Source organism: Streptococcus sanguinis (assembly GCF_013343115.1).
Lineage (GTDB): Bacteria > Bacillota > Bacilli > Lactobacillales > Streptococcaceae > Streptococcus > Streptococcus sanguinis_H.
In genome coordinates this window covers 2,095,733-2,153,403 of record NZ_CP054570.1, presented here as the reverse complement: position 1 = coordinate 2,153,403, position 57,671 = coordinate 2,095,733, and the positions used below count along the sequence as shown (strand labels likewise).

Below are 57,671 nucleotides of genomic sequence, written 5' to 3'. Positions count from 1 at the left end.
TTGCTAAATCCCTTGTCACTCAAGTCATTGTCCACGATACCCTTATCCTTGGCCCATTTGTAAAAGGCATTCCAGCGGCTAGCCTCAAACTGACCCCACTTGTCCTTATCCGATGCATATTGCTCAGACAGATATTTTTGGGAAGCCAAGACAATGTCACGCTTATTTTTCAACTCTGGCGCATGCTTGATTAAAATATCCGCCGCTTCTTCAGGATGCTCCATGGCATATTGATAACCCTTCTTGATAGCCTGCAGGACCTTTTTCGCCTCGTCCGGATTCTTCTTCAGATAGTCATTATTAGCAATAATCACTGGAGAATAATAGTCAAATTCCTTGACATAGTCCTTCATGTAAAAGAAATTCGTGTCCATGCCTTGAGTCTCTGCCATGATACCATCCCAGCCATGATAAATCCAGGCTGCATCAAACAAACCATTTTCAATCGGCGTAATGGAGTTGGAATCGTTGTTGGGAACTTTTTCCACTTCATCAAACTGGCCGCCTTGGCTTTCAACCAAAGTTTTGAGCATGCCTAGCTCCACTGGATCATTCCAGGTGCCATATTTCTTCCCAACCAGATCCTTAGGCCCTGTAATCCCTGCAGACTTCTTTGAAATAATGCCCGAAGTATTATGCTCTACAATGGCCGCGACAGCTGTGATTTCTGCGCCCTTATCCAGTTTTTTAGCCATGGAGTCCTGGAAGTAAATACCAAAAGGCGCCTTGCCGTTGATAATCAGATCCGAACTGCTATCTTCAGGCGGCAACTTGATATCCACATCCACGCCTGCTTCCTTGAAATATCCCTTTTCTTGAGCTACATAAAGGCCGGTATGATTGGTGTTAGGTGACCAGTCTAAGATAAAATCAATCTTTTTATCCTTGCTCTCAGACGTAGATTTCGACTGACCGCAGGCCGCTAGGCCAATGATTGACACGGTAGCCAAACCTGCCAACAAGACTTTATAACTTTTTTTCATCATTATCCTCTTTTCTTTCTTTGGAAAATAGCAGAGCTGAGCTCCTATTTCCACTTAATAACATATTTTTCACTGACAGCCACCAGCTTCATCCCCAGAAGACTGATGACCGAAACCAATATGATAATGGAAAACATGGTGTCGTACTGGAAAAGTTTCTTGGACTGAATCATATAAACACCCAAGCCTTCGAAACCGCCCAGCCATTCGGAAACCACAGTCGTGATAAAGGCATAGGAAACACTGACGCGCAAGCCCGCATAGAAATAGGGCAGACTAGCTGGAATCTTAAAATGCCAGAGAATCTGCCAGCGATTGGCCTGCATAAGCTCAAAGAGAGTCATAGTATCCCGGTCACAATGCCGAAAACCATCCAGAATACTGACGATAATCGGAAAGGTTGTCGTCAGAATAATCAGCACAATCTTGGGCAAAATCCCATAACCCAGCCAGAGAACCAGAATTGGCGCCAAAGCAATGGTCGGAATCGTCTGCACCACGACCATCATGGGATAAATTAAATCATTGAGCCAGCTCATGCTGTCCATGAGTATAGCTAGTATACAAGCCAAGATGACGCCCAAGACTAAACCCAGCAAAGCTACTTTTAAGGTCGCCCAGCTATGACTTGCTAGAAATCCAGCATCTCTGATAAAGGCCTGACCGATTTCCAGAGGTGTCGGCAGGATAAACTTGGGCAAGAGCTTGAGCCAGCCCATGACCTGCCAGATGACAAGTACACCCAGCATACCTAAGAGACCGATTTGCTGCCGCATCAGCCTTTGTAGTGCTTTCATTAGAACGATTTTCCTCCCTTCCTGCATTTTTAGCGCTGCAATTCTTCAAGATATCACCATCGATAAAGATGATAAAAGAAAAAGCCTTTTCCATATATGGAAAAGGCGCACAATACCACTATTTTCGGTATGATTCCTACGCTGGCATTACCCAGATCAGGTGCGGTCGAAGCTTACACTTCCTCTCAGACTGTACACAGACTCCCATATATAGGACTATGATAGCGCAATCATCAGCAAATGTCAAGGTTTGAGCTTGGACTCACTCCTTTTCAACGATAAGTAAAGCAAACGATCATCAATCAGTCAAACTTCCCTTTCACAGTCAGCAAGTCCTCCATAGCCCTGATATTCTCTGTCTCGCTTGTGGATAAGATGGTTTCAAAGCCCAGCTCAGCTGCCGTATCTAAGTTAGCCTGAATATCATCAATGAAGACGGATTCTACTGGATCCAGATTATATTTTTTTAACAGCTTTTGGTAAATCTCTGCTTCTGGCTTGACGACACCTACCTCTGAGGAAAGGATATAGCCCGACAACAGTGAGTAAATGGGCAACAAACCAGCTTTTTCAATATGATAAAAAATCTCACAAGTGGTTGACAAGATATAGATTCGATAGCCCTGATTAGCCCATAGCCGAATTCTTTCCTGTAAACCACTGTAAACATGCACAACCTCATACCAATGATAAAAGATATTCTTAACGACAGAATGATAGGAAGCATCTAGCTGAGTCTGGACTCCCTCACAGGCTTCTTTCAAACTCAGCTCTCCTTTGTCTGTCTTATGCCAGACACCTGACTCAAAAATGGCCTGTCTAAGGACCTGCCGCCGCTCTTTCTCAGGTTCAAAATATGTCAGGATTTTCTTAGAATTCCATTCAATCAGAACATTGCCCAAATCAAAAACTAAATTTTTAATCATGATGACCACCTGTTTTCTTTGCTTATCATCCTCTATATACATCGATTTGACTGAGGAATTGCTTCAAATATAAGTAAAAAGACCCGCTGGGCCTTTCTATTCATCAAAATAACGGATGAGATTCTTTTCTGTCAAAATGTCAGAATAAGTATAAGACTCCACATAGGTATTGGAGATTTCCCCTGGCTGACCGCCTTCATTGGAATATTCCACGATAAACAAAGATGGATAAACTTCAATCAGACGGCCTTGCTTGCTTTTTTGGCGCTTACGACCGTTTTCCAGCGTCATCTCAACGATTTGTCCTTCATGCGCCTTGATATCTTCTTTGATTTTTTTCATTTTTGCCACATCTGTAAATGCATCACTCATCTTTATTCGTCCTCTCTTTTGGAAATACTTGAGAATTTATTATACTCTTTCTGGAAAATTAACTCTACTGTACCACGCGCTCCACTCCGGTTTTTCTCGATAATGACTTCAACCTTGTTGTTGGGAATGCCTTCTTCCTCCTCACCAGCCCGATCATAATAATCATCCCGGTAAAGGAAGGCAACGATATCCGCATCCTGCTCAATGGAACCTGATTCCCGAATATCAGACAGTACTGGTCGCTTATCCTGCCGCTGCTCCACACCACGCGAGAGCTGACTCAGCGCAATGACCGGCACCTTGAGCTCTTTAGCCAAGATTTTCAACTGCCGGGAAATTTCCGAAACTTCTTGCTGGCGGTTTTCACGGCCAGTTCCTGTAATCAGCTGCAAATAGTCAATCAAGACCAGGCCTAAATTGCCCGTTTCCTGGGCCAGTTTTCGAGCCCGCGAGCGAATCTCTGTAATCCGAATCCCTGGTGTATCATCAATATAGATACTAGCGTTAGCCAGATTAGCTGTCGCAATGGTATATTTTTGCCACTCTTCATCTGTCAGTTGCCCCGTACGAATGGAATGAGAATTAATCACCCCTTCTGAAGCCAGCATCCGGTCCACCAAGCTCTCCGCCCCCATTTCCAGAGAGAAAATGGCTACAGTCTTATCCAGCTTGGTTCCGATATTTTGAGCGATATTAAGGGCAAAGGCCGTCTTTCCGACCGCTGGCCGAGCCGCCAAAATGATTAATTCTTCCTCATGCAGACCAGTCGTCATCTTGTCCAGCTCACGGTAGCCAGTCGCAATCCCAGTGATATCTGATGTCTGCAGAGACCGAGCCTCCAGATTGCCAAAGTTAAGGTTCAGCACATCACGGATATTTTTAAAGCCACTGCGGTTGGCAGTTTCACTGACATCAATCAGAGCTTTTTCAGCTCCGGCGATAATTTCCTCTGACAGCCGGTCACCATCGTAGGCTTGATTGATAGACTCTGTCAGACGCGAAATCAACCGCCTTAGAATGGCCTTTTCTGCAACGATTTTAGCATAGTATTCAGCATTGGCAGAGGTTGGCACAGAATTGACCACTTCCACCAAGTAGCTGAGACCGCCGATATTCTGCAAGTCACCCTGACTGTCTAAAATATTGCGAACAGTCGTTGCATCAATGGCATCCCCGCGGTCAGCCAAGTCAATCATAGCCTTGAAAATCAAGCGATTGGCATACTTAAAGAAGTCAGCAGGCTCGATATACTCACGAACAAAGACCAGTTTGCTCTCATCAATGAAAATGGCTCCTAAAACGGACTGCTCCGCTAAAATATCCTGAGGCTGAGCTCGGAGTTCATCAATCTCTGCCATCGGTAAATCCTTCCTTCAAATCACTATTATCCTTCTTTAACTCGCAAACGAATCACCCCAGTTATATCCTGATAAATTTTCACTGGAACATCGATCAGACCAATGGAGCGAATCGGTGAGTCCACCTTAATATGGCGTTTGTCAATTTTGATGCCAAACTGCTTTTGCAGCTCTTCTGCTATTTTCTTGCTGGTAATAGAGCCAAAGGTGCGGCCGTCCGGACCAACTTTTTCAGTAAATTCAACAAGAGTAGCTTCTTCTGCTAACTTAGCCTTAATAGCCTGAGCTTCTGCCACTAGTTCCGCGTGGGCTTTTTCTTCGGACTTTTGCTTGCCGCGCAGTTCACCGATAGCCTGCGCTGTTGCTTCCTTGGCTAAGTTTTTCTTAATCAGAAAATTTTGAGCATAGCCAGTCGGCATTTCCTTGATTTCGCCTTTTTTGCCCTTGCCTTTTACATCTGCTAAAAAAATTACTTTCATCCTTTTTTCTCCTCGTCTATTATTACTTCTTCTTTAATGACTTGGTCCATAATTTCTTGATTCAGCGACTGAAGAACCTCAGAAACTGTTTTACCTTCAATTTGAGCTGCCGCCAGATTGAAATGACCGCCACCGCCCAGCTTTTCCATAATTCGCTGAACATTGATCTTGCTACGACTGCGAGCCGAAATAGACACATAACCTTTGGTATTCTTGCTCACGACAAAAGTTGCCTCAATTCCTGACATAGAGAGCATGGTATCAGCTGCCTTACTGATGACAACTGTATCATAAGTGTTCTCTTCTGGACCAGCTGCTACAATGACATTAGGCAAAATCTTCTTGCCGTTTAAAATCAGCTCATTAATCGCACGATATTCCTCAAAATTCGTAGCGGAAATATCCTGAATCACAACACTGTCACTGCCTCGAGTCCGCAGATAGCTGGCCACATCAAAGGTCCGACTGGTGACTCGAGATGAAAATCCTTTGGTGTCAAGCATAATCCCCGCCATGAGAATGCTGGCTTGCATCTTACTGAGACGATTCTTTTTAGAATTCTGGAACTGAATCAGCTCCGTTACCAACTCACTGGCACTGCTAGCCCCACTTTCGATATAGGCAATCACAGCATTTTCCGGAAAATCTTCATCACGGCGATGGTGGTCGACTACGATAATCTGACTGAATTGATCAAAGAAATCCTTAGACAGCGTCAGAGATATCTTGGAGTGGTCAACCATAATCAAGAGCGAACGATTGGTCACCATATTTACTGCTTCAGAAAGCGGAACCAGATAGTCAGCCCCTTCCTGCTTGAGCTTTGTAATGGAGCGCTCAATGTCAGAAGCCATTTGGGACGGATCATAAACCACATAAGCTTTCTCAATGATATTACTAGCAAAGAGCTGCATACCAAGAGAAGAACCCAAGGCATCCATATCCAGATTTTTATGTCCGACTATAAAGACCTGATCCACACTCTTAATCTTATCAGAGATCGCAGTCATCATAGCCCGAGTACGGGTGCGCGTGCGCTTAACAGCTGACGCCGTTCCTCCACCAAAGAAGATTGGGTTCATGTTGTCATTATTTTCTTTAACGACAGCCTGATCCCCACCGCGAACTTCAGCTAAGTTGAGGTTAAGCAGGGCTACCCGACCGATTTCATCATGATTGCCATCACCATAAGAAAAGCCCATACTGAGTGTCAGTGACAGCTCTCGATTTTTAGCTTCTGTCCGAAATTGATCAATGATAGAAAATTTATTTTCCATCAGCTGTTCCAGAACTGTGTAATCCGTAAAAAGATAGAACCGATCCATGCCAACCCGACGGTAAAACATGTGAAACTGCTCAGAAAATTCTGCTACGAAGTTGGCTACAAAGCTATTGATATGGCTGATATCCGTATCAGAAACGACATCTTCCAAATCATCATAATTATCCACCGAGATAATCCCGATCACCGGGCGCGTTGTTACCAGACCAACAGTGGCTTCGTATTCATTGGATGCATCAAAAAAATAAAACACACTGGATGCACGATCCAAGTAAACCGAATATTTCTTGTCTCCAACAGTAGCATAATGACCAGAATCTGAATAGGCAGCCTTCATGATATTCTTAAGCATATCAGCATCAAAATCACCATCTTCAGTTGTAAAAATCAGTTCTGCATAGGGATTAAACCACTCTACATCACCATTATCTTCACTGATTTTAATGACACCAACTGGCATCTTATCCAGCAAGGAAGCGAGGCTTCCTTCTGCTTGATGATTGACATAATGAATCTGCTCAATCTCATCTAGCTCGGATACTCTCTGTTGCTGGATAAAAAGCACAATCAAAAGAGCCAGCACAAGCATGAGAGCAGCTAGCATGGCCAAACTATCACCGAAAAGCCTCAGACAGATGGCTAAGATTATAAAGGAAATTAGACCCGCCATCGCCAAGTGAATTGGGGCAAAACGAAATTTTTTCATCATAGACCTCTTATTCCGCCATTTTACCATAAATCCTAGAAAAAAGCGAATTTCTCCCAATAATCAAAGCATTTAACAAGGGTAAAGGAAGCGAAAAACAGTCTTTCAAAGTTTACAATCTTGTCAACCCCTTGTAAACTTACACAAAAAGGCTGCTTCCCAAAGGAAACTAAGCCTTTTACAAGAGTTACTTCGCTTGATTTTTAGAAATGCTTCTAGACTTGCCTTCTAAGTAAACCATCAAAATAGAAATATCTGCTGGATTGACACCAGAAATACGACTTGCCTGACCAATCGTTTCTGGATTAATTTTCTTGAACTTTTGCCGCGCTTCTGTCGCAATCGAATCAATATCATCCCAGTCAATATTTGCTGGAATCCGCTTCTCTTCCATGCGCTTCATCTTTTCAACCTGATCAAGAGCTTTGGAAATATAGCCTTCGTACTTAATCTCTGTCTCAAGCAACTCGATAATCTTTTCATCAAGCTCTTCTGCAGCTGGACCAATGAACTGAACCACATCTTGATAAGACACTTCCGGTCGTCTTATAAATTCTTTGGCAGTTACTGCATCTGTCAGAGGCTTAAAACCAAGTGCTTCTACCTTGGCATTGGTTTCCTTGACAGGCTTTAGCTTGATGGATTCCAAACGCTTCATTTCATTGTCAAATTGATTCTTTTTAATCTCGAAACGAGCCCAGCGCTCATCATCTACCAGACCAATTTCTCGTCCCAGCTCTGTCAAACGCATATCTGCATTGTCATGGCGGAGAATCAAACGGTACTCAGCTCGGCTAGTCAAGAGTCGGTAAGGTTCTACAGTTCCCTTGGTCACCAAATCATCAATCATGACTCCAATGTAACCATCACTGCGCTTCAGAATCAGCTCCGGCTTACCTTGGATTTTCAAGGCCGCATTTATCCCAGCAATAATCCCTTGACCTGCAGCTTCTTCATAACCAGAAGTCCCATTGGTCTGACCTGCTGTAAAGAGCCCAGAAATTTTCTTGGTTTCCAAGGTTGCCCGCAACTGGTGGGGCATAATCATATCGTACTCAATGGCATAGCCTGTCCGCATCATCTCAGCATTTTCTAGCCCCTTGATAGAGTGAACCAAGTCCTTCTGTACATCTTCTGGCAAACTGGTTGACAGCCCCTGCACATAAACTTCTTCTGTATCACGACCCTCAGGTTCTAAGAAAAGCTGGTGGCGTTCCTTATCCGCAAAACGGACAATCTTATCCTCGATTGACGGGCAATAGCGAGGTCCCACACCCTTAACGATACCTGAAAACATAGGAGCACGATGCAGGTTATTTTGGATAATTTCATGACTTTCTGCATTGGTATAAGTCAACCAGCAAGGCACTTGATCTTTCACATAGTCTTCATCACGAGATGTGTAAGAGAAATGATTGGCTTTTTCATCACCTGGCTGAATCTCGGTCACATCATAATTGATAGATGACGCCTTAACACGTGGAGGAGTTCCAGTTTTAAAACGACCAATTTCAAATCCTAGATCACGCAGATTATCTGCCAAAGGAATGGCTGCTAAGCTATGGTTTGGACCAGATGAATACTTAAGATCACCAATAATAATTTCTCCCCGCAAGGCTGTTCCAGTCGTAACAATGACGGCTTTAGCTGCATACTCCTGATGAGTTGCCGTTTTAACCCCAATTACCTTACCATCTTCTACCAAGATTTCATTAATCATGGTTTGCCGCAGAGTCAGATTTTCTTGATTTTCAACAGTCTTCCGCATTTCTTTGGAGTAAACTTCCTTATCCGCCTGGGCCCGAAGAGCCCGAACAGCGGGTCCTTTACCAGTATTGAGCATCTTCATTTGGATATAGCTCTTGTCAATATTCTTGGCCATCTCCCCACCCAAAGCATCTACTTCACGAACGACAATCCCTTTAGCAGACCCTCCGATAGAAGGATTGCAGGGCATAAAAGCCAGCATCTCAATATTGATGGTTGCTAAAAGAACCTTGCAACCCATTCGACTAGCAGCCAGCGATGCCTCAACCCCAGCATGCCCTGCTCCAATCACGATAATATCATAACTTTCAGTAAAATTGTGTGACATTTCTTTTTCCTTCGTTTTTTTTCACCAAAAAAGGCCAAGTCTCCAGAAGTGCAGGACAAAAAAGCCTGCAACATCCATGAGCTTTGACCATCATGACTATTGTTAAAGCTATTTTATCAAATCAAATCGTTTTGTCAATGCAAATCACTGTTTGAGCAAGGTCTGCACACTGACGATAATCATCTGTATTCCTATCGAGAATAGTAAAAGTCCCATCATTTTCGTTATAATTTTCATCAAATTTTCTCCCAAGAAGCCTGCAATTTGTTTTGCACTTCTTAACAGGAGATAAGTGATGACACATAGTAGAGCAAAAGCAACTACGGTTATCAGTTGATTCTGCAAACCTCCATTAGCCAGACTTAAAGCAGTTGTAATTGTACCTGGTCCCGCAAAAAGTGGCATTGCAAGAGGAGAAATAGCAATAGACATTGGATCTGAATTTACTGCTTGCTGCTCCATTCCTTTATAGCTGGGTGAATGATTACCATTAATCATATGATAACCGATAACGGCCACTAATATTCCACCAGCAATTCTGAAAGAAACAATTGTAATTCCAAATACTTTAAAAATGAAATCTCCTGAAAAGATAAAAACAGTTACAATAACAAAGGCAATCAAAAGACTCCTAAAAGCAATTTTTCGTGAAATTTTTTGACTATCATCTGCTACTAAAGCCATGTAAGCAGGAAGATTTGAAATTGGGTTCATTATAGCGAAAAATGCCATAAATGCATAAAAAAATTGAGAACTCATCGTTTTTATTTAACTCCAGTTAGACATACTGACAAACCTTGCCATCACGGTAGGCATTGTCAATTAAACCGCCACCTAAACACTCTTCGCCATCGTAAAAGACAACTGCCTGTCCTGGTGTAATGGCGCGCTGTGGCTCCGCAAAGATGACCTCTGCCTTGTCTCCTTTGACATGTACTGTCACCTTAGAATCAGGCTGACGGTAGCGGAACTTAGCTGTACATTCCATAGTAAATTCTTCTGGCATTTCTTTTGTGAAATGAACCTGACTAGCGTCAAGACTGGTTGACATTAAGTTGTCATGGTAAAAGCCTTGACCCACATAAAGGATATTTTGGCTGAGGTCTTTTCCAACCACAAACCAAGGCTCATTATCTCCACCATGCTGACCACCAATTCCAAGACCACCCCGCTGGCCAATAGTATAATACATCAACCCAGCATGCTGGCCCATATCTCGGCCTTCCAAGGTCATCATGCGACCAGGCTGGGCTGGTAAATATTGACTCAGAAATTCTTTAAAATTCTTCTCACCAATGAAGCAAATACCAGTCGAGTCTTTTTTCTTAGCTGTAGCTAAACCAGCTCTTTCAGCAATTGCTCGAACTTCTGGCTTTTCTAAATGCCCCAGAGGAAACATAGTCTTTTGCAGTTGTTCCTGTGACAGTTGGCTTAGGAAGTAAGTCTGATCCTTATTGTTGTCCTTGCCACGCAACATGTGAACCAAGCCATCTTGGTCTCTCTTTATCTGAGCATAGTGACCCGTTGCAACGTAATCTGCACCCAGTGTCAAGGCATAGTCAAGGAAGGCTTTAAACTTGATTTCCTTGTTACACATGACATCTGGATTTGGAGTCCTACCAGCTCGGTATTCCGCCAAGAAGTATTCAAAAACGCGATTCCAGTACTCTTTCTCAAAGTTGACAGAGTAGTAAGGAATGCCAATCTGATCTGCAACAGCAGCTACATCCTTGTAGTCTTCTGTGGCTGTACAGACACCAAATTCGTCTGTGTCGTCCCAGTTTTTCATGAAGATGCCAATCACATCGTAACCTTGCTCTTTCAAGAGCAAGGCAGTTACTGATGAATCAACACCTCCGCTCATACCAACAACGACACGAATCTTAGAGTTATCACTCATTGTGTTCTCCCATCTTTTCGTTATTTCACGATTGAAGGTCGTGCTGTGCTTTCAACGATTGAAGGTCGCTTGAGCAAGGCCTATTATAGCACGAAAGGACTCGGAAAACAACTCAGAAATTTAACTAAATTTATTAATTGTAAATTATGTTTACAACTTTGTAAACTTATTGATTTTCTCGTTTACTTTCCTATCTAGCAAAATTTTATAATATCCACTTTTAATTCATTTAAAAAATCAGCAGAAAGCCCTTAACTTTGTTATAATGAAAATAAAAAATAAGCTGCAAGGAGAAATCATGACTTCACTAAGATTTCAATCTGTTTTTGATATTATCGGACCTGTGATGATAGGTCCATCAAGCAGCCATACGGCAGGTGCCGTCCGTATTGGAAAAATTGTCTCCTCTATTTTTAACGATGAGCCAACAGAGGTAGAGTTCCAGCTCTTTAACTCTTTCGCCAAAACTTACCGAGGTCACGGAACTGACTTGGCTCTTGTAGCAGGGATTTTAGGTATGGATACAGATGATCCAGAGATTCCTAACAGCCTTGAAATTGCCTATAAACGCGGCATCAAGATTGTCTGGACCATTCAAAAAGATAGCAATGCTCCTCACCCAAATACGACAAAGATTACTGTCAAAAATGACCATAAAACAATCAGTGTGACTGGAGTCTCTATCGGTGGGGGCAACATTCAAGTAACAGAGTTGAATGGCTTTTCAGTATCTCTGAGCATGAATACTCCGACCATCATTATCGTCCACCAGGATGTCCCAGGCATGATTGCCCATGTCACTGAAGCTCTATCACGCTACAATATCAATATAGCTCAGATGAATGTCACTCGTGAGAAGGCTGGAGAAAAAGCGATTATGATTATTGAAGTTGACAGCCGCAGCTGTGAGGAAGCCATCGATGAAATTCGCAATATTCCTCATCTGCATAATGTGAATTTCTTTAAATAGGAGAAAATATGTTTTATTCCATCAAAGAATTGGTAGAGCAAGCTGATTTAGATTACCAAGGAAATATTGCTGAATTGATGATTGCTACTGAGTATGAATTAACTGGTCGCGAAAGAGATGAAGTCCTGCGGCTAATGCATCGCAATCTGGAAGTCATGAAAGCCTCTGTCCTTCTTGGACTCGATGAGAGCAAGTCTCGCAGCGGATTGACTGGTGGAGACGCAGCTAAACTTGACAACTATATCCAGTCAGGAAAGACTTTATCAGACCATACTGTGCTGACTGCTGCAAAAAATGCTATTGCTGTCAATGAGCACAATGCTAAAATGGGCTTGGTTTGTGCTACACCAACGGCTGGCAGTGCTGGCTGTCTGCCTGCTGTCCTTACATCAGCTATCGAAAAATTAGGCCTCTCAGAAGAAGAACAGCTAAACTTTCTATTAGCTGCAGGCGCTTTTGGCCTAGTCATTGCAAATAACGCCTCAATTTCGGGTGCTGAAGGTGGCTGTCAAGCTGAGGTTGGCTCCGCTTCAGCTATGAGCGCAGCTGCTTTAGTTCTGGCTGCTGGAGGTTCACCTTTTCAAGCCAGTCAAGCTATTTGTTTTGTCATTAAAAACATGCTAGGCTTGATTTGTGATCCAGTAGCTGGTCTGGTGGAAGTGCCTTGTGTCAAGCGAAATGCTATGGGAGCCAGTTACGCATTTATTGCAGCTGATATGGCTCTTGCGGGAATCGAATCTAAAATTCCTGTTGACGAAGTCATTGACGCCATGTATCAAGTTGGGTCAAGCCTGCCTACTGCTTTCAGAGAAACAGCTGAGGGCGGTCTAGCTACAACACCTACAGGACGCAGACTTTCAAAAGAAATCTTTGGAGAATAACCTTGACAAATTTGTCAAGTAGATTTACTAGATAGTAAACAAGGAGACAAGATGAATCATTTGAAATATATCTTCTTTGATTTGGATGGAACTTTAGTTGACAGTTCAAAGGGCATCCAAAAATCCTTTGAATACAGCTTTAAACAACTTGGAAAAGAGTGCCCTGAAGAAAGTATTATCAAAAGTTTTATGGGGCCGCCTCTGGAAGTAAGCTTCGCCTCCGTTCTTGAAGAAAGCCAAGTCCCAGAAGCGATTAACTATTATCGTAGCTTCTATAAGAAAAAAGGCATCTGGGGCGTCCGCCTCTATGAGGGGATACCTGAATTGCTGACACAGTTAAAAGAAGCCGGCTATCAGATTTATGTAACAACGAGTAAAAATCAACCCACAGCACAAGATTTATTAGCAAATCTAGCTATCTCTGACCAATTTGATGATATTTTTGGCTCACTGCCGGATTCATTCCATAAAGCAGATGTTCTGCGTCGAGCATTGCAAACACTAGATGCAAATCCAGAAGAAACCATAATTATAGGCGATACAAAGTTTGATATAATTGGCGGTAAAGAAGTAGGAATCTCAACTCTAGGAGTCCTTTGGGGCTTTGGCAGTCAAAAAGAGTTACTAGAAAATGGAGCAGATTTACTAGCTGATTCTCCCAATCTCATTTTAAAAATATTGAATGAACACTTTTCATAACTTTACACACCTGTCAATCCAGATAAGTTTGTAACCTTTAAATCTTTATCTAAACTATCATTTTCTGCTTATAAATTGTCAATTTTTTGTAAACCAAAAAACCACAGAGTTTCTGTGGTTTTCTTATTTTTATCTTAGTAACCCCAAGCTGAAAGTCCTTGAGCACTATAGGCGCTATAGGCTGATTGAATTTGATCATCAACAGTAGCTGTTGATCCCCAACCTGGCATCGTTTGGAAAAGACCACTAGCACCTGAAGGGTTGTAAGCATCTACTTGACCATTTGATTCACGGGCAATAATAGCTTCCCAAGTTGATGCAGGAACACCTGTCATTTCTGCCATACGTGATGCTGCATAAGAACCAGTTGCACCAGCGGTATTACCATTGCTAAGTACAAGGCCTCCTGAAGTTGCTGCTGAATTAGCTGTTGCTGCAGGTGCTGCATAATTATTTACGGGAGTTGCAGTTGCTGCTACGCTTGTTTCAGACGTTTTGGCACTATTTCCAAGTTCCAAGATTTGACCAACACGGATGTGATTTGGATCTGCAATCTTGTTTAACTCTACTAATTTCTCAAGAGTTGTATTTTTTTCGTTAGCAATAGCTGATAAAGTATCACCGGCTTCAACTGTATAGGTCTCAGCATTCGCAATACCTGAAACCAAGAAAGCCGCTGCAGCGACTGCACCTGTTAAAGTCCATTTTGCTGTTTTTTTGTTCATTAAAATGTAATTCTCCTTTCGGTGATAATACTATCTTACACATAAAATATTACCAAAAAGTTACATTACCAAGTCAAACGTTACAAGAACATTTAGTTTAGACGTTAAAAACAGACTTTTACAGCTTTTTTGCCAAATATTTTCTTTGACCAAGCAAAAAATAGACAAGTTTAACTTATACTATTCTCTAAAGACACTTTAAACAACAGGTCAGTTTTTCAATATATAAAGTAGAATACCTAATATAAATAAGCTAATAATAGCCAAGCTGTCATTTCTTTTCCATGCCAAACGGCGAAAACGTGTCCGGCCCTCACCTCCATTATAGCCACGAGCTTCCATGGCAATCGCTAGAGCATCTGCCCTTTTAAAACTAGAAGCAAACAAAGGGATTAGAATGGGAATAATAGATTTAACCTTTTGAACAAGCTTTCCCTCGCCAAAGTCAACACCACGCGCCCTCTGAGCATTCATAATCCTAGTAGTATCATCCATTAAAGTTGGAACGAAACGTAGGCTCATAGAAAGCATCAGGCCAATCTCATGTGCTGGCACCTTGAAAACCTTCAGAGGTTTCAGCAAAGACTCTACGGCATCAGACAAGCTTAAGGGTGTCGTTGTCAGAGTCAGAAGAGTAGAAAAGAAAATAATCAGAATAAAGCGGCTAAAAATAATGCCGGCCTGTGACAGTCCTAGTTCTGTAATTCTGACAAAAGCGAATCGAAAGATTGTGGCCCCTCCCGAGGTCAAAAACAGCTGAAACAAGGTGGTAAAAGCTATGATAAAAACCATGGACTGGATACCCTTTAAAAAGAACTTCAAAGGAACCTTGGACAGCAAGACCAAACTAAAAACGAAAACAAACAACAGCAGATTGGTCACAAGATTATTAGCCCAGAAAATTAATAGAATAAAAAGAAACATCGCCAGCAACTTGCTCCGCGGATCCAAACGATGGATGATTGAATTTCCGGGAATATAGCGACCTAAAATCAACTTATCCATGCAAGATCTCCTTGAATTCTTCAATTGTAATAGGATAATGCGAGAAATTCATCCCTTTCTCCGCCAATTCGTGAGCAAATTTTGTAATCTTAGGAACACCCAATTGAATACTCTCCATAAAATCAAGATCTTGAAAGACCTGAGCAGGCTGACCACTCTTGACTACTCTGCCCTTATCTAAAACATAGACTGTATCAGCAAAGTTTGCTACATCATCCATTAGGTGAGTTACCAAAACAATGGTCATTCCAGCTCGATGCAGCTCTTCAAAGAGCCTCATCAGTTCTTTTCGACCGGATGGATCAAGTCCTGCTGTCGGCTCATCCAAAACCAAGATATCGGGCTCCATGGCTAGTATACCAGCGATGGCTACCCTACGCATCTGGCCACCAGAAAGTTCGAAAGGACTGCGATTGAACAAATCCTCAGAAATCCCGACCAAGTGCAGCTTTTCACGCGCCAAAGCTTCCGCTTCTTCCTTAGAAACACCAAAATTCTGAGGACCAAAAGCCACATCTTTCAAAACTGTTTCATCAAAAACTTGACTTTCTGGAAATTGAAAGACCAGACCGACCTTCTTGCGCACCTGTTTAATGTCTTTATTGACAGAATCAGCTGTGATGACTGTACTGCCTACTTCAACACTACCCTGATTGGGAACCAGCAAGCCATTTAAAAGCTGAAGAATGGTTGACTTACCGCTGCCAGTATGCCCGATAAGAGCTGTATAACTGCCCGATTTTATCTCCAAATCCACTCCAAAAAGCGCTGGTCCCTCAAAAGGAGTGCCAGCTTGATAAGTATAACTTACATTTTTGAGAGTAATGCCCATAGTTGATCCTGCAATTCTTTTTCTGTTAAGTAAGAGTCTGGCAGAGGAAACCCTGACTGACGCAAAGCCGCCTTTACCTGATTAACAAATGGCTGATCCAATCCTAGCTCTTCCAAATCTTCTCGAGAAAAAAGCTCTCTCGGGGTAGCGGTAGATTCAACCTGCCCCTCTTTCATGACCAAAACACGGTCGCTTAAGGCTATTTCATCCAGGTCATGAGTGATAGAAATGACGGTCAGCTGATTACTATCTTTAATTTTTTTCACGGTCTGGATAAGATCCAAACGCCCCTCTGGATCCAGCATGCTAGTTGCTTCATCCAAAATAATAATATCCGGTCTCAGAGCCACCACACCTGCAACAGCTACCCGCTGTTTCTGGCCTCCAGAAAGACGAGCTGGTTCACGCTCCTTAAAATCCTGCATGCCAACAAGCTCTAATGCCTGCTGGACTCTCTCTACCATCAGATCGTAGTCCAGCCCTTGATTTTCCAAACCAAAGGCTACATCGTCTTCTACAGTTGCACCGACAAACTGATTATCTGGATTTTGGAATACCATGCCAATCTGTCTGCGTTTTTCCCAGACGTTTTCAGCTGTTAGCTTATCGCCTGAGATAATAATATCTCCGCTTTCCGCTTCTAAAAGACCGTCAATCAAACGAACTGTGGTTGATTTTCCACTCCCATTATGACCGACAATAGACAGCCATTCCCCTTTTTTTACTTGAAAGGAGACATCATTTAAAGTGTAATTCTCAGACTCACTATCATATTTGTACTTAAGATTTCTTACTTCGATGATATTTTCCATATTATTTAAAGGTATCTTTAAAGAGATAGGCACTTCCCTTGAAGTAGTCATATCCAGAATAAATCGTAAAGATTAAAGCGATATACAGAAGGACTTGCCCTAAGAGAGTCCAATGAATCAGTAGAAAAATAATAGCAAACATCTGCGTGAAGGTCTTGATTTTACCTGGCATAGCAGCCGCTAAGACTGTACCGCCTGTTTCCACTAAAAGCAAGCGTAGACCTGTTACTGCCAATTCCCGGCAAATAATAATAGCCACAACCCAGGCAGGAGCCATTTTCATCTCGATCAACATGATAAAAGCAGACATCACTAAAAGCTTATCAGCCATGGGATCAGCAAATTTACCAAAGTTTGTTACCACTTCCCACTTTCGAGCTAAATAACCATCTAGATAATCAGTTATACTAGCAAAAGCAAAGATAAAAGCTGCCAAAATATGCATGATGGAAGAATGACCGAATGTTAAAATCACAACAAATACAGGGATTAAAGCAATCCTGACAAGAGTTAAGGCATTTGGAATATTTTCTTTTTTCATGGGATTCCCTTCGTTTTTATCCTTTCGTAATGTTCAAACTAATGGTTCCACTATCGCTAGTCAAAGCCGAAGTATCTAGTTTTTGTCCCTCTATCGTCACAGTTGCTCCTTTAACAGGTGCTATCGTAATAAGATACTTATTGCCTGGCTCAAGAGCAACCGTCTGGCTTGATTTTTCAGGAGATAAGGTGATGCCTTCGGCTAGTTCGGAATCGCTTATGCTTACCAAATTGGTCGTTTGCTCCACAGAAACGGTCACTTTGACAGGCTGACTTGCTCCGCTGTACTCAGCAGTCAAATTATCTCCGCTTCCACTAACTGTCAATTTACCAGCTGAGGAAGAAACTGACTTAGAATCAGCCGAAGAAAAGGAACTCTTCTGACTGTTAGTGCTTGTAGAGGAAACCAGACTATAATTGTTGTTAGATGCTTTGAAACTTACCGAATTGGTGTGAGCATAGCTCCAGATATAGTAAGCTACGAAAGCAGCAATAGCTGAAGCTAATAAGAGAAAATAGAACAAGGGCAGAAAAGAGCTTTTATTTTTATTTTTTCTGCTCCTAAATTCCTCATCTGCTGCCAGTGCCACTTCATCAAAGACAATCATCTCACCAGCTTCGTAAGCCTCCAGAATAATAGATTCATCCAAATCTACAGCCCAAGCATATTTACGTAAAAAGCTGCGGGCATAGAAAGGACTAGGAAGCAAATCATAGTCATTTCGTTCCAGCGCTTCCAGTAAATCCTGCTGGATATCTGTCTTTTTTGACAATTCCTCTAAACTCAGCCCTTGATTAGTCCGGGCAAGCTTCAACACTTCTCCTATCGTTTTTTTTCTCATACGTACTTTTCCCTTATTTATATTCTTCACTATTTTAACAAAATTTTAAAAACGATTCTGGAATTATTTTGGAAAAATAGTGAAATCTGTCATATCACACTGATCGATAAATCGATGACCTAGTTTTATCACATCATTCAAGCTGATGTCCTGTAAAATTTTCGGCAAATCAAACAGATTCTCACCCGTCAAATACGGTTCATATTGGGTTGCAATATACTCAAGCGAGTTTAAACCGTGCAGAAAATCACCAAACATCTCACTTTTAATCGTATCCAAATGCTCTTCTGTCACATCCGGATCCTTGTCAAAATTCTTGATAGCTGAGCGAAATTGATGAGAAAGTCCCACCGGTTCCTGAGTGTCCATCGTCAGCATGACAAAGTGAAAATCTTTTTCTACTTCCACTTCCAGCGTTAAAGAATTGTCCATTTTCCCACTTTCATAGAGGGACTGGAAACGCTTGGAAGTCCAGCCAAACATCATGGCAAATAAAAGTTTCAAAGTGATTTTATAGCAATACAACTCCGATTCATCAACAAAGTCTGTCCCTCGAATTCCAACTGCCAGTTTTGGACTAGCCACCTCCATTCGGTAGGTATCCGTTGATACCACTGGGTGAAGGGTAACAGGAATTTTTTCAATAGGTTCCGAACTCCCAGGAAAAACTAGTTTTTCCTGCTGTTCAGCAATCTCAGCAGCTATCTGTTCCAAATCAAAATTACCAATTACAAACAAAGTCATATTAGAAGGATGATAAAAGTTCTTGAAATTTTCCTTCAAATTTTCGACGGTAATCTCAGAGATGGACTCTTTCGTTCCTGCAATGTCTTCTGCCAGAGGTGTTTGAGGATAGAGATTGGCCAAGGCTCCAAAAAAGAGACGATAATCCGGATTATCCTGATACATTTCAATTTCTTGGCCGATAATATCCTGTTCCCGCAAAATGGATTCTTTTGTAAAATCAGCCCGATGCACCAGTTCTTGCAAAAGCTGTAGATTTTCTGAAATGTTATCTGTTGCAGAAAACAGATAGCTGGTCCGAGTAAAGCTTGTAAAGGCATTGCTCTCAGCCCCTAACTTAGTAAATTCCAGCAGCAAATCCTTTCCCTGCGGGCCTTCAAAAAGCTTATGTTCCAAAAAATGAGCTATTCCAGCCGGATATTGAGTGACCTGCTTGGTTTCACGTGAAACAATCCCTGTATCCACTGAACCAAAATTAGTTGAGATAATCCCATAAGTTTCATTAAAATCATTTTTAGGCAGAAGAAAAACACGCAAACCGTTTGCTAATACTGTCTGATAGACAATTTCTCCTACTGCTGAATAATTGATTTTTTCTAGCACTTCTCCCTGCATTATTTTCCTTCCATAAAGTAAATAGCTTGTAATTTTAAGAGACCAGCTGCCTTGATAATATCATCCTTACGAACCTGTTCCAAAGCTTTCAGCCAAGCTTCAAGAGATAAGAATTTGTTCCCTAAAACAGAAGCCATATAAGCTCTCTCTAAGATTGTATTCTGTCGATCCTGAGCTAACAATACCGAATTTCTCAGCATTTTCTTGGTTTGATTCAGTTCTTCCTGACTAAAATTCCCACGCTTCAAATCAAGAATCTGTCGGTTGATTAAAGCAACTGTTCTGGTCCGATTGCTGCGGTCAATACCAGCGTAAATCCGCATCATTCCTGAAAAAATATCAAAATTGCTAGAAATTGTATAAGCCAGCCCTTCCCTTTCACGAAGATTGACAAATAATTTCGAATGGGCAAAACCACCTAGCAAAGCATTTAAAACGACCAAAGGCAGGTGCTCACTCTCTCCGTACTGAATAGGGAAGTGATAGGCTAACTCAATAATTGACTGATGCACATCCTTCTGCTCCAATCCTTCTCGCAAAACATTGGAATATTCTTGTTGATAAACTAACTGAAGTTCTTGCTGACGAGGTGCAAAATTGAAAGATTGAATTTTCTCCCGAACAGCCACTTCATTAAAGTCCCCAATAAAGAAAAAGTCAATCTGATTTTCCTGAAGCATCTGCTGAAAAGCAGCAAAACTGCTTACAGCGGTCTCTTTCTGGATTAATTCAATCGTCCCAACACGAGGCATCTGCATTTCCTCTTCTTCATAAAAGAGTTTATCTAATTCTCGATGAGCATGATAAAAATGATTCTCAATTTCTGCTTCCAAATCATTCAAGATATTTTTCTTCTCAATTTCAAAAGCAGATTCATCAAAAGCGTCCTGACTTACCAATGGAGAAAACAAGCTAGCTTTCAAAAAATCAAGCATGGCATCTGTCAGGACATTTTTGCGACTCAAAAATTTATCCCGTACAAAAGAAAGATTGATATCTAAATAATGGACCAATCCTCTCCTTGAAAGACTCGTAGAATAATCAGCTCCATACAAATTGGCCAAACGTTCTCTGAAAGCCTGCGAAGTAGGATAAACAGCATTGACAGTCTCTAGCATGCTAGCTGTTAAAACCCGACCAGCTACTGTTTCTTTGGACATAGGCGCTGAAAAACGAACCCTAATTTTGTTTGTTTTAAATTTTTCTGATTGAATAAAATGGAGACGAACTCCTTTAGTGATTTCCATGACGCCCCTCATACTGAATAATATAGACTACTATTATATCATGAAATGCCTCTGATTTGTTTGTTCCACCAAGCTTTTTGCTGATTAAAACGTTTTCTGATAACAGGAGAAAATTTCCACTTTTATCCAAAGCACCTCAGCACTTTTTACTAACAAATATGGTATAATGGCAGGGTTGAGGTGAAATATGGAATATAAATTATTTGATGACTACATCACGCTACAAGCACTTTTAAAAGAAACAGGAATTATCCAAAGCGGTGGAGCAATTAAAACATTTCTAAGTGAGTATCCAGTCCTTTTTAACGGTGAGCCAGAAAACCGCCGGGGGAAAAAACTCCGTGTCAATGATAGGATTTCCCTTCCTGAGCAAGGAATTGAAATTAATCTGACAGCTCCTAGTCAAGAAGAAATTCTGCAACACCAGAAAGAAATCGCAGAAAAAAAACGAGTTGCTGAACTTGTCAAAGCCATGAATAAGGATTTAAAAAAATCTCAGACTTCTAAAAAAGAAAAGCGTAAGAATACAGGGATACCTAAAAAGCAGAAAACTACTAAAAGCCCTGTTCGCTTCCCTGGTATCTAATCATGTGGCTGCAATCATTAAAAATCAAGCATTTCCGAAATTATCAGGAAGCTGATATTGACTTCCATCCTGGCTTAAATGTCTTTCTAGGCCAGAACGCACAAGGTAAAACCAATATTTTAGAAGCTATTTATTTCCTAGCCTTGACAAGAAGCCACCGTACACGCTCAGATAAGGATCTGATTCATTTTACAGAAAATGACCTCCTTGTTTCTGGTATCTTAGAAAAAAAGACTGGTAAAGTTCCCCTTGACATTAACTTGACACCAAAAGGTCGCATCACAAAAGTCAACCACTTGAAACAAAGTAAATTATCAGACTACATTGGAACTATGAATGTTGTCCTGTTTGCTCCTGAAGATTTACAGCTGATTAAAGGTTCTCCCAGTCTACGCCGTAAATTTATAGACATTGAACTCGGACAAATCAAGCCAGTCTATCTATCAGATTTATCCAATTACAACCATGTCCTCAAACAACGCAATGCCTATCTGAAAGCTAATGATAAAGTTGATGAAACCTTCTTGACTGTCCTTGATGAGCAGCTGGTTGACTATGGCTGTCGTGTAATTAGGCATCGGTTGGATTTTTTGCAAAAATTAGAAAGCTTTGCCCAAGACAAGCACTGGGACATCTCTCAAAATTTGGAAAAATTGACTGTCAAGTATCTGTCATCTATTCCTTTACACCAAATTGACAATTTAGAAGAAACTTACCGCTTTTCCTTAATAAGCAGCCGTAAACGCGACCTATTCAAAAAAAATACAGGTGTTGGTCCCCATCGTGATGATATTGCTTTTTTTATCAATCAAATGGATGCCAACTTTGGTAGTCAAGGTCAGCATCGCAGTCTTGTTTTATCACTGAAACTAGCCGAAATCAAGTTAATAGAAAGCATTACAAAGGAGACCCCTATTTTGTTGCTTGACGATGTAATGAGCGAACTTGACAATAGCCGTCAACTAAAATTATTAGAAACTATCTCTCAGGATATTCAAACTTTCATTACTACAACAACTTTAGAACATTTAAAAAATCTTCCACAAGATATTAAAATTTTCACCATTCAGCAAGGAGAAATCATGTCTCAATCCTAGCATTACATGAGATTTACGTTTTTGTAAATTTCATTTACAAAATATCGCTTATAGTGTAAACGAATTATATCGAATTGTTGTTATAACAGCTTTTATAGCCTTTTGAATTGTAAATATATGTCAATTTAAATCGTAAATTTAAAACGAGGTTAGGAAAAATTCCCGACCTCGTTTTATTTTTTTATTGAACTGAATAGTTAGGGGCTTCATTAGTAATTTGCACATCATGAGGGTGGCTTTCCTTTAATCCAGCGCCACTCATCTCAATAAACTGAGCATTATCGTGAAGTTCTTGCAGATTTGCAGCACCAACATAGCCCATTCCAGAGCGGATACCACCCAGCATCTGGAAGACAATATCTGCAGCAGCTCCCTTGTAAGCCACACGGCCTTCAATCCCTTCTGGAACTAACTTATTCGCTTCATTAACAGACCCTTGGAAGTAACGGTCACTAGAGCCCTTCTTCATAGCGGCGATAGATCCCATACCACGGTAAGTCTTAAATTTCCGACCTTGGAAGATTTCCGTCTCGCCTGGCGCTTCGTCTGTTCCTGCAAACATTGAACCCAGCATAACAGCATTTCCACCTGCAGCCAAGGCCTTAACAATATCTCCAGAATATTTAATCCCACCATCAGCAATGATGGTTTTTCCATATTTACGCGCCACAGCAGCTGCATCATAAATAGCCGTTACTTGAGGAACACCAACACCAGCAATGACACGGGTTGTACAGATAGAACCTGGGCCAATTCCGACCTTAACAACGTCTACACCTGCTTCATAAAGAGCGCGTGCACCCTCAGCAGTTGCAATATTTCCAGCAATCAAGGTGCGATCGGGGAAATGAGAACGAATCTCAGCAATCTTGCGCAAAACTCCAGCTGAGTGGCCATGAGCAGTATCAATAACAATCGCATCTGCCCCCGCTTCAAAGAGAGCTTCCGCACGTTCGAAAGTATCTGAAGTAACACCGACAGCACCAGCGACCAAAAGACGACCAAACTCATCTTTAGCAGCATTTGGAAACTCAATAACCTTTTCAATATCTTTAATGGTAATCAAACCTGAAAGGCAGCCGTTATCATCAACCAAAGGCAACTTTTCAATCCGGTGCTCCTGCAAAATGCGCTCTGCAGTTCCTAAATCTGTACCAACAGGCGCCGTTACAAGATTCTCACTGGTCATATGACGAGAAATAGGTTGATCATAGTCAGAAATAAAACGCAAATCACGATTAGTTAGAATCCCTACTAACTTACGATTTTCAAGAGTTTCTACAACAGGAACACCACTGATACGGTAACGTCCCATCAACTCATCTGCTTCAGCAATCGTATGCTCTGGCGTTAGGAAAAAAGGATCAATAATAACGCCATTCTCAGAACGTTTAACCTTTCGAACTTCATCGGCCTGTTGCTCAATAGACATATTTTTGTGGATAACTCCAAGACCGCCAGCTCGGGCAATAGCGATAGCCATCTGACTCTCTGTAACAGTGTCCATAGCGGCAGTAATGATTGGGATATTCAAGGTCAAATTCTCAGCAAGCTTGGTGCTCAAATCAGCATCGTTGGGCAGTACATGGCTTTCAGCTGGAATCAGCAGCACATCATCAAAGGTAAAACCTTTTTTCAAAAATTTAGTGTCCCAGTTAGACATCCACAGTTTCCTCTTTTCCTTCTTATTTGAACTAATATCCAAAGAAAATTGAAGTTCAGATTTCTTTGAATAAGAGCTGGTTTTTTTGTTGTTAATATCATACCATTCTATAGGAAATTGTCAATCATTATTATACAAAAAATAAAAACCATCATTTTTTAAACTAAAAACGATAGTTTTTGTGATTTATAATCAATAATATTCGTTATTTAAAATAATTAATCCCCATCGCAGACTTCACTTCCGAAAGAGTCTGAGCGGCAGTCTGACGTGCCTTATCACATCCTTCTTGCAGCATCTGATAAACCTGTCCCATATCTTTAGCAAACTCCACACGACGCTCACGAATCGGACCTAACTCTCGCTCTAAAATTTCTAACAGATAGCGTTTGGTTTTGACATCTCCCAGACCACCTCTTTGATAATGCTCTTTCATTGCAGCAATATCAGCAGCATCTTCAGGGCGGCCAAAAACATCCAGATAATGAAAGACCATATTTCCCTCAACTTTTCCAGGATCTTCCACTCTGATATGATTAGGATCTGTATACATGCTCATAACTTTCTTTTGCAGAATATCCATATCATCTGCCAAATAAATGCCATTATTGAGAGATTTAGACATCTTAGCATTGCCATCCAAACCAGGCAAACGTCCAGCTGCTTCATTTTCAGGATAAATTCCTTCCGGTTCTACCAAAACATCTGTCTGATAAGCGTGGTTAAAGGAACGAACAATTTCCCGAGTCTGCTCAATCATAGGCTTTTGATCATGGCCTACTGGTACAAAATTAGCTTTAAAAGCAGTAATATCTGCTGCCTGAGAAATAGGATAAACTAAAAACCCAGTCGGCAAACTTTCACCAAATCCTTTTTGCGCAATCTCAGTCTTGACAGTAGGATTACGCTCAAGACGAGCCAATGACACCAAATTCATGTAATACATTGACAACTCTGCCAACTCAGGAATCTGACTTTGAATAAAAATAGTCACCTTTTCAGGATCCAATCCAGCCGCTAGATAATCTAAAGCTACATTACCAATAGACTCAACAATTGTCTGAGGGTCCTTTGCATGATCTGTCAAAGCTTGCTGATCAGCCAAAAATACGAACATCTCATACTTACCTTGATCCTGCAAAAGCACGCGATTCCGTAAACTTCCTACATAATGACCAATATGCAATTTTCCTGTCGGACGATCTCCTGTTAAAATAATTGGTTTAGTCATTTATTACTCCTCAATTTATAATGAGTTCATTATATCATTTTCAATGAAAATGAGAAAGAAGTTTCTAGAAAAAAGCCAAAAATCCAATTTTTACAACTTTATTGACACGTCTTTACAACATTTGTAAACTTAATTGACAAACTATTCTGGCTGTAAAACCTAAAAATCTTAGTTCATTCTATTCTCTTTTTTCTTTTTGCTCAGGTTTTTAGTTTTTATCTCAGAATTATTTGAAAAAAGTTCTGTTTTCTAGTAAAATGAAGAAGATTATATATATAGGAGAAAGACATTGCTTACAGTATCAGACGTATCACTGCGTTTCAGTGACCGAAAATTGTTTGATGAAGTCAACATCAAATTTACAGAAGGAAATACTTATGGATTGATTGGAGCTAACGGCGCTGGAAAATCAACCTTTTTAAAAATTTTAGCTGGCGATATCGAGCCAACAACAGGCCACATCTCTCTAGGACCAAATGAACGTCTTTCAGTCCTTCGCCAGAACCACTTTGACTATGAAGAAGAACGGGCTATTGATGTTGTAATCATGGGAAATGAGCATCTCTACAACATCATGAAAGAAAAAGATGCTATTTATATGAAGCCTGATTTTTCTGATGAAGATGGTGTACGTGCAGCCGAGCTTGAGGGAGAGTTTGCTGAACTAGGTGGCTGGGAAGCTGAAAGTGAAGCCTCTCAATTATTGCAAAACCTCAATATTCCTGAAGATCTTCACTACCAAAATATGAGCGAGCTTTCTAACGGAGACAAGGTTAAAGTACTCTTAGCCAAAGCCCTTTTTGGTAAACCTGATGTCTTACTTCTGGACGAGCCAACTAACGGTTTGGATATTCAGTCTATTACTTGGCTGGAAGACTTTCTTATCGATTTTGACAATACAGTTATTGTTGTATCCCACGACCGTCACTTTTTGAATAAAGTCTGCACTCATATGGCCGACCTTGACTTTGGAAAAATCAAGCTCTATGTCGGAAACTATGATTTCTGGAAAGAATCAAGTGAACTAGCGGCTAAGCTTCTAGCTGACCGAAATGCCAAAGCAGAAGAAAAAATCAAGCAACTTCAAGAATTTGTTGCTCGCTTTTCTGCCAATGCTTCAAAATCAAAACAAGCAACTTCTCGTAAAAAGATGCTTGACAAGATTGAGTTAGAAGAAATTGTTCCATCTAGCCGTAAATACCCATTTATCAGCTTTAAAGCAGAACGTGAGATCGGTAATGATCTCTTGACAGTGGAAAATCTTTCTGTCAAGATAGACGGAGAAACTATTCTTGATAATATCAACTTCATTTTGCGTCCTGGCGATAAAACAGCTTTGATTGGCCAAAATGACATCCAAACAACAGCTTTGATTCGTGCTTTGATGGATGATATTGAATATGAAGGAACTGTCAAATGGGGTGTCACAACCAGTCAATCTTACCTACCAAAAGATAATTCTCGTGACTTCGCTAGTGGTGAATCAATCCTTGACTGGCTGCGTCAATTTGCTAGCAAAGAAGAGGATGATAACACCTTCCTCCGAGGTTTCCTTGGACGCATGCTTTTCTCTGGAGATGAGGTTAACAAGTCTGTCAATGTCTTGTCAGGAGGAGAAAAAGTTCGGGTTATGCTATCTAAGTTAATGTTGCTTAAATCCAACGTTTTAGTCATGGACGATCCAACCAATCACTTAGATTTGGAATCAATCTCCAGCTTAAATGATGGATTGAAAAACTTCAAAGGATCCATTATTTTTGCTAGCCATGACCATGAATTTATTCAAACCTTGGCCAACCATATCATTGTATTATCTAAAAACGGTGTGATTGACCGCATTGACGAAACCTATGATGAATTCTTGGAAAATCAAGAAGTTCAGGCAAAAGTCAAAGAACTTTGGAAAGATTAATTCCTTGTCAATTTACGTTTACAAAGCTTTACAGAGGCATGAAACAACGTTTCTGCCTCTTTCTATATAAGAAATATGAATCACATTAAAGAATATTTTAAAAAAAATTGGCCTTATTTTTGTGCCTTCTTTCTTCCATTTTTCATCATGTTCTTCGTCTACTTGATGTACGGAATTTACTGGAATAGCGAAACATCTCCCTTGCTTGGTGATGGCTTTCATCAGTATGTCATTTTTGACACCAACCTAAGAAATATCCTTCATGGCACAGATAGTATTTTCTATACTTTCTCCAGTGGACTTGGGCAAAATTTCTATGCTTTATCCAGTTATTATTTAGGTAGCTTCTTATCTCCCTTGGTTTATTTCTTTGATTTGAAATCAATGCCAGATGCCGTCTATCTATTTACCTTAATCAAGTTTGGATTAATCGGACTCTCTACCTTTATCAGCATCAAAGGAATATTCAAAAAGATTCCAGCTTTACTCATCATCACTCTTTCAACTTCATTTTCTTTAATGAGTTTTTCAGTCAGTCAATTGGAAATTAAAACCTGGTTGGATGTGTTTATCCTTGCACCTTTGATTGTGTTAGGTTTACATAGATTGATAGCTGGAAAAGGAAGAGTACTATACTTTACAACACTGTCAATTCTCTTCATCCAAAATTATTATTTTGGATATATGATGGCGATCTTTTTGGTCTTTTGGTTCCTTCTTCAATTATCTTGGGATTTCAAAAATAGAATTAAAAGTTTACTTGACTTTATAGTCGTATCTGCTTTAGCAGGTCTGACTAGCCTAATCATGATTCTGCCAACTTACCTAGACATAAGTACTCATGGTGAAACCTTGACAAAAGTTTCTTCTTTGCTGACAGAAAAAAGTTGGTTCTTAGATGTGTTTGCTAAAAATTTTATTGGCAGTTTTGATACAACCAAGTATGGTTCTATCCCTATGATTTATGTCGGCACCTTCCCATTGATTCTGGCTATCTTATTTTTCACCCTAAAATCTGTTAAGTTTCACGTGAAACTTTGCTACTTTTTACTCATTGCAGTTTTCATAGCTAGTTTTTATCTTCAATATTTAGACTTACTTTGGCAGGGAATGCATGCTCCGAACATGTTTCTTCACCGTTATTCTTGGTTATTTTCTCTGGTAGTTATCTATATGGCTGCTGAGACTTTAAATCGTTGGAAAGATGTGAAAGTAATGAATATTGCCATTAGTTTCACTTTGCTCAGCCTCGGATTCATTATGACGTTTATTCTGAGAAAACATTATGACTTTTTGGGTCCTGAGAATTATATTCTAACATTAGAATTTCTGCTGGCTTATCTCTTGATTAGCTTTGTCTTAGCAAAATCTTCTATTCAACCAAAAATCATTCTCCCTGTCTTGCTTTTCTTTGTTACTTTTGAATTGTCGCTTAATTCCTATTATCAAGTTGGAGGAATTGCTAAAGAATGGGTATTTGCCACTCGTTCTTCATATGCCAGTCACCTTGACGAGATTGACAAGCTTGTCAATTATTCCAAAAAGGAAAATATTGACTTTTTTAGAACTGAAAGATTGAATCCACAAACGGGAAATGACAGTATGAAATTCAACTACAATGGAATTTCCCAGTTCTCATCTGTCAGAAATACTCAGGCAAGTTCTACTTTAGATAAACTTGGTTTTAAATCAGCGGGAACAAATCTGAATCTCCGTTATCAAAACAATAGTATTTTGATGGACAGTATTTTTGGTGTTCGCTACAATCTATCTGAAACAGATCCTCAAAAATTTGGTTTTCTTCCTGAGAAAACTGAAAAAGAAATGTCTCTCTACCAAAATGATGCTGCACTTGGTTTAGCTTTTCTGACCAATGATATTTACCATGATGTAAAGTTTACAAATTTGACCCTAGATAATCAAACAGAATTTTTGAATCAATTGACTGGCTTTGATTTTAAATATTATGATAAAGTAGATGCTATAACTACTAATGAAAATGTCAAGCAAATTGGTAACAGAGTGACTGTGGATGTTGACAGAGAACAGAATACAAGCTTTGCTAGCGTAGTCTATACTGTCAATGTACCTACTAACAGTCAACTATATGTTAATGTTGCTGGGATTGATTTTAGTAATGATGATCAGACAGATGTTGACATTACTGTCAATAACTTTACAGAACATTATACAACTAATAATGTATTTCCTTTCTTTAATGCTGGCTATTTCAGTCAAAGTCAAACAGTATCTATTCGCTTTACATTCCCAAACAATTCGACGGTTTCTTTTGATACGCCAGAATTTTTTGCCGTTAATACTGAGCAATATCAAAATGTCATTCAAAAATTAAAAGAGCAGCCCGTTTCCACAACTACTGATTTAAACACAGTAAAAACAAACTATAGAGCGGAAAAGGATACTTCATTATTCTTTACCATTCCTTATGATAAGGGATGGTCAGCCACTCTTAACGGGGAGCCCGTCACACTAAAACGAGCTCAAAACGGCTTTATGAAATTAGATGTGAAAAAAGGAGAAGGAAATGTTGTCCTCACTTTCATTCCTAATGGACTGAAAGAAGGTGGCATTGCCTTCATATCTGGCATAATTTTATTTGTTTGCTATAATTTTCTACGTAGGAAACGACATAGAATGTAAATATATAAAAAATAAGGCTCTTCATTAAAATGCTAGTGAAGGCCTTTTCTTGAACAATAAAAAAACACCCACTAGGAGTGTCTCTAGCTCCGGCAGTAGGACTCGAACCTACGACATCATGATTAACAGTCATGCGCTACTACCAACTGAGCTATGCCGGATTATATAGTCCGTACGGGATTCGAACCCGTGTTACCGCCGTGAAAAGGCGGTGTCTTAACCCCTTGACCAACGGACCATATGGTATGCTCTCTTTCAGAACATATTCCATTATATCAGGTTTTTAAGCTTTGTCAACTCTTTTCCCTTTATTTTCGAAAATATCTTTCAGATATTTCACTCTTAAACGAGTGACCGGACAGCGATGATTTTCGTAAAAAATAATTTCTCGATTTTTCTTATCATAATCAACAATGTTGCCAATATTAACCAGATAAGATTTATGTGGTGAAAAAAATCGTTTAGATTGCTGATCTTTTTCTTGAATATCTGTTATCGTTCCATAAAATTCCTTAAGAAAATTTTTACCGACAATCCGAAGTTTATGAGAGCTCCCTGTCGTTTCGATATACAAAATATCGTTATAAGGCATTCGAACATCATTGCCACGATAACTATATTCAAAATAATCTACCATATTGGTATTTTCAATTAGTGTACTCTTAGTGTAAAGAATACTGTCTTTGATTCTATTTTTAAAAGCATCATTGTTGATATCTTTATTGATAAAATCAAGTGCTGATACTTTATATTTAAAAGTCATAGTAGCAAATTCAGATTTTGAGGTTACAAAAACTATAATGGCATAAGGATTATGATGACGTATAAATTGAGCTACTTCCAGCCCTTTTGTTTCCTCTCCTTTAATGTCAATATCCAAAAAATAAAGCTGGTTAACGTCTCCATTTTCAATATATTTTTTGAATTCTTTGATTTTTCCTGTAACCTGAACCTGGATGTCAATTCCAAGTTCCTCAGCAATTTCTGCTAATGTCGTTTCCATCCTGACTTGATGAGATACGGTATCCTCTAAAACTAACACTTTCATAAATTCTATCTCCTAATTGTTAAAATCTGTGTAAAATTGTTTGGCTCAATTTGTGTATCAAGAGTGATAAATTCATACCTATCTAAAATTTCCTTGATGTTATTCAATCCATAGCCTCTATTTTCTCCTTTAGTTGAAAATTCGGGCTGATAGAGTTCTTCCAAATCCAATTTTCCTTCTTTACGAGAATTTTGAACAACAAATATGGTTTTATCATCCAGCTGAACCAGAGAAACATGAACAATTTTTTCTAGACTGTCAATGGCACTCTCAATAGCATTATTTAATAAAATACTAGCAATTCTCACCAGATCTAACAACTTGATTGGAAGGCGTTCCACTTTATCCTTAACTTCAAAAGTCAGCTGAATCTGATGTTCACGCGCTTGAAAGATTGTCTCAGTCATGACACTCCTTAAAGCTGAATCTCCTACATTATTCAAATCAAAAACTGTATATTTATCTGAACGCAGGTTCAAATTTGCATCAGCCAAGACCTCTTGATAAATGTGCTCAATTTCCTTGATATCTCCAGTTTGAATAGCCACTTGCATACTCGTCAACATGCTAGCATAATCATGACGAAATCCTTTGATTTCATGGTACAATCTCACAATTTCATCAGTATATTCCTGAAGTCGAAGCTGTTCAGATTCTTTTTGACGTAAACGCTCTTCTTTCTCGTATTTCTCACGGCTGTCCTTGAATGTCACCAAAGTAGAAAGAAAGGCCAAGAAACAAATAGTAGCAATCATACTGCTAAAACTGTTGAAATGCCTTATATTACTAATCCAATGAGAGAGATTTAAAATCAGCCAATTCACTGCATATAAACTACTAATCATCAGAATCTGAGATTTAAAGAAACTTCTTTTAAAATAATCTATTCTGAAATCAAAAATATCAATAACCTTTGCCATAAAGAACAAGGATATTAAGTTGATACATGTCAGAAACAAGCCCATGTACTGAGCTACAAAATCATCTCCTAAAACAGATGAAATAATAACTGAAAAGAAAGTAGTAGAGCTATCAATTGACAAACATAAAAAGAACGAAAGTAAGAAAGATTGGTATCTTTTAATTTTTTCAACTCTACAAAAATACCAAACTAAAAATAGAGGGAGAAAAAATGACAGTGTATATGATGGAATTGTGCTAGAAAATGAAAATATGTGTCCTAAAAAAGCAATTATAAACGGAACTATAATCTCAAGACCAAAGCAAACAGATACAAAAAAGCGAGTATGCTTAATTTTAGTGATTTTTGATAAAATAACTAAAAATGCAGCTACATTAATAAAAGGATGAATAATTAATCCGATTATTTCAAGTGACATAAATTTCTCCCCCTAAACTTTAAAATTCTTATCTTCCAAAAATCCAACCCCATGGATTTGGAACACCTCTTAAATCCCAAAAGGTTTGAACAAGTGAATTGCTATTTGCAGCAATTTGAAAAGAATAGATTTTCATAACTATCTCCTGTCTTTTTATCTTGTAAGTCACCTTACATTTATCATTATAGAAAAATAAAAAGAGTTAGTGACAATTTTCCCTGAAATGTCATTTTTTATCCCCAAAATGACATTATACCAAAAAAATAGAAGAAAAAAACACGAAATATTGTAAAATACTTCGCATTTTTTACCTTTCTGATCTCAGCAGGATTCGAACCTGCGACCGTTCGCTTAGAAGGCGAATGCTCTATCCAGCTGAGCTATGAGACCAATACCATCTCATTCTATCAGAAAATAGGGTTGCCGTCAAGATTACTTATGATAAGGACTCCCTTGCTGAATCATAAAAGCTCGATAGATCTGCTCTATTAAAACAAGGCGCATCAGTTGATGAGGTAAGGTTAATTTTCCAAAACTCATCAGAAGATTTGCCCGCTTTTTTACTGCAGGAGATAAACCTAAACTTCCTCCGATAACAAAAGTGATATCAGAAAAGCCACGCACTGTAGTATCCATCATGAGCTGACTAAACTTTTCTGACGGAAATTGCTTTCCTTCAATTGCCAAAGCAATAACAAATTCACGCTCATTGATTTTAGCCAGAATTTTATTTCCTTCTTTTTCAAGAATCTGCTGATTTTCTAAATCACTAGCTTTATCAGGTGTTTTTTCATCCGCTAGCTCAATCATTTCCATCTTGCAGAATCGATTGAGACGCTTCATGTATTCAGCAATTCCATCCTTTAAATATTTTTCTTTCAGTTTTCCAACTGTTACAAGTTTTATTTTCATAAGTTTATTCTATCATATTCATCTATACTTCACACTTTATTAACAAGTAAAATTTATCTGGGAATCGGCTAATCTGTGTATTTTCTAATGTCTATCAACAGTTTTTTTTAAGTTTCCCACAAGGTGTGGAAAACTTAGAGGATTTAAGTTATAATTAAGTTTGTCTAAATATAATTTCATCAATTGTAATTCAAGGAGGAAAACATGAAAAATTCTTCAAATGCCATCAAAAGGGCTTTATTTCTTTTTGCAGTATTAATTGTAGGTTTTATCGGCGGAAGTTTAGGAAATTATGTTACTACATTATTAACTTCACGTGTAAAAATGAATGGAAATTCAACAACCAGTGTAACTACTTCATATAAAAACTCTACTGACATTTCAGAAGCTGTGAAAAAGGTTCAAAATGCCGTTGTTTCAGTAATTACTTATGCTGAATCTTCCAGCAGCGTTATCAATGATGAATCTTCCAACGATGAATCACAAATCTCCAGTGAAGGTTCTGGCGTAATTTATAAAAAAGATGGAAAATCAGCCTATCTGGTAACCAACACCCACGTTCTTAATGGATCAACCAATGTAGATATCTTACTAGCTGATGGAAACAAGGTTCCAGGTGAAGTAGTTGGATCAGATGTTTATTCAGATATCTCTGTCGTTAAAATTAGTTCTGAAAAAGTAACTGATGTCGCTGAATTTGGAGATTCTGGTTCTCTTACAGTTGGTGAAACAGCAATCGCTATCGGAAGCCCTCTTGGAACAGAATACGCTAACTCTGTCACACAAGGAATTATTTCTAGTTTAGGCAGAAACGTTACGTTACAATCTGAAAATGGTGAAAATATTTCAACAACTGCATTGCAAACAGATGCTGCAATCAATCCTGGTAACTCTGGCGGCCCGTTGATTAACATCCAAGGACAAGTTATTGGGATTACTTCAAGTAAGATTTCAACAAATGGGCAAACCTCTGTTGAAGGGATGGGATTTGCGATTCCGTCTAATGATGTCGTAAATATTATCAATCAACTTGAAAAAAATGGAACAGTCACACGTCCTGCTTTAGGAATTCAAATGATGGATTTATCTAATCTGACAACTTCTGATTTTTCTAAATTAAATCTTCCTTCTTCAGTGAAATCAGGTATTCTTGTTCGCTCTGTTCAGCAAGGAATGCCTGCTGATGGCAAACTTCAAAAAAATGATGTCATTACAAAAGTAGATAACACAGATGTGGAATCCACTAGTGACCTTCAGTCTGCTCTCTACAAGCATAGCATTGGAGATGAGGTAGAGATTACTTATTATCGAGATGGTAAATCTCAAACAGTCAAAATCAAACTCACTAAATCAACAAAAGAGTTAAGCTCAAATTAACCTATTTACAAGATTGTCAACACACCTTTACACAATCGTAAAGGTGTGTTATTCTATATACAAATGGAAAACTTTCAATATATTGCACTTAAAGACATTCGAACCAATCCTTATCAGCCTCGTAAAGAGTTTTCACAAAAAAAGATTGAAGAATTAGCGGCATCAATCAAAGAAAATGGTCTCATTCAGCCAATCATTCTTCGGAAATCTTCACTTTTTGGTTATGAAATTTTAGCAGGAGAACGGAGATTTAGAGCTGCCTCTTTTCTTGGCCTAGAAACGATCCCAGCTGTCGTCAAAGAATTATCTGATGATGACATGCTGAAACAGGCCATTATCGAAAATCTTCAAAGAGAAGACTTGAATCCTATAGAAGAGGCTGAGTCTTATCAAAATTTGATTGACAAAGGCTTGACACATGATGAAATTGCTAAAATCATGGGAAAATCTAGACCCTATATCAGCAATATTGTCAGACTTTTACAATTATCCAAAGAAGTTCGTCAAGCTATCAAGGAAGAAGAGATATCTCAAGGACATGCTCGCCTGCTGGTCCCCTTAAAAGAAGAAGAACAGTTACTATGGCTGAACAAGATCTGTCGAGAAGATTTATCGGTTAGAGCAGTTGAAAAGCTTCTTCAGCAAAAAAAGAGTCTCAAAAAGAAACCTAATAAAGAAATATTTGCTAAATCTGAAGAGGAAAAAATTAAAAAAATTCTCGGTCTGGAAGTTTCTATTCAGTTAAAAAACCAGAGTAAAGGAAAGCTGATTATTCCTTTTGAAAGCGAAGAAGAATATCAAAGAATTATAAACAGTTTTAAATAAAACTGTTATTTTCTTTTTTAAAAATAACAAAATTATCCACTGTTAAATTAATTAGGAAGCTTATTAAAATACGAAATTTTAGCTTTATTCACATTCTGTGGATAACTTCAGCTAACAATGTGAATTCTTTTCCAGTTCTTGTGGAAAACTTTGAACCTTTATGATAAAATAAGATGCGTATGAATCAGAAAATTATAGAAAAGGAGGGAAGTTATGACCAAAGAACAGGACTTTTGGAATCGTATTTTAGAATTGGCTCATGCTCAGCTAAAACAGACAACTTATGATTTCTTTGTTGCTGAGGCCAAGCTTGTCAAAGTTGAAGAAAAACAAGCTGTTATTTTCCTAGATAGTCCAGTGAAACAGCTATTTTGGGAGCAAAACTTAGTAGGAGTTATTCTTACTGCAGGATTTGAAATTTTTAATGATCAGATTGCTGGAAAGTATATTTTTGAAGAAGAAACTAACACTGAAACTTCGAAATCTGTAGTAACCAGTCCTCAAATCAGCACTGTTCAGCCAAGCTTGCCACCTATTGATACTGGCTTAAAGTCAAAATATACCTTTGACAATTTTGTTCAGGGAGACGGAAATATCTGGGCTAAAGCTGCTGCCTTGGCGGTATCTGAGAATCTAGCCACAACCTATAATCCTCTTTTTATCTATGGAGGACCTGGCCTGGGCAAAACTCATTTATTAAATGCTATTGGCAATCAAATTTTAGAAAATATTCCAGATGCGCGTGTCAAGTATATACCGGCTGAAACCTTTATTAACGACTTCCTTGAACATTTAAGATTGGGAGAGATGGATAGCTTTAAAAAAATCTATCGTAGTCTGGATCTTCTGCTGATTGATGACATTCAATCTTTGGGAGGAAAAAAGGTTTCAACTCAGGAAGAATTTTTCAACACTTTCAATGCTCTTCATGGTGAAAATAAACAGATTGTTTTAACCAGCGACCGCAGTCCTGATCATCTGGATAATTTGGAAGAACGCTTGGTAACACGTTTCAAATGGGGATTAACTCAAAATATTACACCGCCAGATTTTGAAACACGAATTGCAATTCTGCGAAACAAAATAGAAGATTTGGATTATATTTTCCCGAATGATACCTTGGAATACCTTGCAGGACAGTTCGACTCCAATGTCCGCGACTTGGAAGGTGCTTTGAATGATATCAGTCTCATCGCTAGAGTTCGTCATCTGAAGGAAATCACTATTGATATCGCTGCAGAGGCTATTCGAGCACGCAAACAAGATTCAAGCCAGGTAACAGTTATCCCGATTGACAAGATTCAGTCTGAAGTTGGGAAATTCTATGGTGTTAGTGTCAAAGAGATGAAAGGCAGCCGTCGAGTACAAAATATCGTTTTAGCTAGACAGGTAGCTATGTATCTGACTCGTGAGCTGACTGACAACAGTCTACCTAAAATTGGTCGTGAGTTTGGCGGGAAAGACCATACGACTGTTATCCATGCACATGGAAAAATCAAAACCATGATTGAATCAGACGACAATTTACGTTTAGAAATTGAAAGCATCAAGAATAAAATTAAATAGTTTGTGGAAAACTACAGAATTTTTTCAAAACTTATCCACACTTTGTGAACAAGTCTCAAAACTTGTTAGAATAAGGATGAAGCTATTTTTCCACATAATTCACACAAACTACTATTACTATTAATCTTATAATCATAAATAAATAAAAAGGAGATCCTATGATTCATTTTTCTATTAATAAAAATCTCTTCTTGCAAGCTTTAAATACTACTAAAAGGGCTATCAGCCATAAAAATGCAATTCCTATTCTTTCTACTGTGAAAATCGATGTTACCAAAGAAGGACTCACCTTAATCGGCTCAAATGGCCAAGTGTCGATTGAAAACTTTATTTCTACTCAAAATGAAAATGCAGGCTTGCTTGTCAACTCAACAGGTTCAATTTTATTAGAAGCGACTTTCTTTATCAATGTTGTTTCCAGTCTGCCAGATATTATTCTGGATTTTAAAGAAATTGAACAAAAACAAATCGTCTTGACTAGCGGCAAATCAGAGATTACCCTGAAAGGAAAAGACGCTGACCAGTATCCACGAATCCAGGAAATTTCTGCCAGCAATCCCTTGGTTCTTGAAACAAAAATTCTCAAAGATGTCATTAACGAAACAGCCTTTGCAGCCAGTGTTCAGGAAAGCCGTCCAATTTTGACTGGTGTTCACTTTGTTTTGACAGATAACCAGTTTTTGAAAACAGTTGCGACAGACTCCCACAGAATGAGTCAAAAGAAAATTACTCTGGAGAAAAACGGAGATAATTTCGACGTAGTCATTCCAAGTCGCTCTTTACGTGAATTTACGGCTGTTTTTACCGATGAAATTGAAACGGTAGAGGTTTTCTTTGCTAACAATCAAATTCTTTTCAGAAGCGAAAATATCAGCTTCTACACCCGCCTCTTAGAAGGAAATTATCCAGATACAGATCGTTTGATTCCAACTGAATTTACGAGTGTCCTTACTTTTAATACTTCTGATTTACGTGCAGCTATGGAACGCGCTCGTCTCTTGTCTAATGCCACACAGAATGGAACAGTTAAACTGGAGATTGCAGGCGGTATTGTCAGTGCCCATGTAAATTCACCAGAGGTTGGCCGTGTTAACGAAGAAATTGATACAGAAAGTGTAACTGGCGAAGATTTGACCATTAGCTTTAATCCAACTTATCTGATTGATGCTTTGAAGGCCATTGACAGTGAAAAAGTAACGATTAGTTTTATCTCATCCGTTCGTCCTTTCACCTTGGTACCGAGTGAAGACACAGAAAACTTTATTCAGCTGATTACACCTGTCAGAACTAATTAAGATGAAAAGCAGTGGGCCAAGTTAAAGATTCTTACTTCTTGGTCCTAAGTTCTTTTCATTTACAAAGTACGATAGATGCTTAAGTTTTCTTCCTGGACAATGCTAGTTCCTTGAAAGGAGAAAGAAAATGTATGAAATTGGTCATTTTGTAGAAATGAAAAAGCCACATGCCTGCACCATTAAAGCGACTGGGAAAAAGGCGAATCGCTGGGAAATCACAAGGGTTGGTGCAGATATCAAAATTCGTTGCACCAATTGTGAACATCTTGTAATGATGAGTCGTCACGATTTTGAAAGAAAAATGAAGAAAATAATTGATTGAACTAAAAATCATCGTAAATACAATTGTGGAAAACCAATTTGCATTGCTGAAGGGCAGATTTAGATTTGATTTTCTTATTTTTCAATCAAAAAGGGATAGGACTTTTTTAGTCCTATCCCTTTTGCTTTTATTTAAGATCTTCAAATTTACCGTCTTTAACTTCTTTATAACCTGCTTTTTCGAGTAATTTAGCAGTTTCTTTATAACTGATATAATCTGCTTTTTGATTACCAGATGTTTGAAGAAGCTGCTTACTTTGTAGTTCTTCAATATCAGCTTTACTGAAATCAATTGTCAGTTTTTCAGTTAAATAATCATCTTTGTACTCAATTTTATGAGTTAATCCTTTGATACCCTCAATAGATTTAGCATAGGCTTCTGTCTGCTCTTTAGCAGTGTCTTTTGTCAAGCCAACTGGCTTATAGTAGAAGGTGTTGTTTGTTTCGTTTATAAGAAGCTCATCACCTTTATATTCAACAGTGATGCGGCTATCTTGTTTAGTATTTTGGTCAATCAGCTGGAAATAAGCTTTTTTAGGACTGCTGCAGGCAGCTAAAACAAACAAAGCGGAAACCGCAAGGAAGGAAAGAAAAAGTGTTTTGAAAGTATTCTTTTTCATTAGGGACTCCTTTAATAAGAATATTAGCTATATTATACCATTTTTTTCTTCAATTTATTTTACATTTTTGTAAAGAAAGCTAGAAAAAATAACTTAAATCCGCTGTTTAGGATAAGGATTTATGGTATAATGGTTTGGATTGAAAAGATGAATGGAGAAGATAAGAATGGCTTTGACAGCAGGAATCGTTGGTTTACCCAATGTTGGTAAGTCAACTTTATTTAATGCAATTACAAAAGCAGGTGCAGAAGCAGCTAATTACCCTTTTGCGACAATTGATCCAAATGTCGGGCGGGTAGAAGTTCCGGATGCTCGTTTAGATAAATTAACAGAACTCATCAAACCACAGAAGAAAGTCCCAACAACTTTCGAATTTACTGATATTGCTGGAATTGTGAAAGGTGCTTCAAAAGGAGAAGGACTAGGGAATAAATTCTTAGCCAATATCCGTGAAGTAGATGCTATCGTCCACGTAGTACGTGCTTTTGATGATGAAAATGTCATGCGAGAACAGGGCCGTGAGTCTGAATTTGTAGATCCAATGGCCGATATTGAGACCATTAATCTAGAATTGATTTTAGCAGACCTAGAAAGTATTAACAAACGTTATGCACGTGTAGAGAAGATGGCTCGGACCCAAAAAGATAAGGATTCAGTGGCAGAATTTAATGTTTTACAGAAAATTAAGCCTGTCCTAGAAGATGGTCTGTCAGCTCGCACAATTGAATTCACAGAAGAAGAACAAAAAATCGTTAAAGGACTCTTTCTTTTAACGACTAAGCCGGTTCTCTATGTGGCCAATGTCAGTGAAGATGAGGTAGCAGATCCAGATAATATTGACTATGTGAAGCAGATTCGTGAATTTGCAGCTACAGAAAATGCTGAAGTTGTTGTCATTTCAGCGCGTGCAGAGGAAGAGATTTCTGAATTGGACGATGAAGATAAGTCAGAATTTCTGGAAGCTATCGGCTTGACAGAATCAGGTGTGGATAAACTGACCAGAGCAGCTTATCATCTGTTGGGACTTGGAACCTACTTTACAGCTGGTGAAAAAGAAGTGCGTGCCTGGACCTTTAAGCGTGGAATGAAAGCTCCTCAAGCGGCTGGTATTATTCACTCAGACTTTGAAAAAGGCTTTATTCGAGCAGTGACTATGTCTTATAATGACTTAGTGCACTATGGCAGCGAAAAAGCAGTTAAAGAGGCTGGACGTTTGCGCGAAGAAGGAAAAGAATATATCGTTCAAGATGGCGATATTATGGAATTTAGATTTAATGTGTAAAGTATTTGTAAAGTTTAAAAATTCTAGGTTGGAAATTTTTTCCAGCCCTTTTGGCTTTTATAAAGGAGAAAAATGGTAAAGTTAATAGTCGGTCTGGGAAATCCAAGAGAAAAATATATCGAAACCAAGCATAATGTTGGTTTTATGCTAGTTGACAAAATTTGTAAAGATCTTGATTTAAAGTTTACAGCTGATAAAATCTTTCAAGCAGATATCGCCTCTACTTTTCTAAATGGCGAAAAAGTCTATTTTGTCAAACCAACTACATTTATGAATGAGAGCGGAAAGGCCGTTCAAGCTTTACTAGCATACTATGGTTTAGATATAGAGGATTTATTGGTCATCTATGATGATTTGGATATGGAAGTTGGTAAGATTCGTTTGCGCAGCAAGGGTTCAGCTGGTGGCCATAACGGTATTAAATCTATTATCAAACACATTGGAAGTCAAGAATTTAAACGGATAAAGATAGGGATTGGCCGTCCTAAAGAAGGTGTGACAGTGGTTCACCATGTTCTAGGAAAATTCGATAAAGATGATTATATGACAATTCTGAATACTCTTGATAAGGTTGACAATGCTGTAAATTATTATTTACAGTCAGGCAATTTTGAACAAACTATGCAGAAATACAATGGATAATAAAATGAACCTGATTGACTTATTTTGTCAAAACCAGCAAATTTCAGATTGGAAGAAAAATCTCCATAAAAGCAGCAGACAGTTGATAATGGGACTGTCTGCATCAACAAAAGCAATCACTATAGCGGCTGGATTAGAAGAAGCTGATAAAATCCTTGTGCTGACTTCTAGTCAAAATGAAGCAGATCGTTTGGCTAGTGATTTGATTTCTTTGTTGGGAGAAGACAAGGTCTATACTTTCTTAGCAGATGATACTCCTATAGCAGAATTTGTCTTTGCCTCACAGGAAAAAATATTTTCAAGATTAGATGCTCTGAACTTTTTAATAGACCATCAAAAGTCTGGAATTCTAGTTACTAATGTTGCGGCTAGTAAATTACTCTTGCCTGATCCCATTGATTTTAAAACAACCAACATAAATTTGATAGTTGGACAAGAATATGACCTAAATAATCTTGTAAAGATGTTGTCAAGAACAGGATACAAGAAGGTGTCTCAAGTTTTAAGTCAGGGAGAATATAGTCTAAGAGGAGATATCTTAGACATTTTTGAGCGCTCAGCAGAGTTTCCCTATCGACTGGAGTTTTTTGGCGATGAAATTGATGGTATTCGGATTTTCAATCCAGAAAATCAAACTTCAATCGAGAATATAGAAAGTATTTTGATTAAACCTGCTTCTGATATCCTGCTTTCTGAGAAAGATTATGCTCGAGGACGAGAAAATCTGGAAGCAATTTTAGAAAAAGCTGTTGATCCTGCTTTGAAATCTTACTTAGAAGAGTTACTAATCAGTGCTAAAGAGGAGTTTCATCATGCAGATATTCGTAAATTCCTTTCTTATTTTTATCAGAAAGAATGGACTATTTTAGACTATTTGCCTGTTCATAGTCCTGTATTTTTTGATGATTTTCAAAAAAATGTGGATCGGCATGCTCAATTTGAACTGGAAACAGCTGGCTTATTGACAGATGATTTACAAAATTGTAAAGCTTTATCAAGTCAGAAATATTTTGCAGATAAGTACCAAGATTATCGTCAATATAAACCAGCAACCTTCTTTTCAAGCTTTCAAAAAGGTTTGGGAAATTTGAAATTTGATGCTTTGTATCAATTCAATCAATACCCAATGCAAGAATTTTTCAGTCAATTTCCCTTGCTCAAAGAAGAAATTAATCGCTATAAAAAATCTGGCTATACAATAATCTTACAAGCAAATTCTTCGGCAGGTTTACAAAGTTTACATAAAAATTTACAGGAATATGATATTCATTTAGACTATATAAAAGAGGCTGAGATTCACAAAAATGCAGTTCAGCTTATAGAAGGAAATCTTGTTCAGGGTTTTAATTTCGTAGATGAGAAAATTGTTCTTATTACAGAGTACGAAATTATTCACAAGAAAATAAAACGAAAAATTCGACGTCAGAATATCTCCAACGCTGAACGACTGAAAGATTACAATGAGCTAGAGAAAGGGGATTATGTTGTCCATAATATTCATGGGATAGGACGTTATCTGGGAATAGAAACGATTGAAATCTCTGGCGTCCACCGTGACTATCTGACAATTCAATATCAAAATTCTGATCGTATTTCGATTCCAGTTGACCAGATTGATCTCCTATCAAAGTATGTTGCCAGCGATGGAAAAACACCTAAGGTAAATAAGCTAAATGACGGTCGTTTCCAGAAGAGTAAGCAAAAAGTTCAGCATCAGGTTCAGGATATTGCGGATGATTTGATTAAACTATATGCTGAACGCAGCCAGCTAAAAGGTTTTGCTTTCTCAGCGGATGATTCCAATCAAGAGGAATTTGATAATGATTTTCCTTATGTTGAAACAGAGGACCAGCTAAGAAGTATTCAGGAAGTGAAGAAGGATATGGAAAGCAGCCGTCCGATGGACCGCCTCTTAGTTGGTGATGTAGGCTTCGGGAAAACAGAAGTAGCTATGCGGGCAGCTTTTAAGGCTGTCAATGATCATAAACAAGTAGCTGTATTAGTGCCAACAACGGTCTTAGCCCAGCAACACTATACTAACTTTAAAGAACGCTTTAATGATTTTGCGGTCAATGTCGAGGTACTTAGCCGTTTTAGGAGTAAGGCAGAACAAAAACAGACTCTAGAGAAGCTGCAGAAGGGACAAGTTGATATTATCATCGGAACCCACCGACTCTTATCCAAAGATGTAGAATTTGCGGATTTAGGTTTGATCATCATTGATGAGGAGCAGCGTTTTGGAGTTAAACATAAGGAAACATTAAAAGAATTGAAAAAGAAAGTTGATGTCCTGACCTTGACAGCAACTCCTATTCCTCGAACTCTTCATATGTCTATGCTGGGAATTCGCGATTTATCAGTCATTGAGACCCCGCCTACCAATCGCTATCCTGTTCAGACCTATGTTTTAGAAAGCAATCCTACAGTGATTCGAGAAGCTGTCTTACGTGAAATAGACCGAGGTGGACAGGTTTACTACCTTTACAATAAGGTTGACACAATTGAACAGAAAGTTTCGGAATTAAGAGAGTTAATCCCAGAAGCTTCTATAGGCTATGTTCATGGTCAAATGAGTGAGATTCGTTTAGAAAATACTTTACTGGATTTCATCAATGGAGAATACGATATTTTGGTGACTACAACCATTATTGAAACTGGGGTTGATATCCCAAATGCCAATACTTTGTTTGTAGAAAATGCTGACCACATGGGGCTGTCAACCTTGTATCAACTTCGTGGACGGGTTGGCCGCAGCAATCGGATTGCCTACGCTTATCTAATGTACAGACCAGATAAGATCTTAACAGAAGTTTCTGAAAAGCGTCTGGAGGCTATTAAAGGATTTACAGAGTTAGGTTCTGGATTTAAGATTGCCATGCGAGATTTGTCTATTCGAGGGGCTGGCAATATTCTAGGAAGTATGCAATCTGGCTTTATTGATTCTGTTGGTTTTGAGATGTACTCACAGCTTCTAGAAGAAGCCATTGCTAAAAAGCAGGGTAGAGAAAACAAACGTCAAAAGAGCAATGCAGAGATTAATCTGCAGATTGATGCCTATCTGCCTAGTGACTATATTTCTGATGAAAGACAGAAAATTGAAATTTACAAGAGAATTCGTGAGATTGACAGCCGTGTAAACTATGAAAATCTACAGGATGAATTGATTGATCGCTTTGGGGAGTATCCTGATGTTGTAGCCTATCTGTTGGAGATTGGACTTGCTAAGTCTTATTTAGATCAGGCTTTTGTAAAGTCAGTGGAACGCCAGCAGAATACAGTAATGATTCATTTTGAGAAAATTTCGCAGCAGCTTTATCTGACGCAGGACTATTTTGAAGCACTTTCGATGACGAATTTAAAGGCTCGAATTGGTGAAAAAAATGGCTTGATTGAAGTGATTTTTGATGTGAGGAACAAAAAAGATTATGAGATTTTAGAAGGTCTAGTTAATTTTGGAGAAAAGATGCTGGAAATTAAACAGCGCAAGGCAGAATAAAGGTTACAATTCAGTGAAGTTTGGTTTTTTAAGCTCTATTTTTCTCAAAAAATGGTAGAATAATAAATTAAGAGAAATTGAGGTAATAGGATGAGATTAGATAAATATTTGAAAGTGTCACGGATTATCAAGCGACGTCCAGTGGCTAAAGAAGTAGCTGACAAGGGCCGGATAAAAGTGAACGGTATCTTGGCTAAGAGCTCAACAGATTTAAAAGTGGATGACTTGGTTGAAGTACGCTTTGGTAATAAACTCTTGACTGTAAAGGTTCTGGAGATGAAAGATAGTACCAAAAAAGAAGATGCAGCTAAAATGTACGAAATCGTCAGTGAAACAAGGATAGAAGAAGATGCCTAAAAATATCGTCCAACTCAATAATCGTTTTATTCAAGATGAAAATCAACGCCGCAGATATGTGGATCAGGAACGGCGGAAACGCAACCGTTTTATGGGCTGGGTTCTGATTTTGGTGATTCTATTATTTATTCTACCTACCTATAATTTGTACCAGAGCTATCAAACCTTGCTGCAGCGTCGTGAACAGTATTCTAAACTGAAGGAGAAATATCAGACGCTCAGCGAAGAAAAGGTCTATCAATCTGATATAGCAACAAAGTTAAAAGATGACAGTTATGCTGCTAAGTATGCACGCGCTAAATACTCTTTTTCAAAAGAGGGTGAGTACATTTATACTATCCCAGATTTATTACCACAGTAGTTATGGAAGATTTATTAAAAACAATTGAGCAGTTCTTGGAATTTTCTGATGAAAAACTAGAAGGACTGTCTGAAAAAAATCAAGCTTTGAAACTTCAAGAAAATCAAGAGGAAAGGGGAAAACATGCGTAAGTTTTTGTTACTGATATTTTTGCTGCCAGCTTTATTTAGCAGTATCACAGTTATTAGTACCGAAAAAGATTTCGTATTAGATGAGGAAGAAAAATATCATTTTACAAGCACTACGTATGGACGCTATTATGATAGCATCCCGACAAATCCTAATGTTTATGAAGAAACTCCTACATTTACAGATTCTACTCTGAGTAAGACTACTGGAAAGCTAGTTCCAGACCAGCCTATCCAGATAACTGGATTTTATGTAAATGAAGAAGAAGTCCCGATTTTCAAACTGAAAAATGGGCAGTTTGTGATAGCGGATAAAAATACAATTTACGAAGATACTGTCCAGTCAATCGAAGATATCCATCAAGAAATGTGGCTGAAACCCGGTTTTACTCTTTATGATAAAGCCAATATCAACGGAGCTAAAAAAATCAATGCAACAGTAGCTCCATATACAAAAGTAAGCATTGTTCAAATTGTCCAGACAGTCAAAGGAACTTATGCCCAGATTGAAGGACAGGGCTGGGTTTCTATGGAATTTCTGGATGAGACTGATAATCGAATGGACAAGGTTCAAGAAATTCTGAGCAGTAAGTACAACAAAGCGGACTACTCTATCTATGTGAAACAGCTGGACACAGGCAAAGAAGCAGGTATCAATCAAGATCAAGAGATGTATTCGGCCAGTGTGACCAAACTGCCTTATCTTTACTATGTGCAGGAACAGCTGGATCAGAAAAAACTTTCGTTAGATCAGAAGTTCAAGTATATTGGAGCAGTCAATGATTTTGCAGGTGCTTACGAACCAGAAGGAAGTGGCAGCATTGCTAAGTCAGCTGATGATAAGGAATATTCGGTTCAGGATTTGATAAATCGAGTGGCCAAAGAATCAGATAATGTCGCCCATAATATTTTAGGATATTATGCGACCAATCAATCTGATAAAAATTTTCAGCAGACGATCAATAAAATAGCTGGAAAGAAATGGGATGTGGAAGAAAGACAAGCATCTTCACGTATGGCTGGAAATGTTTTGAAAGCGATTTATGAGCAAAATGGCATGATTATCGATGCCTTGTCTCAGACAAATTATGATAATCAGAGGATTTCTAAAAATATTGATGCTAAAGTGGCTCATAAAATTGGTGACGCCTATGATTTCAAGCATGATGCTGCGATTGTCTATGCAGATTCCCCTTTTATCATTGTCATTTTCACTAATAATTCAAACTACGATAACATTTCCCAGATAGCAGACGATGTCTATGGAGTCCTGAAATGATTAAGCAAGAATTTCTTAAAAAATTGCAGGAGAAAAAGTATTTCCAAGACCATCGAAAAGTTTTAGTTGCTGTATCAGGTGGACTGGATTCTATGACGCTGCTGCAGCTGTTGGTTGATTCTCAAAAAGAACTGGCTATTGAGCTTGCGATTGCTCATGTTAACCACAAACAGCGGCCAGAGTCAGATCAAGAAGAAAAGGCATTGGTAAAGATTGCGGAACAGCTTGGTGTAAAGATTTTTACATCAAGTTTTTCTGGTAATTTTTCAGAAAATGCTGCTCGGCAGTTTCGTTATGATTTTTTCGGGAAAGTGATGCAGGAGGGGCACTATACAGCTCTGGTAACTGCCCACCACGCAGATGATCAAGCTGAGACTGTTTTTATGCGGCTGCTGCGTGGAGCTAGACTTCGTCATCTGTCCGGCATGAAAGCTGTCCAGCCTTTTGCTTGTGGGGAGCTGATTCGTCCTTTGCTTACTTTTCATAAGTCAGACTTTCCGGATATTCAGTATTTTGAAGATAGCAGTAATTTTCAAAATGATTATCTCAGAAATCGAATTCGCAATCTTTATCTGCCGGATCTAGAAAAAGAAAATCCACAATTTAAGGATTCTTTGCGGTATCTGGGAAAGGAAATTGAAGATTGGCAGACTGCTTTGTCTCACTTAACCAGAGATTTAGATATAGAAAATGTACAAGTTTTTCATCAGCAAATCCCTCAGGTTCAACGTTTTCTATTGCAGAACTATCTTGAAAACTTTCCTGGTCTGAATCTGAGCAAGCAGCAGTTTGAGGAGGTTTTAAACATCCTGCGGACTAAGGCCAATTATCAGCATATTTTAAAAAAAGACTATGAGCTTGTTAAAGATTACCAGCGTTTTGAAATTAGAAAAATCAGTCGTAAGCCCGATTTAAAAATGGATTCAATTTTGTTAGAATTTGAGAATCTGATTGAGTTTGGGTATTATCGATTTTCATTCGGGATTCCTTTGAGTGGTGAAAATATACAGAAAATTTTTGTTTCGCGTGAAACTTCGCTGACACTCCGTTTCCGAAAAGAGGGAGACAGTATTTTGCTGAACGGTCATCACAAGAAACTTCGTCGTCTTTTTATTGATAAGAAGGTTTCCTTTGAAGAACGGAATTCATCTGTAGTAGTGGAACAAAATCATCAAATTTTAGCAATCTTAAATATTGCTATCAGTGATTTGAGTAAGGCATTAAAAAGTGATATAATGAGTACTGTACTTTATATTCAGAAAATAGATGGGTAAAATTATGCTAGAACAAGATATCAAAAAAATATTGATTTCCCATGATGAAATCGTGGATGCTGCAAAAAAGCTTGGTCAGCAATTAACCAAAGATTACCAAGATAAAAATCCAATTTTTGTTGGAATTTTAAAAGGTTCCGTGCCTTTTATGGCTGAGTTAATCAAGCATATTGACACACATATTGAGCTTGATTTTATGTTGGTCTCCAGCTACCATGGTGGTACTGCTAGCTCAGGTGTCATTAATGTTATTAAGGACATTGATCAAGACATCACAGGACGTGATATCCTATTTGTTGAGGATATTATTGATACTGGTCAGACTTTAAAAAATCTGTGCAATTTGTTTAAGGAAAGAAATGCTGCATCAGTAAAAATTGCTACACTTTTGGATAAGCCAGAAGGCCGTGTTGTTGAAATTGATGCAGATTATACATGTTTCACAATTCCAAATGAATTTGTTGTTGGATATGGATTAGATTACAATGAAAACTATCGTAATATTCCATATATTGGTATTTTGAAAGAAGAAGTTTATACAAAATAAAGGTTTACTATTAATAGATGAAAAATAAGCAAAACAATGGTTTTATAAAAAATCCATTTCTCTATATTCTGATTATTGTTGTCCTAGTGACAGGGTTTCAGTATTTCTTCTCAGGAGATACTGGCGGTCGCAGTCAACAAATCAATTACACAGAATTAGTGAAGGAAATTAAGGAAAATAATGTCACAGAGATGAGCTACCAGCCAAATGGCAGTGTCGTCGAGATTTCAGGTACTTACAAAACACCTCAGGAATCGAAAGAAGATACAGGGATTTTATTTTTCACTCCAAACATTTCTAAAGTAGAAAAATTCACAAGTATTATTTTACCGTCAGATATTACAATTTCTGATTTACAAAAATTAGCCTCTGAGCATAACACTGAAATCAGCATAAAGCGCGAAAGTTCAAGCGGAATGTGGATTACAATCCTCACTTCCATCGTTCCTTTTGTGATTGTCATCTTCTTCTTTATGTCCATGATGAATCAAGGTGGTGGCGGTGGTGCTCGCGGTGCCATGAATTTCGGCCGCAATAAGGCGCGTGCTGCTAACAAAGAAGATATCAAGGTTCGTTTCTCGGATGTAGCTGGTGCTGAGGAAGAAAAGCAAGAGCTAGTAGAAGTTGTTGAGTTTTTGAAAGATCGGAAACGTTACACCAAACTAGGTGCTCGTATTCCTGCTGGTGTTCTTCTAGAAGGCCCTCCAGGAACTGGTAAAACCTTGCTTGCTAAGGCAGTTGCTGGGGAAGCTGGAGTTCCTTTCTTCAGTATCTCAGGTTCCGACTTTGTAGAAATGTTTGTTGGGGTTGGAGCAAGTCGTGTCCGTTCTTTGTTTGAAGATGCGAAAAAAGCAGCCCCTGCTATTATCTTCATCGATGAAATCGATGCAGTCGGTCGTCAGCGTGGTGTTGGCCTTGGCGGTGGTAACGATGAGCGGGAGCAAACCCTCAATCAGCTCTTGATTGAAATGGATGGTTTCGAAGGCAATGAAGGAATCATTATCATTGCGGCTACTAACCGTTCAGATGTATTGGATCCAGCCTTGTTGCGTGCTGGCCGTTTTGACAGAAAAGTATTAGTCGGCCGTCCTGACGTTAAAGGTCGGGAAGCTATTCTCCGTGTTCATGCTAAGAATAAGCCGCTGGCTAAAAATGTTGATTTGAAACTAGTTGCTCAGCAGACACCAGGTTTTGTTGGTGCTGATTTGGAAAATGTCTTGAATGAAGCTGCTTTGGTTGCTGCTCGTCGTAACAAGAAAGTCATTGATGCAGATGATATTGATGAAGCGGAAGACCGGGTAATTGCAGGACCTTCTAAGAAAGATAAGATGGTTTCTGAACGCGATCGTCAAATGGTTGCTTATCATGAAGCTGGACATACTATTGTTGGTTTGGTATTATCAAATGCGCGTGTCGTACATAAAGTAACCATCGTCCCTCGTGGACGCGCTGGCGGATATATGATTGCCCTGCCTAAGGAAGACCAAATGCTTCTATCTAAAGAAGATATGAAAGAGCAATTAGCTGGTCTTATGGGTGGTCGTGTGGCTGAAGAGATTATCTTTAATGTTCAAACAACAGGTGCTTCTAATGACTTTGAACAGGCAACTCAGATGGCCCGCAGTATGGTAACGGAATATGGAATGAGTGAAAAACTTGGTCCAGTTCAATACGAAGGAAACCATGCTATGTTTGGTGCAGCCAGTCCTCAAAAATCAATTTCAGAACAGACTGCATATGAGATTGACGAAGAAGTAAGAGAACTTCTTAATGAAGCACGTAACAAAGCTGCAGAGATTATTCAGTCCCATCGTGAAACTCATAAATTGATTGCCGAAGCGCTTCTTAAATATGAAACTTTGGATAGCAATCAGATTAAATCATTGTATGAAACTGGCAAAATGCCAGAAGAGTCTGAACTTGAATTAGACAAAGAAGCTCATGCACTTTCTTATGATGAAATTAAAACGAAAATGGAAGAAAAAAGTTCCGAGTAGAAGAAGTTGGAGAAATTCCAACTTTTTTCTCTTTTTCTGAAATAGTTATTGACAAAGGAAGAAAAGCTGATATAATGGAATATGTTCTGCAGAAGGACAAGAAATGGTCCGTTGGTCAAGGGGTTAAGACACCGCCTTTTCACGGCGGTAACACGGGTTCGAATCCCGTACGGACTATATAATCCGCCATAGCTCAGTTGGTAGTAGCGCATGACTGTTAATCATGATGTCGTAGGTTCGAGTCCTACTGGCGGAGCTAGGTTTAAAAAATCAAATGTGTAAGCATTTGATTTTTTTCTTGCTTTTATACTTCGCGCAATCCTCCCAAATGACTAAATATGTGCCTGAAATGACTTAAAAATAGTTATTCGAGTCAGAAGAGCTCCTAAAATATGCTTTTTAGAAGAAAGAGCCCACCTTGCTTTCTATTTACAGTAGAATTAAGTCAAGTAAATTTTAAGGAGGAACTATGGATTTTAGAACTACTTATGAGAAGGTGAAATGGATAGTTTGGAAGTGTAAGAAAGACTATTATATTCATTTGTGGGAACATAGTGATTGGGAGCAAGAAGGAATGTTAGTTTTATACGAACTTCTGCTTAAAGAAAAAGGAATTGAAAACGATGAGGAAAAACTCTATCGTTATTTCAAAACAAAATTCAGAAATCATATACATGATAAAATTCGTAAACAAGAAAGCCAAAAGCGAAAATTGGACCGCCAGCCTTATGAAGAAGTGAGTGAGATTGGACATCGTTTGAAATCAAAAGAATTGTTTCTGGATGAGTTAGTTGCCTTCAGAGAAGCGATTGACAATTATAAAAGAACTCTTGATGATGTTGGATTGGATAATTATCAGAGGTTGATGAGCAACGAGCGCTTTAAAGGAAGAAGAGCCATGCTTAAAGATTTAAAAAATCACTTAAAAGATTTTCAAGATAATACGATTTTGTAATGAACAAACTTGATGACTTTATTTCTGTTTTACTAGAACAGGTTAGAGCATCAAGTTTTTTTATTAAATAAAAATAAAAAAAGATCAAAAAAGGTATTGACAGGTTGGTGGTATAGGTGATATACTAATATAGTTGTCGCGAAAGACAAAGCCCTTTGAAAACTGAACAAGACGAACCAAGTGCAGGGTGACATAGAGATATGTAACCTGTCAAAAAACGAAAATAAATCTGTCAGTGGACAGTAATGAGTGCGAACTCAAACTTTTTAATGAGAGTTTGATCCTGGCTCAGGACGAACGCTGGCGGCGTGCCTAATACATGCAAGTAGAACGCTGAAGAGAGGAGCTTGCTCTTCTTGGATGAGTTGCGAACGGGTGAGTAACGCGTAGGTAACCTGCCTGGTAGCGGGGGATAACTATTGGAAACGATAGCTAATACCGCATGAAATTGCTTATCGCATGATAATTAATTGAAAGATGCAATTGCATCACTACCAGATGGACCTGCGTTGTATTAGCTAGTTGGTGAGGTAACGGCTCACCAAGGCGACGATACATAGCCGACCTGAGAGGGTGATCGGCCACACTGGGACTGAGACACGGCCCAGACTCCTACGGGAGGCAGCAGTAGGGAATCTTCGGCAATGGGGGGAACCCTGACCGAGCAACGCCGCGTGAGTGAAGAAGGTTTTCGGATCGTAAAGCTCTGTTGTAAGAGAAGAACGGGTGTGAGAGTGGAAAGTTCACACTGTGACGGTATCTTACCAGAAAGGGACGGCTAACTACGTGCCAGCAGCCGCGGTAATACGTAGGTCCCGAGCGTTGTCCGGATTTATTGGGCGTAAAGCGAGCGCAGGCGGTTAGATAAGTCTGAAGTTAAAGGCTGTGGCTTAACCATAGTATGCTTTGGAAACTGTTTAACTTGAGTGCAGAAGGGGAGAGTGGAATTCCATGTGTAGCGGTGAAATGCGTAGATATATGGAGGAACACCGGTGGCGAAAGCGGCTCTCTGGTCTGTAACTGACGCTGAGGCTCGAAAGCGTGGGGAGCAAACAGGATTAGATACCCTGGTAGTCCACGCCGTAAACGATGAGTGCTAGGTGTTAGGCCCTTTCCGGGGCTTAGTGCCGCAGCTAACGCATTAAGCACTCCGCCTGGGGAGTACGACCGCAAGGTTGAAACTCAAAGGAATTGACGGGGGCCCGCACAAGCGGTGGAGCATGTGGTTTAATTCGAAGCAACGCGAAGAACCTTACCAGGTCTTGACATCCCTCTGACCGCTCTAGAGATAGAGTTTTCCTTCGGGACAGAGGTGACAGGTGGTGCATGGTTGTCGTCAGCTCGTGTCGTGAGATGTTGGGTTAAGTCCCGCAACGAGCGCAACCCCTATTGTTAGTTGCCATCATTCAGTTGGGCACTCTAGCGAGACTGCCGGTAATAAACCGGAGGAAGGTGGGGATGACGTCAAATCATCATGCCCCTTATGACCTGGGCTACACACGTGCTACAATGGCTGGTACAACGAGTCGCAAGCCGGTGACGGCAAGCTAATCTCTGAAAGCCAGTCTCAGTTCGGATTGTAGGCTGCAACTCGCCTACATGAAGTCGGAATCGCTAGTAATCGCGGATCAGCACGCCGCGGTGAATACGTTCCCGGGCCTTGTACACACCGCCCGTCACACCACGAGAGTTTGTAACACCCGAAGTCGGTGAGGTAACCGTAAGGAGCCAGCCGCCTAAGGTGGGATAGATGATTGGGGTGAAGTCGTAACAAGGTAGCCGTATCGGAAGGTGCGGCTGGATCACCTCCTTTCTAAGGAGTCCGTAAGGACACACGGAATGCACTTGCGTCTTGTTTAGTTTTGAGAGGGCTATGTGGGGCCTTAGCTCAGCTGGGAGAGCGCCTGCTTTGCACGCAGGAGGTCAGCGGTTCGATCCCGCTAGGCTCCATTATCTAGTTTGACTAGATAAAGAACTTGTCCATTGAAAATTGAATACCGATATCAAATAGTAACAAGAAAATAAACCGAAAACGCTGTGAATATTAATGAGTTTAAGACTGAAAGGTCAAAATAAGGTTAAGTTAGTAAGGGCGCACGGTGGATGCCTTGGCACTAGGAGCCGATGAAGGACGTGACAAACGACGAAATGCCTCGGGGAGCTGTAAGTAAGCTTCGATCCGGAGATGTCCGAATGGGGGAACCCAACAGGTTGATGCCTGTTACCCATTTCTGTTAAGGGAATGAGGAGGAAGACGCAGTGAACTGAAACATCTAAGTAGCTGCAGGAAGAGAAAGCAAAAGCGATTGCCTTAGTAGCGGCGAGCGAAGAGGCAGAAGGGCAAACCGAAGAGTTTACTCTTCGGGGTTGTAGGACTGCGCTGTGGACTCAGAATTTATAGAAGAATGACTTGGGAAAGTCAGCCAAAGAGAGTAAGAGCCTCGTATTTTAAATAGATTCTGTACCTAGCAGTATCCTGAGTACGGCGGGACACGTGAAATCCCGTCGGAATCTGGGAGGACCATCTCCCAACCCTAAATACTCCCTAGTGACCGATAGTGAACCAGTACCGTGAGGGAAAGGTGAAAAGCACCCCGGGAGGGGAGTGAAATAGAACCTGAAACCGTGTGCCTACAACAAGTTCGAGCCCGTTCATGGGTGAGAGCGTGCCTTTTGTAGAATGAACCGGCGAGTTACGTTATGATGCGAGGTTAAGTTGAAGAGACGGAGCCGTAGGGAAACCGAGTCTGAATAGGGCGCTTTAGTATCATGATGTAGACCCGAAACCATGTGACCTACCCATGAGCAGGTTGAAGGTGCGGTAAAACGCACTGGAGGACCGAACCAGGGCACGTTGAAAAGTGCTTGGATGACTTGTGGGTAGCGGAGAAATTCCAAACGAACTTGGAGATAGCTGGTTCTCTCCGAAATAGCTTTAGGGCTAGCGTCGACATGAAGATTCTTGGAGGTAGAGCACTGTTTGGGTGAGGGGTCCATCCCGGATTACCAATCTCAGATAAACTCCGAATGCCAATGAATTATGGTCGGCAGTCAGACTGCGAGTGCTAAGATCCGTAGTCGAAAGGGAAACAGCCCAGACCACCAGCTAAGGTCCCAAAATAATTGTTAAGTGGAAAAGGATGTGGGGTTGCACAGACAACTAGGATGTTAGCTTAGAAGCAGCTATTCATTCAAAGAGTGCGTAATAGCTCACTAGTCGAGTGACCCTGCGCCGAAAATGTACCGGGGCTAAAACAATTTACCGAAGCTGTGGATACCTTTTATAGGTATGGTAGGAGAGCGTTCTATGTGTGGAGAAGGTGTACCGTGAGGAGCGCTGGAACGCATAGAAGTGAGAATGCCGGTATGAGTAGCGCAAGACAGGTGAGAATCCTGTCCACCGTAAGACTAAGGTTTCCAGGGGAAGGCTCGTCCGCCCTGGGTTAGTCGGGACCTAAGGAGAGACCGAAAGGTGTATCCGATGGCCAACAGGTTGAGATTCCTGTACTAGAGTATGAAGTGATGGAGGGACGCAGTAGGCTAACTCGTGCGTACGAATGGATGTACGTCTAAGCAGTGAGGCGTGGTATGAGTCAAATGCTTATACCTCTAACGTTGAGCTGTGATGGGGAGCGAAGTTTAGTAGCGAGTGAGTGATGTCACACTGCCAAGAAAAGCTTCTAGCGTTGTATCATACTCTACCCGTACCGCAAACCGACACAGGTAGTCGAGGCGAGTAGCCTCAGGTGAGCGAGAGAACTCTCGTTAAGGAACTCGGCAAAATGACCCCGTAACTTCGGGAGAAGGGGTGCTGACTTTGGTCAGCCGCAGTGAATAGGCCCAAGCAACTGTTTATCAAAAACACAGCTCTCTGCTAAATCGTAAGATGATGTATAGGGGGTGACGCCTGCCCGGTGCTGGAAGGTTAAGAGGAGTGCTTAGCGGAAACGCGAAGGTATGAATTGAAGCCCCAGTAAACGGCGGCCGTAACTATAACGGTCCTAAGGTAGCGAAATTCCTTGTCGGGTAAGTTCCGACCCGCACGAAAGGCGTAATGATTTGGGCACTGTCTCAACGAGAGACTCGGTGAAATTTTAGTACCTGTGAAGATGCAGGTTACCCGCGACAGGACGGAAAGACCCCATGGAGCTTTACTGCAGTTTGATATTGAGTGTCTGTGCCACATGTACAGGATAGGTAGGAGCCTATGAAATCGGGACGCCAGTTTCGATGGAGGCGTTGTTGGGATACTACCCTTGTGTTATGGCCACTCTAACCCGGTAGGTTTATCATCTACGGAGACAGTGTCTGACGGGCAGTTTGACTGGGGCGGTCGCCTCCTAAAAGGTAACGGAGGCGCCCAAAGGTTCCCTCAGACTGGTTGGAAATCAGTCGCAGAGTGTAAAGGTATAAGGGAGCTTGACTGCGAGAGCTACAACTCGAGCAGGGACGAAAGTCGGGCTTAGTGATCCGGTGGTTCCGCATGGAAGGGCCATCGCTCAACGGATAAAAGCTACCCTGGGGATAACAGGCTTATCTCCCCCAAGAGTTCACATCGACGGGGAGGTTTGGCACCTCGATGTCGGCTCGTCGCATCCTGGGGCTGTAGTCGGTCCCAAGGGTTGGGCTGTTCGCCCATTAAAGCGGCACGCGAGCTGGGTTCAGAACGTCGTGAGACAGTTCGGTCCCTATCCGTCGCGGGCGTAGGAAATTTGAGAGGATCTGCTCCTAGTACGAGAGGACCAGAGTGGACTTACCGCTGGTGTACCAGTTGTTCTGCCAAGAGCATCGCTGGGTAGCTATGTAGGGAAGGGATAAACGCTGAAAGCATCTAAGTGTGAAACCCACCTCAAGATGAGATTTCCCATAACGCAAGTTAGTAAGAGCCCTGAGAGAAGATCAGGTTGATAGGTTGGGAGTGGAAGTTGTGTGAGCAATGGAGCGGACCAATACTAATCGCTCGAGGACTTATCCTAGAATAAGAGCTTCATCAGAGTGCAGCGAATGGTTTAGAGAAATGTTAGATTTGATATTGTATTCAATTTTGAGTTGACAAGGCCTGTCTGAGAGGACAGGACAGTTAATTCAATAGTTAAGTGACGATAGCCTAGGAGATACACCTGTACCCATGCCGAACACAGCAGTTAAGCCCTAGAACGCCGGAAGTAGTTGGGGGTTGCCCCCTGTGAGATATGGTAGTCGCTTAGCGAAGGGAGTTTAGCTCAGCTGGGAGAGCATCTGCCTTACAAGCAGAGGGTCAGCGGTTCGATCCCGTTAACTCCCATATTCTGAAAAGAATAGGTCCCGTAGTGTAGCGGTTATCACGTCGCCCTGTCACGGCGAAGATCGCGGGTTCGATTCCCGTCGGGACCGTTGAAGTCGAGAAGATTTCAATAAAAGTAAGAGACTCGTTAGCTCAGTTGGTAGAGCATTTGACTTTTAATCAAAGGGTCACTGGTTCGAGCCCAGTACGGGTCATAAGAGCGGGTTTGGCGGAATTGGCAGACGCACCAGATTTAGGATCTGGCGCTTTAGGGCGTGGGGGTTCAAGTCCCTTAACCCGCATATAAGATAATAATGAGCCGGCTTAGCTCAGTTGGTAGAGCATCTGATTTGTAATCAGAGGGTCGCGTGTTCAAGTCATGTAGCCGGCATTTTTGAATAGGATGCGAACGTAGTTCAGTGGTAGAACATCACCTTGCCAAGGTGGGGGTCGCGGGTTCGAATCCCGTCGTTCGCTTGAGGCGGCCGGGGTGGCGGAACTGGCAGACGCACAGGACTTAAAATCCTGCGATTGGTAACGATCGTACCGGTTCGATTCCGGTCCTCGGCATAGACTTGTAAGAGGCAGTAGAAGAAGATGAGCACCCTTAGCTCAACTGGATAGAGTACCTGACTACGAATCAGGCGGTTAGAGGTTCGACTCCTCTAGGGTGCATTAAGTAATAACTTAAGTTCGGGAAGTAGCTCAGCTTGGTAGAGTACTTGGTTTGGGACCAAGGTGTCGCAGGTTCGAATCCTGTCTTCCCGATAGATGGCGGTGTAGCTCAGCTGGCTAGAGCGTCCGGTTCATACCCGGGAGGTCGGGG

48 protein-coding genes, 16 tRNA genes and 3 rRNA genes (2 of these 67 running past the window's edge) are annotated in these 57,671 nt (G+C 39.9%); 39 read left to right on the top strand and 28 right to left on the bottom strand.

Annotated features, from left to right (window positions below):
* The 10 genes from FOC72_RS10490 to mnmA form a co-directional block, all read right to left on the bottom strand.
* On the bottom strand, positions 1-983 hold the 5' portion of the coding sequence (locus FOC72_RS10490) for an ABC transporter substrate-binding protein (RefSeq protein WP_032914025.1). It extends 16 nt beyond the left edge of the window; the window shows 983 of its 999 coding nt (coding positions 1-983); its start codon is at positions 981-983; the stop codon falls past the left edge of the window.
* A gap of 44 nt (positions 984-1,027) precedes the next feature.
* Positions 1,028-1,807 (bottom strand): ABC transporter permease, encoded by a 780-nt coding sequence (locus FOC72_RS10485; RefSeq protein WP_002894236.1) that lies wholly within the window; start codon positions 1,805-1,807, stop codon positions 1,028-1,030.
* Between the two features lie 275 nt (positions 1,808-2,082).
* The gene (locus tag FOC72_RS10480) at positions 2,083-2,706 is read right to left on the bottom strand and encodes an HAD family hydrolase (protein WP_032914031.1); all 624 of its coding nucleotides are present in this window, start codon (positions 2,704-2,706) and stop codon (positions 2,083-2,085) included.
* A gap of 96 nt (positions 2,707-2,802) precedes the next feature.
* Positions 2,803-3,078, bottom strand: coding sequence for a Veg family protein (locus FOC72_RS10475; protein ID WP_002894239.1), 276 nt, complete (start codon positions 3,076-3,078; stop codon positions 2,803-2,805).
* A gap of 2 nt (positions 3,079-3,080) precedes the next feature.
* Entirely contained in the window at positions 3,081-4,436 is a 1,356-nt protein-coding gene (gene dnaB / locus FOC72_RS10470) for a replicative DNA helicase (RefSeq protein WP_002894241.1), read from the bottom strand.
* A gap of 26 nt (positions 4,437-4,462) precedes the next feature.
* Complete coding sequence (gene rplI / locus FOC72_RS10465; RefSeq protein ID WP_002894242.1) at positions 4,463-4,915, bottom strand: 50S ribosomal protein L9; 453 nt, start codon at positions 4,913-4,915, stop codon at positions 4,463-4,465.
* Positions 4,912-6,903, bottom strand: coding sequence for a DHH family phosphoesterase (locus FOC72_RS10460; protein WP_457654770.1), 1,992 nt, complete (start codon positions 6,901-6,903; stop codon positions 4,912-4,914). Before FOC72_RS10460 ends, rplI begins: the two co-directional genes overlap by 4 nt.
* A gap of 187 nt (positions 6,904-7,090) precedes the next feature.
* Positions 7,091-8,998, bottom strand: a complete 1,908-nt coding sequence (gene mnmG / locus FOC72_RS10455) for a tRNA uridine-5-carboxymethylaminomethyl(34) synthesis enzyme MnmG (RefSeq protein ID WP_002894246.1) — start codon at positions 8,996-8,998, stop codon at positions 7,091-7,093.
* Between the two features lie 144 nt (positions 8,999-9,142).
* Positions 9,143-9,757, bottom strand: a complete 615-nt coding sequence (locus FOC72_RS10450) for a MarC family protein (protein ID WP_002894248.1) — start codon at positions 9,755-9,757, stop codon at positions 9,143-9,145.
* Positions 9,758-9,776: 19 nt separating this feature from the next.
* Positions 9,777-10,898: a tRNA 2-thiouridine(34) synthase MnmA gene (gene mnmA, locus FOC72_RS10445; protein WP_002894250.1), complete on the bottom strand. Its 1,122-nt coding sequence runs from the start codon at positions 10,896-10,898 to the stop codon at positions 9,777-9,779.
* 298 nt (positions 10,899-11,196) lie between these two features.
* Here mnmA and sdaAB point away from each other — a divergent pair, with 298 nt between their 5' ends.
* Genes sdaAB through FOC72_RS10430 form a run of 3 tightly spaced genes read left to right on the top strand, consistent with a single transcriptional unit; the run spans position 11,197 to position 13,448 of the window.
* On the top strand, positions 11,197-11,868 hold the full coding sequence (gene sdaAB / locus FOC72_RS10440) for an L-serine ammonia-lyase, iron-sulfur-dependent subunit beta (protein ID WP_032914034.1): 672 nt from the start codon (positions 11,197-11,199) through the stop codon (positions 11,866-11,868).
* Between the two features lie 8 nt (positions 11,869-11,876).
* Positions 11,877-12,749 carry an L-serine ammonia-lyase, iron-sulfur-dependent, subunit alpha gene (gene sdaAA, locus FOC72_RS10435; protein ID WP_002894252.1) on the top strand — a complete coding sequence of 291 codons (873 nt, stop codon included), beginning with the start codon at positions 11,877-11,879 and terminating at the stop codon, positions 12,747-12,749.
* Positions 12,750-12,800: 51 nt separating this feature from the next.
* Complete coding sequence (locus FOC72_RS10430) at positions 12,801-13,448, top strand: HAD family hydrolase (protein WP_002894254.1); 648 nt, start codon at positions 12,801-12,803, stop codon at positions 13,446-13,448.
* A gap of 134 nt (positions 13,449-13,582) precedes the next feature.
* Here the strand turns inward: FOC72_RS10430 and FOC72_RS10425 are convergent, their stop codons facing one another.
* The 8 genes from FOC72_RS10425 to yfmF all read right to left on the bottom strand — a co-directional run bounded on the left by FOC72_RS10425 (position 13,583) and on the right by yfmF (position 20,810).
* Positions 13,583-14,173: a LysM peptidoglycan-binding domain-containing protein gene (locus tag FOC72_RS10425; protein WP_002894257.1), complete on the bottom strand. Its 591-nt coding sequence runs from the start codon at positions 14,171-14,173 to the stop codon at positions 13,583-13,585.
* 210 nt (positions 14,174-14,383) lie between these two features.
* The gene (locus tag FOC72_RS10420; protein WP_002894259.1) at positions 14,384-15,178 is read right to left on the bottom strand and encodes an energy-coupling factor transporter transmembrane component T family protein; all 795 of its coding nucleotides are present in this window, start codon (positions 15,176-15,178) and stop codon (positions 14,384-14,386) included.
* A complete protein-coding gene (locus FOC72_RS10415) occupies positions 15,171-16,010 on the bottom strand; it encodes an energy-coupling factor ABC transporter ATP-binding protein (RefSeq protein WP_002894262.1) in 840 nt (279 codons plus the stop codon). Before FOC72_RS10415 ends, FOC72_RS10420 begins: the two co-directional genes overlap by 8 nt.
* The gene (locus FOC72_RS10410) at positions 15,986-16,822 is read right to left on the bottom strand and encodes an energy-coupling factor ABC transporter ATP-binding protein (RefSeq protein WP_002894265.1); all 837 of its coding nucleotides are present in this window, start codon (positions 16,820-16,822) and stop codon (positions 15,986-15,988) included. The genes FOC72_RS10415 and FOC72_RS10410 overlap by 25 nt, the downstream gene beginning before the upstream one ends.
* A 1-nt stretch (position 16,823) precedes the next feature.
* Complete coding sequence (gene pgsA, locus FOC72_RS10405; protein ID WP_002894267.1) at positions 16,824-17,363, bottom strand: CDP-diacylglycerol--glycerol-3-phosphate 3-phosphatidyltransferase; 540 nt, start codon at positions 17,361-17,363, stop codon at positions 16,824-16,826.
* Between the two features lie 16 nt (positions 17,364-17,379).
* The gene (gene rodZ / locus FOC72_RS10400; RefSeq protein ID WP_002894269.1) at positions 17,380-18,234 is read right to left on the bottom strand and encodes a cytoskeleton protein RodZ; all 855 of its coding nucleotides are present in this window, start codon (positions 18,232-18,234) and stop codon (positions 17,380-17,382) included.
* 33 nt (positions 18,235-18,267) lie between these two features.
* Entirely contained in the window at positions 18,268-19,563 is a 1,296-nt protein-coding gene (yfmH, locus tag FOC72_RS10395; protein WP_002894271.1) for an EF-P 5-aminopentanol modification-associated protein YfmH, read from the bottom strand.
* The gene (gene yfmF, locus FOC72_RS10390) at positions 19,563-20,810 is read right to left on the bottom strand and encodes an EF-P 5-aminopentanol modification-associated protein YfmF (RefSeq protein ID WP_302479832.1); all 1,248 of its coding nucleotides are present in this window, start codon (positions 20,808-20,810) and stop codon (positions 19,563-19,565) included. Before yfmF ends, yfmH begins: the two co-directional genes overlap by 1 nt.
* A 187-nt stretch (positions 20,811-20,997) precedes the next feature.
* On the opposite strand from yfmF, the gene yaaA reads away from it, so the two are divergent.
* Positions 20,998-21,396, top strand: a complete 399-nt coding sequence (gene yaaA / locus FOC72_RS10385; RefSeq protein ID WP_002894275.1) for a S4 domain-containing protein YaaA — start codon at positions 20,998-21,000, stop codon at positions 21,394-21,396.
* Positions 21,397-21,398: 2 nt separating this feature from the next.
* Positions 21,399-22,493: a DNA replication/repair protein RecF gene (gene recF, locus FOC72_RS10380; RefSeq protein WP_002894277.1), complete on the top strand. Its 1,095-nt coding sequence runs from the start codon at positions 21,399-21,401 to the stop codon at positions 22,491-22,493.
* Positions 22,494-22,674: 181 nt separating this feature from the next.
* Here the strand turns inward: recF and guaB are convergent, their stop codons facing one another.
* Positions 22,675-24,156 (bottom strand): IMP dehydrogenase, encoded by a 1,482-nt coding sequence (guaB, locus tag FOC72_RS10375; RefSeq protein ID WP_011837725.1) that lies wholly within the window; start codon positions 24,154-24,156, stop codon positions 22,675-22,677.
* Between the two features lie 205 nt (positions 24,157-24,361).
* Positions 24,362-25,387 carry a tryptophan--tRNA ligase gene (trpS, locus tag FOC72_RS10370; RefSeq protein ID WP_002894281.1) on the bottom strand — a complete coding sequence of 342 codons (1,026 nt, stop codon included), beginning with the start codon at positions 25,385-25,387 and terminating at the stop codon, positions 24,362-24,364.
* 289 nt (positions 25,388-25,676) lie between these two features.
* Here trpS and FOC72_RS10365 point away from each other — a divergent pair, with 289 nt between their 5' ends.
* A complete protein-coding gene (locus FOC72_RS10365; RefSeq protein WP_002894283.1) occupies positions 25,677-27,299 on the top strand; it encodes an ATP-binding cassette domain-containing protein in 1,623 nt (540 codons plus the stop codon).
* Between the two features lie 75 nt (positions 27,300-27,374).
* Entirely contained in the window at positions 27,375-29,960 is a 2,586-nt protein-coding gene (locus FOC72_RS10360) for a YfhO family protein (protein ID WP_002894285.1), read from the top strand.
* Between the two features lie 87 nt (positions 29,961-30,047).
* Here the strand turns inward: FOC72_RS10360 and FOC72_RS10355 are convergent.
* From FOC72_RS10355 to rlmH, 7 genes are all read right to left on the bottom strand, one after another.
* Positions 30,048-30,121: transfer RNA gene (locus tag FOC72_RS10355), tRNA-Asn, on the bottom strand.
* Positions 30,122-30,126: 5 nt separating this feature from the next.
* Positions 30,127-30,198: transfer RNA gene (locus FOC72_RS10350), tRNA-Glu, on the bottom strand.
* A 45-nt stretch (positions 30,199-30,243) separates the two neighbouring features.
* The gene (comE, locus tag FOC72_RS10345; protein ID WP_002894287.1) at positions 30,244-31,008 is read right to left on the bottom strand and encodes a competence system response regulator transcription factor ComE; all 765 of its coding nucleotides are present in this window, start codon (positions 31,006-31,008) and stop codon (positions 30,244-30,246) included.
* 5 nt (positions 31,009-31,013) lie between these two features.
* Positions 31,014-32,348, bottom strand: a complete 1,335-nt coding sequence (gene comD, locus FOC72_RS10340) for a competence system sensor histidine kinase ComD (protein WP_002894289.1) — start codon at positions 32,346-32,348, stop codon at positions 31,014-31,016.
* A 28-nt stretch (positions 32,349-32,376) separates the two neighbouring features.
* On the bottom strand, positions 32,377-32,484 hold the full coding sequence (locus FOC72_RS10335; protein WP_002894290.1) for a hypothetical protein: 108 nt from the start codon (positions 32,482-32,484) through the stop codon (positions 32,377-32,379).
* A 180-nt stretch (positions 32,485-32,664) separates the two neighbouring features.
* Positions 32,665-32,738 (bottom strand) — tRNA-Arg (locus tag FOC72_RS10330).
* A gap of 42 nt (positions 32,739-32,780) precedes the next feature.
* Entirely contained in the window at positions 32,781-33,260 is a 480-nt protein-coding gene (rlmH, locus tag FOC72_RS10325; protein ID WP_002894291.1) for a 23S rRNA (pseudouridine(1915)-N(3))-methyltransferase RlmH, read from the bottom strand.
* A gap of 204 nt (positions 33,261-33,464) precedes the next feature.
* On the opposite strand from rlmH, the gene htrA reads away from it, so the two are divergent.
* From htrA to FOC72_RS10300, 5 genes are all read left to right on the top strand, one after another.
* On the top strand, positions 33,465-34,637 hold the full coding sequence (gene htrA / locus FOC72_RS10320) for a serine protease HtrA (protein ID WP_002894292.1): 1,173 nt from the start codon (positions 33,465-33,467) through the stop codon (positions 34,635-34,637).
* 63 nt (positions 34,638-34,700) lie between these two features.
* The gene (locus FOC72_RS10315; protein WP_002894293.1) at positions 34,701-35,462 is read left to right on the top strand and encodes a ParB/RepB/Spo0J family partition protein; all 762 of its coding nucleotides are present in this window, start codon (positions 34,701-34,703) and stop codon (positions 35,460-35,462) included.
* A gap of 213 nt (positions 35,463-35,675) precedes the next feature.
* Positions 35,676-37,028, top strand: a complete 1,353-nt coding sequence (dnaA, locus tag FOC72_RS10310) for a chromosomal replication initiator protein DnaA (RefSeq protein WP_002894294.1) — start codon at positions 35,676-35,678, stop codon at positions 37,026-37,028.
* 158 nt (positions 37,029-37,186) lie between these two features.
* Positions 37,187-38,323, top strand: a complete 1,137-nt coding sequence (dnaN, locus tag FOC72_RS10305; protein ID WP_002894295.1) for a DNA polymerase III subunit beta — start codon at positions 37,187-37,189, stop codon at positions 38,321-38,323.
* A 127-nt stretch (positions 38,324-38,450) separates the two neighbouring features.
* On the top strand, positions 38,451-38,645 hold the full coding sequence (locus FOC72_RS10300) for a DUF951 domain-containing protein (RefSeq protein ID WP_002894296.1): 195 nt from the start codon (positions 38,451-38,453) through the stop codon (positions 38,643-38,645).
* Between the two features lie 127 nt (positions 38,646-38,772).
* On the opposite strand, the gene FOC72_RS10295 is transcribed toward FOC72_RS10300, so the two are convergent.
* Positions 38,773-39,264, bottom strand: a complete 492-nt coding sequence (locus tag FOC72_RS10295; RefSeq protein ID WP_002894297.1) for a DUF1307 domain-containing protein — start codon at positions 39,262-39,264, stop codon at positions 38,773-38,775.
* Positions 39,265-39,430: 166 nt separating this feature from the next.
* Between FOC72_RS10295 and ychF the strand changes: the two genes are divergently transcribed.
* From ychF to FOC72_RS10165, 27 genes are all read left to right on the top strand, one after another.
* On the top strand, positions 39,431-40,546 hold the full coding sequence (gene ychF / locus FOC72_RS10290; protein ID WP_011836277.1) for a redox-regulated ATPase YchF: 1,116 nt from the start codon (positions 39,431-39,433) through the stop codon (positions 40,544-40,546).
* A 72-nt stretch (positions 40,547-40,618) separates the two neighbouring features.
* Positions 40,619-41,188 carry an aminoacyl-tRNA hydrolase gene (gene pth / locus FOC72_RS10285; protein ID WP_002894300.1) on the top strand — a complete coding sequence of 190 codons (570 nt, stop codon included), beginning with the start codon at positions 40,619-40,621 and terminating at the stop codon, positions 41,186-41,188.
* Positions 41,181-44,684: a transcription-repair coupling factor gene (gene mfd, locus FOC72_RS10280; RefSeq protein ID WP_002894301.1), complete on the top strand. Its 3,504-nt coding sequence runs from the start codon at positions 41,181-41,183 to the stop codon at positions 44,682-44,684. Before pth ends, mfd begins: the two co-directional genes overlap by 8 nt.
* Positions 44,685-44,774: 90 nt before the next feature.
* Positions 44,775-45,041, top strand: a complete 267-nt coding sequence (locus tag FOC72_RS10275) for an RNA-binding S4 domain-containing protein (protein ID WP_002894302.1) — start codon at positions 44,775-44,777, stop codon at positions 45,039-45,041.
* Positions 45,034-45,402, top strand: a complete 369-nt coding sequence (locus tag FOC72_RS10270; RefSeq protein WP_002894303.1) for a septum formation initiator family protein — start codon at positions 45,034-45,036, stop codon at positions 45,400-45,402. The genes FOC72_RS10275 and FOC72_RS10270 overlap by 8 nt, the downstream gene beginning before the upstream one ends.
* 2 nt (positions 45,403-45,404) lie before the next feature.
* Positions 45,405-45,533 (top strand): SP_0009 family protein, encoded by a 129-nt coding sequence (locus FOC72_RS11585; RefSeq protein ID WP_002894304.1) that lies wholly within the window; start codon positions 45,405-45,407, stop codon positions 45,531-45,533.
* Positions 45,526-46,809 carry a serine hydrolase gene (locus tag FOC72_RS10265; protein WP_002894306.1) on the top strand — a complete coding sequence of 428 codons (1,284 nt, stop codon included), beginning with the start codon at positions 45,526-45,528 and terminating at the stop codon, positions 46,807-46,809. The genes FOC72_RS11585 and FOC72_RS10265 overlap by 8 nt, the downstream gene beginning before the upstream one ends.
* On the top strand, positions 46,806-48,083 hold the full coding sequence (gene tilS / locus FOC72_RS10260) for a tRNA lysidine(34) synthetase TilS (protein WP_002894308.1): 1,278 nt from the start codon (positions 46,806-46,808) through the stop codon (positions 48,081-48,083). The genes FOC72_RS10265 and tilS overlap by 4 nt, the downstream gene beginning before the upstream one ends.
* Before the next feature lie 4 nt (positions 48,084-48,087).
* Positions 48,088-48,630: a hypoxanthine phosphoribosyltransferase gene (hpt, locus tag FOC72_RS10255; protein ID WP_032913750.1), complete on the top strand. Its 543-nt coding sequence runs from the start codon at positions 48,088-48,090 to the stop codon at positions 48,628-48,630.
* A gap of 17 nt (positions 48,631-48,647) precedes the next feature.
* Positions 48,648-50,627, top strand: a complete 1,980-nt coding sequence (gene ftsH / locus FOC72_RS10250; RefSeq protein WP_002894312.1) for an ATP-dependent zinc metalloprotease FtsH — start codon at positions 48,648-48,650, stop codon at positions 50,625-50,627.
* Between the two features lie 105 nt (positions 50,628-50,732).
* A tRNA-Glu gene (locus FOC72_RS10245) sits at positions 50,733-50,804 on the top strand.
* Positions 50,805-50,809: 5 nt separating this feature from the next.
* A tRNA-Asn gene (locus FOC72_RS10240) sits at positions 50,810-50,883 on the top strand.
* A gap of 213 nt (positions 50,884-51,096) precedes the next feature.
* Positions 51,097-51,582 carry a sigma-70 RNA polymerase sigma factor region 4 domain-containing protein gene (locus FOC72_RS10235; protein ID WP_002894314.1) on the top strand — a complete coding sequence of 162 codons (486 nt, stop codon included), beginning with the start codon at positions 51,097-51,099 and terminating at the stop codon, positions 51,580-51,582.
* Positions 51,583-51,847: 265 nt separating this feature from the next.
* Positions 51,848-53,395 (top strand): 16S ribosomal RNA (locus FOC72_RS10230).
* 64 nt (positions 53,396-53,459) lie between these two features.
* Positions 53,460-53,532 (top strand) — tRNA-Ala (locus FOC72_RS10225).
* A 126-nt stretch (positions 53,533-53,658) separates the two neighbouring features.
* Positions 53,659-56,558 (top strand): 23S ribosomal RNA (locus tag FOC72_RS10220).
* Between the two features lie 116 nt (positions 56,559-56,674).
* Positions 56,675-56,790: ribosomal RNA gene (gene rrf, locus FOC72_RS10215) — 5S ribosomal RNA — on the top strand.
* Together the 16S, 23S and 5S rRNA genes with 11 tRNA genes alongside form the textbook arrangement of a ribosomal RNA operon.
* 3 nt (positions 56,791-56,793) lie before the next feature.
* A tRNA-Val gene (locus FOC72_RS10210) sits at positions 56,794-56,866 on the top strand.
* Between the two features lie 16 nt (positions 56,867-56,882).
* A tRNA-Asp gene (locus tag FOC72_RS10205) sits at positions 56,883-56,955 on the top strand.
* A gap of 32 nt (positions 56,956-56,987) precedes the next feature.
* Positions 56,988-57,060: transfer RNA gene (locus FOC72_RS10200), tRNA-Lys, on the top strand.
* A 5-nt stretch (positions 57,061-57,065) separates the two neighbouring features.
* Positions 57,066-57,147: transfer RNA gene (locus FOC72_RS10195), tRNA-Leu, on the top strand.
* Positions 57,148-57,163: 16 nt separating this feature from the next.
* Positions 57,164-57,236, top strand: a tRNA-Thr gene (locus FOC72_RS10190).
* 14 nt (positions 57,237-57,250) lie between these two features.
* Positions 57,251-57,322 (top strand) — tRNA-Gly (locus FOC72_RS10185).
* 7 nt (positions 57,323-57,329) lie between these two features.
* Positions 57,330-57,415 (top strand) — tRNA-Leu (locus FOC72_RS10180).
* Between the two features lie 31 nt (positions 57,416-57,446).
* Positions 57,447-57,520: transfer RNA gene (locus FOC72_RS10175), tRNA-Arg, on the top strand.
* A gap of 19 nt (positions 57,521-57,539) precedes the next feature.
* A tRNA-Pro gene (locus tag FOC72_RS10170) sits at positions 57,540-57,613 on the top strand.
* Between the two features lie 5 nt (positions 57,614-57,618).
* Positions 57,619-57,671, top strand: a tRNA-Met gene (locus FOC72_RS10165) (it continues 21 nt past the right edge of the window).

What these genes read in the sequence shown, in the direction of transcription:
- FOC72_RS10485 (WP_002894236.1), bottom strand. Translation starts at nt 1,807, where the DNA reads ATGCAGGAAGGGAGGAAAATCGTTCTAATGAAAGCACTACAAAGGCTG.
- FOC72_RS10480 (WP_032914031.1), bottom strand. Translation starts at nt 2,706, where the DNA reads ATGATTAAAAATTTAGTTTTTGATTTGGGCAATGTTCTGATTGAATGG.
- FOC72_RS10475 (WP_002894239.1), bottom strand. Translation starts at nt 3,078, where the DNA reads ATGAGTGATGCATTTACAGATGTGGCAAAAATGAAAAAAATCAAAGAA.
- dnaB (WP_002894241.1), bottom strand. Translation starts at nt 4,436, where the DNA reads ATGGCAGAGATTGATGAACTCCGAGCTCAGCCTCAGGATATTTTAGCG.
- rplI (WP_002894242.1), bottom strand. Translation starts at nt 4,915, where the DNA reads ATGAAAGTAATTTTTTTAGCAGATGTAAAAGGCAAGGGCAAAAAAGGC.
- FOC72_RS10460 (WP_457654770.1), bottom strand. Translation starts at nt 6,903, where the DNA reads ATGAAAAAATTTCGTTTTGCCCCAATTCACTTGGCGATGGCGGGTCTA.
- mnmG (WP_002894246.1), bottom strand. Translation starts at nt 8,998, where the DNA reads ATGTCACACAATTTTACTGAAAGTTATGATATTATCGTGATTGGAGCA.
- FOC72_RS10450 (WP_002894248.1), bottom strand. Translation starts at nt 9,757, where the DNA reads ATGAGTTCTCAATTTTTTTATGCATTTATGGCATTTTTCGCTATAATG.
- mnmA (WP_002894250.1), bottom strand. Translation starts at nt 10,898, where the DNA reads ATGAGTGATAACTCTAAGATTCGTGTCGTTGTTGGTATGAGCGGAGGT.
- sdaAB (WP_032914034.1), top strand. Translation starts at nt 11,197, where the DNA reads ATGACTTCACTAAGATTTCAATCTGTTTTTGATATTATCGGACCTGTG.
- sdaAA (WP_002894252.1), top strand. Translation starts at nt 11,877, where the DNA reads ATGTTTTATTCCATCAAAGAATTGGTAGAGCAAGCTGATTTAGATTAC.
- FOC72_RS10430 (WP_002894254.1), top strand. Translation starts at nt 12,801, where the DNA reads ATGAATCATTTGAAATATATCTTCTTTGATTTGGATGGAACTTTAGTT.
- FOC72_RS10425 (WP_002894257.1), bottom strand. Translation starts at nt 14,173, where the DNA reads ATGAACAAAAAAACAGCAAAATGGACTTTAACAGGTGCAGTCGCTGCA.
- FOC72_RS10420 (WP_002894259.1), bottom strand. Translation starts at nt 15,178, where the DNA reads ATGGATAAGTTGATTTTAGGTCGCTATATTCCCGGAAATTCAATCATC.
- FOC72_RS10415 (WP_002894262.1), bottom strand. Translation starts at nt 16,010, where the DNA reads ATGGGCATTACTCTCAAAAATGTAAGTTATACTTATCAAGCTGGCACT.
- FOC72_RS10410 (WP_002894265.1), bottom strand. Translation starts at nt 16,822, where the DNA reads ATGGAAAATATCATCGAAGTAAGAAATCTTAAGTACAAATATGATAGT.
- pgsA (WP_002894267.1), bottom strand. Translation starts at nt 17,363, where the DNA reads ATGAAAAAAGAAAATATTCCAAATGCCTTAACTCTTGTCAGGATTGCT.
- yfmH (WP_002894271.1), bottom strand. Translation starts at nt 19,563, where the DNA reads ATGCAGGGAGAAGTGCTAGAAAAAATCAATTATTCAGCAGTAGGAGAA.
- yfmF (WP_302479832.1), bottom strand. Translation starts at nt 20,810, where the DNA reads ATGGAAATCACTAAAGGAGTTCGTCTCCATTTTATTCAATCAGAAAAA.
- yaaA (WP_002894275.1), top strand. Translation starts at nt 20,998, where the DNA reads ATGGAATATAAATTATTTGATGACTACATCACGCTACAAGCACTTTTA.
- recF (WP_002894277.1), top strand. Translation starts at nt 21,399, where the DNA reads ATGTGGCTGCAATCATTAAAAATCAAGCATTTCCGAAATTATCAGGAA.
- guaB (WP_011837725.1), bottom strand. Translation starts at nt 24,156, where the DNA reads ATGTCTAACTGGGACACTAAATTTTTGAAAAAAGGTTTTACCTTTGAT.
- trpS (WP_002894281.1), bottom strand. Translation starts at nt 25,387, where the DNA reads ATGACTAAACCAATTATTTTAACAGGAGATCGTCCGACAGGAAAATTG.
- FOC72_RS10360 (WP_002894285.1), top strand. Translation starts at nt 27,375, where the DNA reads ATGAATCACATTAAAGAATATTTTAAAAAAAATTGGCCTTATTTTTGT.
- comE (WP_002894287.1), bottom strand. Translation starts at nt 31,008, where the DNA reads ATGAAAGTGTTAGTTTTAGAGGATACCGTATCTCATCAAGTCAGGATG.
- comD (WP_002894289.1), bottom strand. Translation starts at nt 32,348, where the DNA reads ATGTCACTTGAAATAATCGGATTAATTATTCATCCTTTTATTAATGTA.
- FOC72_RS10335 (WP_002894290.1), bottom strand. Translation starts at nt 32,484, where the DNA reads ATGAAAATCTATTCTTTTCAAATTGCTGCAAATAGCAATTCACTTGTT.
- rlmH (WP_002894291.1), bottom strand. Translation starts at nt 33,260, where the DNA reads ATGAAAATAAAACTTGTAACAGTTGGAAAACTGAAAGAAAAATATTTA.
- htrA (WP_002894292.1), top strand. Translation starts at nt 33,465, where the DNA reads ATGAAAAATTCTTCAAATGCCATCAAAAGGGCTTTATTTCTTTTTGCA.
- FOC72_RS10315 (WP_002894293.1), top strand. Translation starts at nt 34,701, where the DNA reads ATGGAAAACTTTCAATATATTGCACTTAAAGACATTCGAACCAATCCT.
- dnaA (WP_002894294.1), top strand. Translation starts at nt 35,676, where the DNA reads ATGACCAAAGAACAGGACTTTTGGAATCGTATTTTAGAATTGGCTCAT.
- dnaN (WP_002894295.1), top strand. Translation starts at nt 37,187, where the DNA reads ATGATTCATTTTTCTATTAATAAAAATCTCTTCTTGCAAGCTTTAAAT.
- FOC72_RS10300 (WP_002894296.1), top strand. Translation starts at nt 38,451, where the DNA reads ATGTATGAAATTGGTCATTTTGTAGAAATGAAAAAGCCACATGCCTGC.
- FOC72_RS10295 (WP_002894297.1), bottom strand. Translation starts at nt 39,264, where the DNA reads ATGAAAAAGAATACTTTCAAAACACTTTTTCTTTCCTTCCTTGCGGTT.
- ychF (WP_011836277.1), top strand. Translation starts at nt 39,431, where the DNA reads ATGGCTTTGACAGCAGGAATCGTTGGTTTACCCAATGTTGGTAAGTCA.
- pth (WP_002894300.1), top strand. Translation starts at nt 40,619, where the DNA reads ATGGTAAAGTTAATAGTCGGTCTGGGAAATCCAAGAGAAAAATATATC.
- mfd (WP_002894301.1), top strand. Translation starts at nt 41,181, where the DNA reads ATGGATAATAAAATGAACCTGATTGACTTATTTTGTCAAAACCAGCAA.
- FOC72_RS10275 (WP_002894302.1), top strand. Translation starts at nt 44,775, where the DNA reads ATGAGATTAGATAAATATTTGAAAGTGTCACGGATTATCAAGCGACGT.
- FOC72_RS10270 (WP_002894303.1), top strand. Translation starts at nt 45,034, where the DNA reads ATGCCTAAAAATATCGTCCAACTCAATAATCGTTTTATTCAAGATGAA.
- FOC72_RS11585 (WP_002894304.1), top strand. Translation starts at nt 45,405, where the DNA reads ATGGAAGATTTATTAAAAACAATTGAGCAGTTCTTGGAATTTTCTGAT.
- FOC72_RS10265 (WP_002894306.1), top strand. Translation starts at nt 45,526, where the DNA reads ATGCGTAAGTTTTTGTTACTGATATTTTTGCTGCCAGCTTTATTTAGC.
- tilS (WP_002894308.1), top strand. Translation starts at nt 46,806, where the DNA reads ATGATTAAGCAAGAATTTCTTAAAAAATTGCAGGAGAAAAAGTATTTC.
- hpt (WP_032913750.1), top strand. Translation starts at nt 48,088, where the DNA reads ATGCTAGAACAAGATATCAAAAAAATATTGATTTCCCATGATGAAATC.
- ftsH (WP_002894312.1), top strand. Translation starts at nt 48,648, where the DNA reads ATGAAAAATAAGCAAAACAATGGTTTTATAAAAAATCCATTTCTCTAT.
- FOC72_RS10235 (WP_002894314.1), top strand. Translation starts at nt 51,097, where the DNA reads ATGGATTTTAGAACTACTTATGAGAAGGTGAAATGGATAGTTTGGAAG.